The sequence below is a fragment of the Marinomonas sp. CT5 genome, assembly GCF_018336975.1.
Taxonomy (GTDB): domain Bacteria; phylum Pseudomonadota; class Gammaproteobacteria; order Pseudomonadales; family Marinomonadaceae; genus Marinomonas.
In genome coordinates this window covers 2,462,332-2,520,002 of record NZ_CP025572.1, presented here as the reverse complement: position 1 = coordinate 2,520,002, position 57,671 = coordinate 2,462,332, and the positions used below count along the sequence as shown (strand labels likewise).

The window sequence follows — 57,671 nt, the reverse complement described above, 5'->3', positions numbered from 1 at the left end:
CAGCTATTTTAAAAAGACCTTACTTGAACTTGGTGAGAGAAGGCTCAAAAAAATGGATTGTTCACTACTCATTAGAATGGCGTATTTTCTTTTAAAGGGAAAATACGCCAGAAGGACTTAACTTGCTACAGTATTAAACAATTCAAAGTAAGTTGGGAAGGTTTTTGAGGTACAGCCTGGGTCGTTAATCGTAACGGGGGTGTCAGAGAAAGCGACTAGAGAAAAGCACATAGCAATACGGTGATCATTATAGGTATCAATTGCCGCGTGCTTTAGATTTTCTACAGGAGTAACAGTAATGAAGTCATCACCTTCAACGACGTCTGCGCCCAGTTTTTTCAGTTCGGTTGCCATAGCGTATAAACGATCCGTTTCTTTTACGCGCCAGTTATAAATATTACGAATCGTTGTTGGGCCTTTAGCGAAAAGGGCGGTGGTCGCAATGGTCATGGCGGCATCAGGAATGTGGTTCATGTCCATGTCGATGCCATTCAATTCGTTGCGTTCGGCTTCAATCCAAGTTGGACCGTAAGTGATTTTTGCTCCCATTTGCGCCAACACATCGGCAAATTTAACATCACCTTGTACGCTGTCTGTTCCAACCCCATGGACTTTTATCTTGCCCCCAGCAATCGCGGCGGCGGCTAAGAAATAGGAAGCGGAAGACGCGTCACCTTCAACCATGATTTCACCAGGGCTTAGGTAAGTTTGTTGACCTTTAACTACGAATGCCTGGTAATTTTGGTTCTCGACTTCGACACCAAATTGCTTCATGGCGTGCAAAGTAATGTCTATGTAGGGTTTAGAAACCAATTCACCGTCGACTTTAATGGTTAAGTCACTTTTTGCTAACGGTGCGCTCATCAAGATAGCGGTAAGAAACTGGCTTGAAATGTTGCCTTTAATAGACACTTCACCGCCAGACAGGCCGTTCGCTTTTATTCGAAGTGGTGGGTAATTTTTTTCACCTTCGTAAGTGATGTCGACACCAAGTGCTTGTAGTGCATCGACTAGATCGCCAATAGGGCGTTCGTGCATGCGAGGCTCACCATGTAAGAGAAATTCACCTTTGCCCAAGCACAATGCCGCCGTTAATGGGCGCATTGCTGTGCCTGCATTACCAAGGAATAGGTCGCCAAAGTCGGCTTGAATTGGACCGCCAAGGCCTTCTAATACACAGGTTGTGCCATTGTCTTCTAAGGAATAGATTACGCCCAGTTTGGTTAGGCTTTCTAGCATGCGACGAATATCATCGCTGTCTAGTAGATTGGTAATTTTTGTAGTGCCTTTTGCTAGCGTTGCTAACAATAAAATACGGTTTGAAAGGCTTTTGGAGCCCGGAATCTGGATTTCTCCATTGGCTTTAGAAAGAGGGCCTAGCGTAATTGAATTCATTATTATGTCCATCACAGTGGTGTTTATTGTTTCGACTTTGTGGTTCGTTATGCGTCGCTGCGTGTGAATGATAAGTGTTCGATATTGGCCGTAATTTATTCGTTATAGTGTGTCCATGGTTAAGTGGTCGCGTCACTCTTTCAGGAGAGGTCAGTCTTGAATGCGGCATAGTATACCTTTGATGGCGTTATCTGTCAGTTATGCAAATTCATGCGGTTTGCTATTTTTTATAAAAAAGTGTCTTTAGAATGTTGGCTAATAAAAATGAAGCAAAGGAAAATTTGCATGAGACATCAGTACCATCCACTTGGATTTGAAGGTTCCCGTATTGCACAGGGCTTTTGGCGTTTAAACGAATGGAATATGACATCTTCAGAAACCTTGAGTTTTATCGAGTCCTGCTTAGATATGGGGGTGACCACATTTGATCACGCGGATATTTATGGGGGGCATCAATGTGAAGCATTATTTGGCGAAGCGTTAAAACAAAAGCCTGCACTGCGGGATAAAATGGAAATTATTACCAAGTGTGGCATTCTGCTCCCTTCTGAAAATCGTCCTGATATTCAGATGCATCGTTATGATTATAGTGCGGAACATATTTTGGCAAGTGTTGATCAATCCTTAGCAAATTTGCAATGTGAGTACATAGACACTTTGTTACTTCACAGACCAAGTCCTTTAATGGATGCGGATGACGTGGCGCAAGCTATGGATCTGCTTTTTACGCTGGGCAAAGTGAAGCACTTTGGAGTGTCTAACTTTACGACTCATCAATTTGATTTATTGCAATCTCGTCTGGATGCTCCCTTGATTATTAATCAGGTGGAACTGTCGCCCTTGGCATTACAGCATTTTGAAGATGGCACTTTAGACCATGTGCAACAGCATGCTGTGACCCCAATGGCTTGGTCGCCATTTGCTGGTGGCGACTTGTTTTCTGGTTGTGATGAAAAATCCGTTCGAGTTCAGGCTGTTTTGAAAGACCTCAGCGGTAAATATAACTGCTCGATGGATCAGCTTGTGGTTGCATGGTTATTACGCCATCCAGCGGGTATTTGTCCTGTTATGGGATCGGGTAAGGTTGAGCGTTTATCGTCGGCTGTGGAGGCGATTGCGATTTCATTAAGTGATGATGATTGGTTTCGAATTTGGGTAGCCTCGAAAGGTCAGCCAGTCCCTTAAGATCCATTGCTAATGAAGATGTGTAAATCAAAAAAAGTCATGTAAGTGGCTTTTTTTTGTGCCTATTGTTTTGCTTGGTGTAGAAAGCGTATCTTTTCGTAAGTCAGTCGCCACAGCGAATAACTTCTTCATTATACTCAATCTAAATAATTCGGATTGAGGTGTTTTGAATGAAGCCATCTATTATTGCTGGGGCCGTTTTTTGTGGAGTGCTGGCTATCACGAATGTACAAGCGCAAACGTTATCCAAACCAACCGGTCCTGTCATTCTTACCGTTACAGGGAATATTAGCCATACCAACACAACCAGTAAAACGGCTGAATTTGACCGAGACATGTTGATGGGGCTAGAGGTCATAGATCAGAAGACAATGACGCCTTGGAGTGAGGGGGTGGATTTATATCGTGGACCTCTGTTGCGTTCAGTGATGGCGGCAGTTGGGGCACAAACAGGGGAATTGTCGGTCACTGCGTTGAATGATTACAGCGCCAAAGTGCCGAAGAAAGATGGTGAAGACTACGATGTGATTCTCGCAATGGATATGAATGGCAAGCCAATGAGTGTGCGAGATAAAGGCCCCATTTTTATGCTTTATCCTTTCACTGATCACCCAGACTTAAATAATGAAGTCATTCACAACCGATCTGTTTGGCAAGTTAAATCGATCAATGTCGAGTAAACTTTAATATGCGCTTCATTTTTCTTCCGGTCACTAAAGTGATTAAAAATAAGAAATCATCATCTTTTATTTTATTGGTGATTGCGGCACTCCTTTTTATGGGAGCTGCCATGTTAATTTTTGCAGAGTTAGTTGAGCGTCAAAAAATAGTAATGTCTGCCGTGGAAGAAGATGCTTTATGGGCTGCTTATCAACTAGACAGAGAAACGTTAAAACTTAGAAGCTCTTTAAAATTGCTTGAAGACGATTTTACCAATGAGCGACTTGTTGATGCGAGAACACGTTTCGATATCTTATACAGTCGTATTAATGTTTTAGAAAAGGGACAGCTGAGGGTTCTGTTTGATCGATTAGATAATTCTGATGCCTTGATGAAAACGTTGAAGCATGAGGTAGCAGATATTGATCAGCTACTTTTTCGTGATCAATCATTAATTAATGTGCAACTTCTAATTAATAAAAGCAATGTTCTTCTAAAAGAAACTGAAGGCGTTGTGCTTAGTACGTTGGCTTCGAGATCCCGTGAAAAAGTAAAGCAAAGGAACGATACTCTTGGTTTGTTTTTATATTTAGGCTCATTAATCGCCTTACTAACTATTACCATGATTTTTATCATCATAATGTTGTTTAAGCAATTGAAGGTGGCAAGGGAGTCTTTTGAAAAGTCCCAAAAATTAACCAAAGATCTTGAAAGTGCAGTTTTTTCTGCTGAACAAGCTTTAAAGGTTAAATCAGAGTTTCTTGCTACCATGAGCCACGAAATTCGTACTCCCATGAATGCAATAGTCGGTTTCAGTTACTTGCTATCTGGAGCGGATATTAAGGATGAGCATCGTGAAAAGGTAACGAAAATTCAGCAGTCTGCGGATGCCTTATTAGCCATTATTAATAGTGTTTTAGATTATTCTAAAATTGAATCAGGGAAAATGGATTTAGAAAACTCTCCGTTTAGTTTAGATGAGGTTTTGGAGTATGTTTATCAAACTAATGAAGGACAAGCGAAATCCAAAAATCTCAGCTTTATGATGAGTCGAGATTTTACCTTGAATAATACTTTGGTTGGTGACAAAACTCGATTACAACAAGTTCTTATTAATGTGGTAGGTAATGCCGTTAAATTTACACATTCTGGCTCAGTCAATGTAAATGTTTATCGATTAAATACGGAAGAAATTGCGATAGATGTAAAAGATACAGGTATTGGTATTCCTGAAGGCGTTAATGTATTTGATGTGTTTAAACAAGCTGATAGTAGTACAACACGATTGCATGGGGGGACTGGTTTAGGGTTAAGCATTACTCAAAAACTGGTGGTTCTATTGGGTGGTCATATTTCTTATGAAAGTGTGGTTGATGGCGGTTCTATTTTTACTATTAAGCTTCCTTATACCCCTGATTCTAGACAAGATTTAGTACCGTTAGAAAAAGTGTCTATTCTTGAAGAAGATACTGAAATCGTATCTTTACTCTCTAGGTTGAACGTTGATCGTTTAAATTTAGTGAAGTTTTCAAATTTGACTGAGAAGGATTTGCCTATTCTTGCAAGCCATCATTGGTTAAACGAAGAAGGGATGCTTTTTGAAGAGCTAAAAAGTTATGAGAAAAGTATTCTCTTTTTAAATGGCTCATTTTCAGATAAAGAAGGTTTTGTTGTTTCAGGGCTCGTTACGCCCACTAATATCAATAAAAAAATAGTGGCTTTGAATTTAGCTAGGAATCAATTGCAGTCGATTAAAGCTAAAAATGATTTTTTAGATAAGAATGAGTTTTTCAGAAGCAAAAGTATATTACTCGCTGAAGATAATAAGATTAACGCCAATATAGTTAAGGCAATTATAGAAAAAATGGGCGTCTCAGTAGATTGGGTCGAAAATGGAAAGGATGCTTATGAACGGTCTCTGAATGAATCTTATGATTTAATTTTAATGGATATAAGAATGCCCATAATGGATGGCTATGAATCAAGTCGAAAAATATTTGAAACCTTAGGTGATAGAAAACCACCTATCCTTTTTTTAACGGCTGATACCGTTGATTTAGAGCAAAATAGTTTAATTGGTATTGATGATGTTTTGTTTAAACCGCTAGATCCTTATCTGCTGATTGAAAAAATCGAATCTTGGATGATTAAGTATGATTTTGATTCGTTAAAGAAAAAAGACCGCAGAAATTGTTTTTTATCTGACGAGAAGGATTTAGATGTTTTATGGTCTGAGCTTGAGATGCTTGAATCTCTTTTAGTGAGTGGTGATTCTGATTCCGAAGAGGTTCTAAAAAATATAATGGCAAAAATATCAGGTTATAAACGAGTGGGATTATTGGAATCTGCGTTAGAAGACAGTTTGTCTTACGACTATATGGATGCGATAAATAAGGTTGGGGCATTTAAGCGTGCTCTTATATCGGACTGTCTTGAGGAAAGTGCTAATTGAGGGATGGAAGTAACGTGAATAATCTTAATATTTCGAAGAAAAAGCGTGTGCTCATTGTTGATGATGTGCCAAAAAATATTGATTTACTTAGAAATATTTTATCTGAACAGTACCATGTCCAAGTTGCAAAAGGTGGACAGCTGGCTTTAGATATAGTCGATAGATCCCTACCGGATATCATATTGCTTGATATTATGATGCCTGATATGAATGGTTTTGAGGTATGTGAGCGATTGAAGGCTGATCCTAAAACACATGATATCCCAGTTATTTTTTTGACGGCGGTAACGGACCCACAACATGAGCAAAAAGGTTTTGATGTAGGGTGTGTGGACTTCATCACTAAACCGATAACTCCTTTAACAACCCTTGCTAGGGTGTCGGCTCATTTAAAGGCAGCAGAAGAGAACCTTCGTAATAAACAAATTATTGATGATAGAACAAGAGAGCTTGATGAAGCCCTAGAGTCTGCTATTGGTATGCTAGGAGCGGTCAGTCAGTTAAATGATACCGATACGGGTGTGCATATGTGGCGAATGGCTGATTATTGTGCGGCCTTAGCAAAAGCAATAGGTTGGGAAGCGTCACAGGTTGAATTGTTAAAGTTAGCGGCACCAATGCACGACACCGGAAAGGTGGGTATTCCTCATAGTATTTTGAAGTCACCAAATAAATTAACGGATGATGAATGGGTGATAATGCGTCAACACACCGTCATTGGCTATGAAATTTTAATCAGAGGGGAAGCGCCATTATTTAAATTGGCTGCGGAAGTGGCACTTGGTCATCATGAGAAATGGGATGGTACGGGTTATCCATCTCATTTGAAGGGAGAGGAGATACCTCAATCGGCTCGAATCGTTGCATTGGCTGATGTTTTTGATGCTCTTACTATGAAGCGTCCTTATAAGAAAAGTTGGACAATAGAGGAGTCGTTCGATCACATTCAGCAAGCGGCTGGTACACACTTTGACCCAGAGTTAGTGCGTACCTTTTTATCGATTGAAGATGAGCTGAGAAACATTAAGGAAAAATGGGATGCTGTTGAATAAGTTTTATTAAGCAACAGCACAGCATTTCTTGAATTTTTTACCAGACCCACATAAACATGGATCGTTTCTACCAACTTTCATAGCGTCGGAATTAATTAATGGTGTATTTTTTGCGACGTCATGTTCTCCAGAGATATAGAACCATTGCCCCTTTATTTTCTTAAATAGAGAACGCTCACTTAAACGGCCAATATGCTTGCCTTCTTTAAAGTGGGCGGAAAAAGAGACCATGCCGGTTTTGTCTTTTTCTAAGCCATTCTCTGTTGCATTAATTTCAAGCTTAATCCATTTTGTATGTTGATTGCTTTCTTCTATATCAGTCGCGGCTTGATCGGGTTCGTCCTTCAGTTTTTGCGTAGCGGCAATGTATTGGAAATCACCAATAGCAAAAGCGGTGTAACGCGAACGCATTAGCGTTTCAGCGGTAGGGGCCGTACCTGGATTGTTATGGTACATACCACAACACATCTCATAGGGGCTTCCTGTTCCGCATGGACAAATTACTGGGACTGGCATAGATCTACTCCTCTCATCGCCAAATACACTCCAAGATGCGTATAATACCTTTTTATTTAACGGCTTACAGGAATTATTTGTGACTTCATCGGGCCCTACATCATTTTTTTGGTTTGATTTTGAGACAACCGGAACGGACCCAGCGCGAGATCGTCCTATGCAATTTGCAGGGATTAGAACAGATCTTGATTTTAACCCTATTGGCGAGCCAATCATGTTCTACTGCCGTCTAGCAGAAGACGTTCTACCTCAGCCAGAAGCCTGTTTGCTAACGGGCATAAGCCCTCAAGATGCGAATAGGGAAGGACTATGTGAAGCAGAATTTATGCAGGCAGTAGAAGCGGAGCTCTCACAACCCGGCACATGTGCCTTGGGGTACAATACCATTCGTTTTGATGACGAAGTGGTTCGTTATGGTTTTTATCGTAATTTCATTGATCCATATGCAAGAGAGTGGCAAAACAATTGCTCTCGTTGGGACATGATTGACTTGGTAAGAATGACCTATGCGATGCGCCCAGAAGGCATTGTTTGGCCAAAAGGGGAAGACGGTCAAGTGTCCATGAAATTGGAAGCACTGACCAAGGCGAACAATATTGCTCATGAGCAAGCTCATGATGCTTTGTCAGATGTTTATGGCACTATTGAGATTGCTAAGCTTATTCGTGAAAAACAACCGAAACTGTTCGCTTATTATTTTAAAATGCGTCAAAAGCATGAGCTGCAGCAGTTTATTGATGTGGTTCGATTAAAGCCGTTTTTGCATATATCCGGTATGTTCGGGCAAGCCAAAAATTACGCGGCGTTTGTTGTGCCGATTGCACCACATCCAACGAACAAAAATGGTGTGATTGTTTTTGATTTGATGGCAGATGCTCAGCCCTTAATTGATCTGAGTGTGGAAGAAATACGTCATCGAGTTTTTACTCGTCAAGAGGAGCTTGGTGATCTTGATAGACTGCCTCTGAAAGTGATTCATTACAATAAATCTCCTGCTGTAGCCCCCGCTACTTTTCTAAAAGATGCCGATGTTGTGAAGCGACTTGAATTAGACGGTTCAGTTTGTCGTCATAACCTTGCCATCATCAAAGGGCATTCTGGTTTGGCGGCAAAAATAAGCGATGTCTTTATACAAGAGGATCGACCCATACATAAAGATCCAGATGTGATGCTTTACTCTGGTGGTTTTTTCTCTCGTGAAGACAAATCAAGGATGGAGAAAATTCGTTCGACTCCGCCAAATCAATTGTCAGAACTGGCTATGTCGTTTGATGATCGTCGTTTACCTGAAATGTTAATGCGTTACATTGGGCGAAATTACCCTGATCAATTGAGCGAGCAACAACAGTTTGAATGGGAAGAGTACAGACAGATTCGCTTGCTTGAAAAAGACGGTGGAGGCTCTATTAATATGGAGCAATATTTTGAGCGACTGAACTATATTGCTCAGACACCTGATTTATCTCCAGCGAAGCAAATTATGCTTCAAGATTTGGCGGATTACGCTCAAAGTATTTACCCGATACCTTTATAAGGAATTTATATGAGTGAACAGCATAGAGGAACTCATTGGTTAGTTGGGTTTGCTGCCTTCATTATTATCATCGCAGGTTTGAAAGCCGCATCACAGATTGTTGTACCATTTATGCTGTCTGTTTTTATTGCCATCATTTGTGCGCCTGCAATGTCGAGTTTGCGCCGTCGCGGAGTACCAACTTGGCTGTCTATTTTGTTGGTCGTTTTACTGATTATGTTGGGGATTGGTTCAATCGCTTTATTGGTTGGGGCCTCGCTGGATAACTTTTCCAGTCAGTTACCTAATTACAAAAAACGATTTGGCGAAGAGATGTCTAGTTTGATTCAAGTGATTAATCATCTCGGGATTAAAATATCGTATGATCAAGTAAAGGGATATATTGATCCATCTGCTTTGATGCAAATGGTTGCAAATGCATTAAGAGGGCTGGGAAGCGCTCTAACAAATCTGATTTTAGTGGTGATGATAGTCATCTTTATCTTGTTTGAAGCGGTTGAGTTACCGAAAAAGCTGTCTTTAGCCCTTAATGATGCATCTAAATCCATGGAGAAAGTTGAGTCTTTTGTTAAGTCTGTCAATCGCTATCTAGTGATAAAAACTTTGTTAAGCATGATGACTGGTGTGTTAATCACCTTCTTGCTATGGGTTTTAGGCATTGATTTCCCAATTTTATGGGGAGTATGCGCGTTTCTTCTTAACTTTGTGCCCAATATTGGCTCTATCATAGCGGCGGTTCCAGCAGTATTGTTGGCTTTCGTTCAGCTTGGTGGTTTGTCAGCAGGGTTAACTGCTGGAGTCTTTTTGTTGGTCAACCTTATTATTGGTAATGTCATCGAACCACGCTATATGGGGAAAGGTTTGGGGTTATCAACCTTGGTGGTATTTCTGTCATTACTTCTTTGGGGATGGGTGTTTGGTCCTGTCGGAATGCTTTTATCAATCCCATTAACCATCATTATGAAATTAGCATTTGAAGCAAACCCTAAAATGCATTGGTTGGCGATTTTGATCGATTCACAAAATAGTTCCCATAAACGATAGGGCGCTGTTCTGAATTAAATTGATGGTTTTGATTAATAAGCTAGTAAGAATCTTATTGGGATTCTTACTAGCTTATTTTTGATTTATTGTATATACTTCGCCATCAGTTTTTCCTCCGAGAATCTCTAGAGAATTTTATTAAGGCATGTAAATGATTACAGGCCTTATCCTCACCAAAAAAAGGTACTAATTTACATGTCTGACGCTGATACTCAGCCTACATTTGATTCGTTGGGCCTAATCGCCCCTGTTCTTAAAGCGGTTGCTGACCTAGGTTACGAGCAACCATCTGCTATCCAAGCGCAAAGTATTCCATATCTATTAGAAGGTCGTGACCTTTTGGGGCAAGCGCAGACGGGTACTGGTAAGACAGCAGCGTTCGCGCTTCCGTTACTGTCTCGCATTGATGTTACAGATAAAACGACACAATTACTTGTTTTGGCTCCAACTCGTGAACTTGCTATTCAGGTTTCTGAAGCATTTCAAAGTTATGCCCGTAATCTTCCTGATTTTCATGTGTTGCCAATATATGGCGGCATGTCCTACGACACTCAACTGCGCCAGCTAAGACGTGGTGTTCAAGTGGTTGTTGGTACACCGGGTCGTGTGATGGACCATATTCGTCGTAAGACGTTGAAACTAGAAGGTCTTAAAGCGCTCGTTCTAGACGAAGCTGACGAAATGCTACGTATGGGATTCATCGACGATGTTGAGTGGATTCTTGAGCAAACGCCACCGACCCGTCAAATCGCTTTGTTCTCTGCGACTATGCCTTCTGTGATTCGTCAAGTGGCAAATCGTCATTTGAACAATCCAAAAGAAGTTAAGATTGTTACTAAAACTTCTACCGCAATGACGATTACGCAAAAATACTGGCCTGTAAGCGGACTGCACAAACTAGACGCTTTGACTCGTATTCTTGAAATGAACGAACACGATGGCATGATTATTTTCGTTCGCACTAAAGCAGCCACGGTTGAATTGGCTGAAAAGCTAACAGCACGTGGTCATGCTTGTGAAGCGCTTAATGGTGACATTAGCCAGAATTTGCGTGAGCGTACGGTTGATCGTATTAAGAAAGGCCAAATTGATATTCTAGTTGCTACGGATGTTGTGGCTCGTGGTCTGGATGTTGAGCGTGTTAGTCACGTAGTTAACTACGACATCCCATACGATACGGAATCTTATGTTCACCGTATCGGCCGTACTGGTCGTGCGGGTCGTTCAGGGACAGCCATTTTGTTTGTGGCTCATCGTGAGCGTCGTATGTTGCAAGCTATTGAGCGCGCAACTCGTCAGCCAATTGAAAGTATGACACTGCCGACGGCTTCAGATATTAATGCGCAGCGTGTTAGCCGTTTTAAACAGAATATTTCTGACACGATGGATAATGAAGACTTGGATTTCTTCTTGGAGCTTGTTCAAAGTTACCAGAAAGAAAATGAAGTCGATCCATTAAAAATGGCAGCAGCTTTGGCTCATATGGCTCAAGGAAAAACACCGCTATTGTTGTCTGAAATGGAAGTTCGTCAAGAACGTAGAGAGCGTCGCGAAGATCGTGGTGACCGTTCTGATCGTGCACCTCGTGAACGCAAAGTTCGCCCTGTTACCGCAGAAGCTATGCCATTGAAGGATGATCCAAATACTTCAATGACGCGTTATGTTGTTCAAGTGGGCTACAGTGATGGCGTTAAGCCTGGCAACATTGTTGGTGCGATTGCTAATGAAGCGGACATCGAAAGTCGTTACATTGGCCATATTGAAATTTATGAAGACTTTGCAACCGTTGATTTACCGTCTAGCCTAAGTTCTGAGACTTTAGGTAAGTTGGGTAAAACACGTATTTGTGGTCAGCGTACAGATATCGCTAAGTTAGAGAACGCGGATGAGTTGAATAAGCGTGCAGCAGCACCTTCAACCCGTAAGCGTCCTTCTGGCGATCGTCGCCCATCCAATGGTGGTGATCGTCGTCGCTCCAACGGTGGTCGCGATCGCGATGCCAATCGTGGTGGTGATCGCCGCCCAAGAGCTCCTCGTAAAAACGCTTAATAGGTTTTACGTTATATAGTTTTTAAAAACCGAGCCTAGTCATAGGCTCGGTTTTTTTATGTCAGTGTGTTGGCTATTGTCTATTGGACTCTTCTGCTAAAATTCTGATGTTTTTCTCCACTTTATAAAAAGGCCGCTAATGAACGAAATTACTATTATTAAGCCAGACGATTGGCATTTACATTTTCGTGATCAAGATATGTTGTTGGAAACCGTGCCTGCGACAGCGCGTTGCTTTGAACGTGCGGTAGTAATGCCAAATTTAGTTCCTCCCGTTACAACGGCTGAATTGGCAGTAAGCTATAAAGAACGTATTTTAGCGGCTCGACCTGAGGGCAGCACTTTTACGCCCATCATGACGATTTATTTAACAGATAAAACCAGTGTTAAAGATATTCAAGACGCAAAGAAAGCCGGTGTCTTGGCCGCTAAGATGTATCCAGCTGGTGCAACCACCAACTCTGATTCAGGGGTAAATTCTCTTGAGTCTATGTATCCTGTTTTTGAAGCGTTGGCAGATAATGACATGCTGCTACTCATTCACGGTGAGGTGACGCAAAAACACATTGATATTTTTGACCGCGAAAAAGAATTTATCGACCAGCATATGGTGAATATTGTTGATCGTGTGCCTAGTCTGAAAGTGGTGTTTGAGCATATTACGACGAAAGATGCCGCTGACTTTGTTTTGGCTGCGCGTGATGGCGTGGCGGCAACCATTACTCCCCAGCATTTATTGTTAAATCGAAACGATATGTTGGATGGTGGTGTGCGACCTCATAATTATTGTCTGCCAGTACTTAAACGCAGCACACACCAGCAAGCATTGCGAGAAGTGGTGAAATCTGGTTCACCTAAGTTCTTTTTAGGTACGGATTCTGCTCCACATGCAAAACATCGCAAAGAGTCTGATTGTGGTTGTGCTGGCTGCTACAGTGCCTGGTCTGCTCTTGAGCTTTACACGCAAGTATTTGATGAATTGGGTGCGCTTGATAAATTGGAAGGCTTTGCGAGTATTTATGGTGCTGATTTTTATGGTCTACCGAGAAATACGCAGACAGTGACATTGGTTCGTGAGCCATGGGAAGTGCCTAGTAGTATTACTTTGCCAAACGGTGAGCCAATAGTGCCTTTCTTTGCTGGTAAGCAAGTTTCTTGGAAGCTGAAATAAAATTATTTAGCGGTTATCAATATTAAACGAAAAGCCGAATTCAGAAATGGGTTCGGTTTTTTTTGGTGAAAACAAAGTAAGAGAGTATTAAGGGAGTATGTGTTGCTAGGAAAAAAGAAGGTATTGTATTAAATGGTGCGGATGGAGAGACTCGAACTCTCACGCCGTGAAGCACTGGAACCTAAATCCAGCGTGTCTACCAATTCCACCACATCCGCATGTCGTGTTGACGGCGCCGATAATACCGAAATTATTAGCTGATGCAAGTGTTTTTCAATGAGATATTGAAATTATTTTATTGATTATCTTTAGTCAATTTTATAAGCATAAATAATACAAAAATGGTCTAATATTGGTACCTTAAGATGTAATTACGGTAGAAACAAAATATGGAAAAACATTCAGTTTCATTGATCCTGAACCCCCTTGATCTTGCGACACTTTTTGTATTTTTTGCCTGTTGGTGGGGATACGCTTTTTACGCACAATATAATTCCAAGCGCCGCTCTTGTTTGGTGAGTGTTTTACATCAATTTCGATTGGCGTGGATGTCAAGATTACTAAGACGAGATAATCGAATTGCCGATGCTTCGGTTATGGCCAATTTAGAACGGAGCAGTTTGTTTTTTGCATCCAGCAGCTTATTGATTATTGCTGGCTTGTTTACCGCCTTTAACTATTCGGAAAAAGCACTTGGTATCCTGTCTGATTTTTATCTCTTGTCACCGATGAGCCAACAAGAGTGGGAATTGAAAATTATCGTATTGGTGGCGATTTTTTCTTATGCCTTTTTCACTTTTACTTGGTCGGTTAGACAATACAATTTTTGCTCTGTACTGGTGGGGAGTGCGCCACTGGCGACCGAGCGTGGTATTGAAGAAAGTGAGCGTGAACTGTATGCCATGCATATGGCCCAAATCTGTAGCTTGGCGGCAAACCAATTTAATTATGGGTTACGAGCATTTTATTTTGCTATGGCATTTTGTGGTTGGTTTCTCGGTCCTTATTTCTGTATGGCGGCGAGTGTTATGGTGGTGGCTGTTCTATACCGTCGTGAATTTCGTTCAAAAACGTTTAAAACTTTGAGCCGTGGGCTCGTTATGAAATCTCATGCTTCCTAATTTTCCTAAACCTTTACCCGAAGACGATAAGCCTGTAAATCGAACGGTGAATGTCGATGACAGGCTGTATCAATACCTAGTAGATGTCTCTGTCCGTGAAGATGATCTGTTAAAGGCGTTGCGTCGCGAAACAGCTCAGTATCATATGGCTCGGATGCAACTTTCTCCAGAAGTCGGCCAGTTACTGGCTTTGTTGGTTAAATTACAAGCGCCGAAGAAGCTCCTAGAAATTGGCGTATTTACTGGGTACAGCACCTTATCAATGGCGATGGCCATGCCTAAAGAATCAAAGTTGGTTGCCATTGAAAAAAAACAGATGTGGCTAGATATTGCGACACGGTATTTAGACCAAGCCGGCTTAATGGATCGAGTAACGACGTATTGTGATAAAGCGTTGCCTATTATGGAGTCTTTTTTAGCGTCTGAGCAGGAAACCTTTGATTTCATCTTTATCGATGCCGATAAGAAAAATCTACTTTCCTATTATCATTTGGCGAAGCAACTACTGTGTCCAGGTGGTTGTTTGTTGATTGATAATACCTTGTGGTGGGGTAATGTCGCTGATGACGCCTTCACGGATAAAGATACCAGAATCGTGCGTGAATTAAATAAAACCATCCACGCTGATAGGGAAGTTGGGTTGTCATTGATTCCTATTGGCGATGGTCTGACGCTGGTTCGAAAAAACACCTAGAGCTTGATCGTAAAATGATCAGGTATCTCATTTAATCCTATCTGAATGCTTTCAATTATCTATATCCATAGCTTTATTGTGACTTTTTGCTTCTTTTGACAAGTTTGCCTCTTGAAATTGCTTTAAGAGGCTTTATCTAAGAGGCACAAGTGAAACGAAATACGCCTTTGGTTATATTTCCGAAGGTTCATTCAAATAGGAGCAAGCTACAAAATGGCAACTGATACTCAAAAAGAAACGTTAGGGTTTCAAACGGAAGTTAAACAACTACTTCATTTGATGATCCACTCTTTGTACTCCAACAAAGAGATCTTTCTACGTGAGCTAATTTCCAACGCGTCTGACGCGGTCGATAAGCTTCGCTTTGAGTCTGTCGCTAACGCAGACCTTCTCGCAGAAGACCCAAACCTACGTGTTCGTATTGAATTTGATAAAGATACAAACACTGTCATTATCGACGATAATGGCGTTGGTATGTCTCGTGAAGAAGCGATTACCAACCTTGGTACGATTGCGAAATCGGGAACATCTTCTTTTCTTGAACAACTAAGTGGCGACCAGAAAAAAGACAGTCAGCTAATTGGTCAGTTTGGTGTTGGTTTTTATTCTGCTTTTATTGTTGCTGATAAAGTGACTGTTGAAACTCGTCGTGCTGGTGCTGCACAAGATGAAGCCGTTCGTTGGGTGTCTGATGGTTCTGGTGAGTTCACTATTGAGAATATTGATAAAGAGACACGTGGCACACGCATTATTCTTCATTTAAAAGCAGATGAAAAAGAATTTGCCGATAACCATCGTCTTCGTCACTTAGTGACTAAGTATTCTGATCATATTTCTATTCCTGTAGAGATGGAGAAGCCGGTTTATCCAGAAATGGATGAAGAGGGCAACCCTAAGCCTGTTGAAGAAAACAAAGCGCCAGAATACGAAGCGGTTAACTCTGCAAAAGCCCTTTGGACGCGTCCTCGTAACGAAGTGACGGATGAAGAATACCAAGAGTTCTATAAGCATATATCCCATGACTACCAAGAGCCTTTGAAATGGTCTCATAACAAGGTTGAAGGTAAGTTGGAATACACAAGCTTGTTGTACATTCCATCTAAAGCGCCTTACGATCTTTGGAATCGTGATATGCAACGCGGTCTGAAATTGTACGTTCAGCGTGTATTTATTATGGACGAAGCGGAAGCCTTCTTACCGCCTTACATGCGTTTCGTGAAAGGGGTGGTGGATTCTAATGATTTGTCTTTGAACGTGTCTCGTGAAATCTTGCAAAACGATCATGCGGTTGATTCAATGCGTTCGGCATTGACTAAACGTGTGTTGGATATGCTAGCGAAAATGGCGAAGAACGAACCAGAAGATTATCAGAAATTCTGGAATGAGTTCGGTAATGTCATCAAAGAAGGTCCGGCTGATGACATGGGCAACAAAGATAAAATCGCTGGTTTATTGCGTTTCAGTACTACTCATACGGATGCACCAGAGCAAACGGTATCTTTGGCTGATTACATCGAGCGCATGAGTGAAGGCCAGGACAAGATCTATTACATTTATGCTGAGAGCCACAATACGGCGAAAAATAGCCCACACTTAGAGATTCTTCGCAAGAAAGGCTTTGAGGTGTTGTTGTTAAGTGATCGTATTGACGAATGGATGATGTCTTCTCTACAAGAGTTTGAAGGTAAATCTTTCCAAGATGTGACCAAAGGTAAATTGGATCTAGCCGATTCAGAAAACGAAGAAGAGAAGAAAGAAAAAGAAGAGAAAGCTGAGCAAATTAAGCCATTGCTTGAGCGCATGAAAACGGTTCTTGAATCTAAAGTGACGGCAGTCAACAGTACGGATCGTTTAACTAACTCGCCAGCTTGTTTGGTGGTTGGTGAATACGATATGGGCTTGCAGATGCGTCGTTTGCTTGAGCAGGCTGGGCAACAGTTACCAGAATCGAAGCCTAGCCTTGAGGTAAATCCAGACCACCCAATCGTTGCTAAAATGGATGCAGAAACGGATGAAGATCGTTTTGCCGATATGGCTTGGTTGTTGTTTGAACAGGCAACCTTGTCAGAAGGTGGCCAACTAGAAGACCCTGCTACTTTCGTTAGTCGTATGAATAAACTGATTGTACAACTTAGCAAATAAGCTAAGTGATGATAATCATGATGAAACCCATATTTGCTTGCAAATATGGGTTTTTTATTGAGAGATCAACAGCTAAATGGAGCCTCAGTTTGATTCATTGAATAAAATCATTTAGTTTTAGTTCGTGCTATGGAATAGCGTTATTATCATCAAAGGAGTGAATGATGTTTAGATCAAAACATGTTGTTTCAATCGTTTTTTTATTATTGTCTCAGTTTCTCATTGCGAACCCAGATGTCCAATTGGCAACCGTGTTTACTGATGATACTCATGTTGAAGATTATCTTATTAGTGAAAAATATGATGGTGTTCGTGCTATTTGGACGGGGGATGGATTAGTTAGCCGTCGTGGTAATCCTATCAATGCACCAGAGTGGTTTACCAATAAATTACCGAAAGTTTGGCTTGATGGTGAACTTTGGTCGAAACATAATGACTTTTCTTTTGTCCTCTCAACGGTTAGTAAGCATATTCCTGTAGATAGTGAGTGGCGCAAAATCAATTACATGATTTTTGATGCCCCAGATAGAGAAAGAAACATGACGTTTGAAGAAAGGTACAAACGTTACACTCGTTTACTAACAATTCTTGATTTACCCCATGTTAAGCCAGTTGAACAATTTACGGTAAAAAACAATAAAGAGCTTAATGAAATGTTGAATGCCTATGTGCAAAAAGGCGCTGAAGGTTTGATGTTACATCGTAAAATGGCGAGATTTGCCAATGGTCGATCGGATAATTTGCTCAAACTAAAACCTCATATGGAAGCCGATGCAAAAGTTCTTGAAATTATAAATGGTACTGGCAAATACGAGGGCATGATGGGCTCTGTTGTAGTAGAAACAGAAGGAGGCTTGCGTTTCAAAGTAGGCAGTGGCTTTTCTGATCAAGAGCGTCGTTTTCCTCCCAAAATAGGACAAACTATTATTTATAAATATCATGGTTTTACAGAGAGAGGCATACCAAGATTTGCTAGCTTTCTTCGATTTCGTGAAGCCAATTATTAGTGTTTTATTGTTTTTTATAAGATGAGGCTGGATTGATTAAAGATATTTATTGTTTACCTGGAACTATGTGTGATCAACGTTTGTGGCAAAGTACGCAACAAGCGTTGGGGCAATCATTACTATTGAATCATGTGCCGATTCCAATGCTAGAAAATATTGATGTCATAGTGGAGGCCTTGTACGAAAGTTTACCCAAGCACCCAATAAATCTATTGGGTTTCTCAATGGGGGGTTATTTGGCTTGTGCGTTTGCTATTAAATATCCGCAAAGAGTGAAACGATTAATGGTCTTGTCGAATACGGGCAGTGGTTTATTGGAAACAGAGCGAAGACAGCGTGAAATTGCTTTAAACTGGGTTGCTAAACAAGGCTATAAAGGTATCCCAAAGAAAAAAGCGATGGCCATGTTAAGTGAGAAAAATAGCGAGAACAGTGAGTTAATAGAAATTATTCAAGCAATGGATGCTACTTTGGGAGAGCGTGTATTTATTCAGCAGTTGAAAAGCAGTTTGGATCGACCTGAATTGTTACCTGAGCTGTTAGAAGGTGATTTTCCGTTGAGCTTTGTGGTGGGTAATGAAGATTCATTACTTTCAGCTGATGTGCTAGAAAAAATTAGGTCATCCAAACTGTGTACACTTCACACCCTTAATCAATCCGGTCATATGCTGACTTTAGAGCAGCCTGTTTTGGTGGCTGATTTAATTAAAAGTTTTTATTCATGAATCAATATTTGTTTAAAGTGTTGGGCAAAACAAACTGTGAAGCGTTTTAATTAGCTCTTTTACTCGGTTGTCCCCGAGACTGTAGAAAATCGTTTGTGATTCTCGTCGAGTACTAACAAGTCCATCCTTTCTTAAGACGGCTAAATGTTGTGATAAAGCTGACTGACTTAATGGAAGTTTGTCATTCAAGGCGCTTACAGAGAGCTCTTGATCTAACAAATGACATAAAATCATTAGGCGATTTTCGTTACTAAGTGCTTTCAAAAATACAGCGGCTTGAGAGGATTGCCTAAGCATATCTTCCATCGTGATAGCAGGGTTAGTCATAATGTTTTCTCATTCTAAATAGCGCTATTTACGCGCTTAGTAATGTAGCGGGTAAAAGCATCCACAATGTCTGTGGATAAAAGTGGTAGTAAAGCTGTTTAGGTTCTGTTTATGTGAGCAATGCGGCCAGTATAGAGTTTTGTATGTTCTTTGAACAATGGCCGCCTTGCTCATTTTTATTAATCTAATTTGAAGCTTGACCAAATCGGGGCGTGGTCGGAAGGTTTCTCTAGAGCACGCAAATCATAGTCTACATCGGAATCTTCTAAGTAGGGCGTTAAACCATTTGATGACATGATTACATCAATTCTTAAGCCGCGCTTAGGGGTATCATCAAAGCCTTTGGAGCGATAATCAAACCAGCTAAAACGATCATTTGTTGTCGGGTTTAGGTGGCGATAAGTATCGGTTAATCCCCAGTTTGCTAGCGTTGTGAACCATTCTCTTTCTTCTGGTAGAAAGCTGCATTTGCCTGTTTTTAACCAACGTTTGGCATTTGGCTCACCAATACCAATGTCTAAGTCTGTTGGGGAAATATTAATATCACCCATAACAATGATTTTTTCATCAGGTGAATGCGCCGCAAGGTACTCCATTAGATCGGCATAAAACTTACGTTTTGCAGGAAACTTGGTTTCGTGATCGCGATTTTCCCCTTGAGGAAAATAGCCATTTAAGACTTTTACTGGGCCCTTTGGCGTATCAAATGTGGCAATGATCATACGGCGTTGAGCGTCTTCCTCATCGCCGGGAAATCCGTACTCAACACTAGTGGCTTCTTGCTTGCTAAAAATAGCCACGCCGTAATGAGATTTTTGTCCATAATAATAGGCATGATAGCCCACAGATTCTGGGATCTCATGAGGGAAAGCATCGTCATGAACCTTGATTTCTTGTAGGCCAATGACATCCGGTGCGTGTTTTTCAACCAATGCTTCTATTTGATGTGGTCGAGCACGCAAACCATTGATATTAAAAGAGACAAATTTCATTTAAATGATTCCATAGAAAATTTTCTTAATGATACCCAGTTGCGTTGTCTGCATAAAGGGGTTTGCGCATTCGTTGTGGTCGATTGTGATCTGTGGCAATCAAGCAGGTAGGACTTGTGCAAAGCAATAACCTCGTAATATTTAACCTCTTTGTAGTTGGGTGCTTATAGCCATCAATAAAAAAGTAAAGGAGAAGTGCAATCAATCAAGGCGATCATTAATGTATTGTCGTTTTCTTTACGTAAAAACTAGAACGCCATGATGGCTAATTAAGAGAAAATGATACCAATAGTCATCGCTATTCCTCTTTTATTAAAGTTAGTTAAGTCGATGAACGATGGTATTGTATGGCCCACAAACTTATCTATTTTTATTACTTTATTCTTCTGAAAAGGACTTTGTTATGGCGGATAATAAGAACATCGGAGTAATGAGTTACTTCCTGTCACCAGAAGCTAGGTTGACAATTATTGTGCCTGTTGTGCTTTATAATATTACGTTTTGGTATTTTGGTGCTGGATCTGCGTTATTAGTGACGGCTTTCTACTCTGGTCTTTTAGAGATATTTTCTAAGCAATCTAGATCGCTGTCCATTATTGCCTTGATCCTAATTTCTGGAAGTGCGCATTTTCTTTATCTAAATGGCTATACTTTTTTTGGAATTAAACAAGAAAGCGTGTTTTTGTCGGTTGGAGGGTCCATAACCGTTATTCTCGTTTTTTGTTTTTATTCACTGATAGGCCGACCTGTCGTCCGCACCCAGGCTGAAAATGCGCTTCCCTCTCTTAAGCAATCACCTTTTTATGGCACTGAAAAATACAGCCGAGTTTGGCAAGAAGTTTCTCTGGTTTGGATTATTGTCTATGGCCTAAAAGGCATAGTGGTCGTTTTGTTGTCACAAGATATGCCTTCTTATGTGGATACAGCGGTATTTTTGGACGCATGGCCGCTGACATTATTATTAATCGCATTCAGTTATTATTGGCCCAGCTTTCGTTGGTCATCGACACAAGAGCTAACAAAGTAACGAATCTTTGTTATTTGCTTGGCCTTCTTATGAGAGCATCAGGCTGATAAACTGTGCGCAAATCATATCTTAAATAGCTTTGGAGACTCAGAATGTCTTATCAGTACGACTTATTTGTTATTGGTGCCGGTTCAGGTGGTGTGCGCGCTAGTCGTGTTGCGGCCTCTAAAGGGTATAAAGTCGCCGTAGCAGAAGGCAGTGCATTGGGTGGCACTTGTGTAAATATTGGTTGTGTGCCTAAAAAACTCTTTGTATATGGGTCTGAGTTTGGTCATGGCTTTGATGAAGCGGCCGGTTTTGGTTGGTCTCATCAAGGTGCTGAATTCAACTGGTCTGTTCTGCGTGATAACAAAACTAAAGAGATTCAGCGCTTAAATGGTATCTATGGCAATTTGCTTGGTAATGCCGGTGTTGAGCTAATTACAGGGTATGCGAGCTTTGTTGATGAGCATACCGTCATGGTGGATGGAAAAACCTACACAGCAGAACGTATCTTGATCGCCGTTGGTGCCAAACCTTTTATTCCGGAATTTCAAGGCAGCGATTTGGTCGTTAGCTCCAATGAAATGTTCTTCCTAGAAGAATTGCCTAAAAAAGCCCTTGTGGTAGGTGGTGGTTACATTGCCGTTGAGTTTGCTGGCATTCTAAATGGCTTGGGTGTGGAAACCAGCCTTGCTTATCGTGGAGATCAACTGCTACGTGGCTTCGACCAAGATGTCCGTGATTTCGCTAGCGAAGAATATAAAAAGTCAGGTATCGATGTGCGATTGAATACAGACGTCGATCGCATTGAGCTTGCAGATTCAACCAACCCAGATGGCACTCGAACCGTTTATTTCAAAGATGGTCATTCAGAAGAGTTTGGTCTAATTCTCTATGCAACAGGTCGTGTGCCCAATGTGGACTCCTTACATCTTGATAAAGCCGGTATTAAAACGGGCAAGAATGGGGCTGTGATCATAGATAAAAACTTTACCACTTCAGCAAAAAGCGTTTTTGCACTTGGTGATGTGACCGATAATATTCAGTTAACACCAGTGGCGATTAAAGAAGCCATGGCGCTTATCGCTTATTGGTTTGATGGCAAAGAAGTGGACTTTGATTACGACAATATTCCAACCGCCGTCTTTAGCCAACCGGCAATTGGTACTGTTGGCTTGACTGAGCAAGAAGCCGAAAAGCGTGGTCTAGATTTCCGTGTGTATCAAACCGATTTCCGTCCGATGAAACACACACTAAGCGGGGGTACATCGCGCTCTTTGATGAAGCTATTGGTCAACAATGCCGACGACAAAGTCATTGGTGCCCACATGGTGGGGGATTACTCTGGTGAAATCATTCAGGGTCTAGGTATTGCCATAAAGGCCGGCGCTACAAAGGCTGACTTTGACGAAACGGTAGGTGTTCATCCAACCAGTGCAGAAGAGTTTGTTACCTTCTCTGAGGTATCGCTTAAGAAAAAATAATCCCGAATAGGAGTTTGGAAGGGCGCTTTGATAGCATTTATCGGAGCGCCTTTTTTATGTGGGGCACTCGTTCAGTGATTCCTTTCGCATACGTTTTCTCTATCGGTGTAGTCTTAATTTCGATTGCCACACTTGATGGTCTTCTTTAGTGTTGCTAGCACTCGCAACATGAATTTCAAAAGACAAGAGACCAAGATGAACGAAGTATTAACGACGTTACAACCTGCTGCCATTTGGCGTCATTTCCAAACCCTATGTAATACCCCAAGACCATCTTTTCATGAAGCAGCCTTAAGAGAGCAGCTAATTCAATGGGCGACTGATTTAGGTCATGAGACCTATGTGGATCCCGTCGGCAACCTGTTAATACGCAAAGCCGCTAGCAAAGGCATGGAAGACAGAGAAACGGTAGTTTTGCAGGGGCACTTGGATATGGTCGCGCAAAAGAACGCGGACATTGATCACGACTTCACGAAAGATCCCATTGTGACGCAAATCATTGATGGCTGGGTTCATGCAACGGGGACCACGCTGGGTGCTGATAATGGCATTGGTGTCGCCGCGGCTATGGCGGTGTTGGAATCGACGGAATTAGCGCATGGTCCAATTGAAGCCTTGTTTACCATCGAAGAAGAAACCAGTTTACGAGGTGCCTTACAGCTCGAAGAAGGTATTTTAAAGGGTAAAATCTTACTAAACTTAGATTCGGAAGATCGTGGTGATGTTTACATTGGCTGTGCTGGTGGTATGGACATCAATGTGGCAAAACACTATCCCATGGTGTCGGCTAGCAGCGATAAGAAAGCTTTCAAAATTACCGTGTCAGGCTTACGTGGCGGGCACTCTGGTTTAGATATTCATAAAGGCCGTGCCAATGCGAACGTATTAATTGTACGTTTGTTAAATTTGCTGAACGAGCGTTGTGATTTTGGCTTAAGTTCCTTTACCGGCGGCACCCTTCGCAATGCGATTTCTCGCGAAGCGATAGCAACTATTAATATTCAAGATATAGATCAAACTAAGCTATTTTCCTTTGTTGAAGAGTTTGAAAAAGCAACTAAAGCGGAATTCAACACCACGGAACCGAATTTAGTGGTAGCGCTAGAAGCGGCTGAACTGGATTCTGAGCTAGAGGCCAAAGACAAAGATGCGTTATTAAACGCCATGTTCTGTGCGCCTCACGGCGTTCATCGTATGAGTGCCGATTTGGAAGGTGTGACAGAAACCTCTTGTAACTTCGGAGTGATCAACTTGCGCAACACAGACGATGGCAAGAAAGCCTTCGATGCCTGTTTGTTGGTGCGCTCTCTTGTGGATTCCGCTGTTGAGCATTTAGCTTATGTCGCCAAATCGGCGTTTTCTTTAATCCACGCTGAAGTGAAATTAGAAAATGGCTACCCAGGCTGGCGTCCAGACCCAAATGCGGGCTTGCTCAAGCACTTCTTAACAGTTCACACTGAGGTCATGGGCCACGAAGCAAATGTGAAAGTAATTCATGCGGGGCTAGAGTGCGGCATCATTGGCGCGAAATACCCAGGTATGGAAATGGTCTCCTTTGGACCGAATATCCGCGGGGCCCATTCGCCAACCGAACGCATGGAAATCGACTCTGTTGGGGATTTTTGGCGACTACTTGTGGCGCTATTGGAATCCGTTCCAAAGGCCAAAGAGTCTTCCCCTTTTTAAGGGGGAGAGACTGCTTTTACGCTGCGCCTTAAGCCATCCGTAAATATGAGTCGTATATTTCATTCAATATCGAGGGACCGATGCAAGATAAAAAAGTCAAAGACGTATATAACTCTTATTTTCAATTTAATAATGAGCGAACGCTTTCAACAGGTTTAAAAAGTGAGCTTTTTACGGTTGAAGCTGAAGGGTGTTCGGTTTTTGTGGACAGAACACGTAAGTACGACAATCAGATAGTTATCTATGGTGTTTGTAGTGCAGAAAACTTAGAAAGCCACCTGACATTATATAAGCATGGTTTTTCACCAGAGATTTCTATTGATCTACAGGCGATAACCAATGAGCTGAAAACATGGTTATCAAATCACGAGTTTGTGTCTACTTATGAACACGAGTTTCTTGAACTAAGGGAAGCAAACTACGTAGCATGTGCGGAGCAAACAGGCCAATTAACAGTTGAGCGATGGTCACATGATAATGTCGATACATTTTTAACTTTACTCAAAACCTCAGGTTTAGAGTGTTCCGAGGAAATTTGGAAAAAGAAGCGTTCGTTATATTGTACTGATACTTTTCGCTGTTATGTTGTAAAAATAAATGGTGAGCCATGTGCTTGGGCAACGAGTTTTATTGAGAATGAATACGCAATATTAGCTAATGCGTATACACAAGAATCTTATCGCTCGAAGGGATGTCAAACGGCCTTACTGAGAGCAAGAATCGAAGAGGCCTTCTCTTTGGGTGCCAAAGTGGTTTTGACCGATGTAATGCCAAAAAGTACGAGTAGCAAAAATTGTAAATCAGTCGGCTTTAGTCGTATTGGAATGCGTAGTGTGTGGTGCAAAGACTAGAAATATCATAATCAACTCAAGCAGATTCGTAACACTCAGCACTTTTGTTTGAATCTAATCTAGTGTTTACAGCAAGAGGTTTATATAAGGTGGCAGTGTACGAAACACGCAAAGCTGAAAATAGTGACTATGAGTTCCTATTTGGGCTTAAGAAATCAGCAGAATTCGAACCAATCAAAGCTATCTTTGGATGGGATGAGAATGTTCAAAGAGACATTCATCGCACTGAATGGAACGAGGAAAAACCAACCATAATAGAAGTCGATGGAATTGCAGTCGGCAGTTATTTAGTACAGCTTCATGCTGACCACCTGTACTTTGGTCGTTTTTTTTTGTTACCACAGTACCAAGGTAAAGGTATTGGTAGCCATGTCTTGAAACGAGTCATTGAAATTGCCGCTCAACAATCGTTACCAATTCAGCTTTGTTATCTACAAGGAAATCGAGTAGGGCAACTATACAAAAGGCTGGGCTTCGAGGTGACAGGACAAGACAAACAGTTCGTGCACATGCATAAACTATGCTTATAGCAATCTATTTAAGCTGATTTACACCGTGTAGCCTTTGCTTTACTTGCGTCTGTTTCGCAAGTTCAACGCGTCAACGCAACCCCAAACCAAGGTGATTGACAGGCGGGAGTCCTGTTTATAGAGATTTTTGTAAGTTGCGCCTTTAGGCCGATATTGAAATGAGTATCGAAGTGACCACCAAGTATTTCAACTTGAGATTTTAGAGTATAAAAAAGATCCGATCATAGGGACTGAGGGAATCGCTTGCCTCGCTGGGTAAATCGCGCTACAAAAGAGCAAATAAAGAATCAACATAGCGGCGATCAAAGACCATCTGAAGATGTATCGTCCAAACAGATTTTGGTATTTAGCGAGTTATATAACAGGGAAGTCCTACCATAAAAAGCCAATCCCCTATATAGACAACGCAACCGTTCACAGCGGGTTATATCCGCAGCTACGCTGCTGTATAACTCTTAATTATAAGTACTACAGCCTAGGAATAATTTATGAAAAGAGGAACTGAACAGAGGACTGTACGTAGTTTTTGTCGTCGCATGAGAAAGATAAATCTTCAGCCGACGTATCAACGTGGGGCTGTATGGAGTAAGCCACAAAAACAACTTCTTATTGACTCAATTCTTCGAGATTTAGACGTACCAAAGATATATCTGCGTGAGATAAGTGATGATGCATATGAAGAAGAAGCCGTGGATGGCCAGCAACGATTAACCGCAATATACGGATTTTATAATGATGAATTCCCACTTTCAAAAGATGCAGATGATATCGACGGGCAAGCAATTGCAGGAATGAGATTTAGTACGCTCGATGAAGATGTAAAAGATTTGTTTGAGGCATATGAGCTAACAGTTGTGATATTGAGGAATGCCTCAGAAGAAGAAGTTGAGGAGATGTTTTTACGGCTTCAGAATGGAACAACGTTAAATGCTGCTGAAAAACGTAATGCGATGCGCGGCAATATGAAAGATTTTGTGCGCATCGTTGCACAGCATGATTTTTTTGATAATTGCGGTTTTAAGAATCATCGATTTGCGTACGATTTAATTGCATCTCAAATGATTAGGACGGCATTAGAGGGAGAGCCTTGTGGTGTCAAAAGTGCTGACATTGTCAAAATGTATGAAAGAAATGAAAATTTTGATTCGGAAAGCAAAGAAGCAAAGAAAATAATCAAAATGTTGGATTTACTTTTGGAGGCTTTTCCGGAAAAGACCCCCGAGTTAACTAAACTTACATCATTATCTCTGTTTATCTTATTTTCCTACCTCAAAGAGAATTTTGATATTAAAAATCGCATCACGGAATTGGGGCGATGGTTCATTGACTTTGAGACATGGAGAAAAGCTGATGAGCAAAGGCCATCAGACGAGCGCGATCCGGAAATGGTAACGTATCAAGATAAGATGAGTAGAACTACCGACAGCCAAGATTCTGTTGAGTATAGGCACAGGACTTTACTTACGAGAGTGCTCAAAGAAATTCCAGATCTTATTCCGCTTGACCCACAAAGAATATTTTCACATGAACAGAGAATGGCAATTTTCCGTCGAGATGGTGGAGTTTGCCAAGTCAAAATTAAATGCGATGGTGTCAAATGTACTTGGGATTATTGGCACACTGATCACAAAGTGGCTTGGAGCAACGGGGGCAAAACAACAGTTGAGAATGGCCAAGTTGCCTGTGTTGAATGCAACTTGGCAAAAAGTGCAAATTAGAGCTAAAAAAGTCAAGCATGGCGTGGTTTTTCGTTACTGCAGCGTCTTCACTAAAAGGCCGCACTTGTTTCGGGCATTAGATTCCATTAAGTGAAAATGAATTTTACGAATCTAAGGCAAGATGTAAAAAAGTATTTTGACGCTTGCCCCTAAATTACTTTTAACGGTGAAGAAATGAACCCCAAGGATGTTGTTCTATCATTCTGGAATGCTATGCAAACAAATGACTTTGCCAAAGCGAGTGAGTGGCTTAGTCCTGATTTTGAAGGTTTTTGGCCTCAGTCAGGTGAACTTATTGTTGGTAGGGATAACTTTGCAGCCATTAATTCCTATTATCCTGCTAACGGTGTTTGGCAGTTTACTCTTCATTCGATTGTCTGTGATGGTGCAACGGTGGTAACCGATGTTTCTATCAGCTATGGTGTTCAAAAAGCCCGTGCTATCACGTTTCATACAGTGGAGGGTGGTTTCATTATTAAGCAAAAAGAGTTCTGGCCTGACCCTATGGAAGCGCAAGCGTGGCGATCAAAATGGGTAAAGGTTGTACGAGAATAAGTCATACACTTAGGAAGAAATTAAGGTCACATTTCTATCGCTTGGCGTTGCGATCTATCTGCAGCGTTCTTGATTAAGGTAGAGGAACATTGTTATTTCACGATGCTTTTACATAATGAGCCAAGCTTCGAGTAAAACCTTCTTTTACCTTAATCATCTTCTAATGCAGTGAACGAACGTTCCATGAAGCTGGTCTTGATGATAGAGAAATACGATTTCTCAAAAGTTAGGTCACGCAATAACTCTTTTTATACAAAATCAAAAAAAGCCAGACTCAAAGTAAAATGACATTCCGACGAGGTAGGCGATAGTTTCGAGGGGGAATGTCATTTCACTTTGTTGCTACCAAACCTTCTCATTTCAAAATGTGATCCCAAGGTAATGCTTCCACCAAGCATTGCCTTTTCTTTTTTTAAAGTGGGTGCAAGGTCAGCGGGTTAGAATATGTCATAATAGCCAAATCGAAGAGGAGGTTGGATGATGGATTCAAAGGCGCTGACGATTGAGTTGGATAATGAGCAGTATGAGGCGGTGTTAGGCGAAAATTTGCTGACGTCTTTGCTGAATCAGGGGGCGGATATTCGCTATGGTTGTCGTGCCGGTGCTTGCGGTGCTTGCCGACTTTATGATGCCAGTAACTGCGAATCGATTCTTTCCTGCCAAACGAGTATTTCTTCGGCCATGTCTTTATCTCGGCAAACGCCTGCCGTGTCTTCTTCTTTCTCTGTTGTAAATTCTATTCATTTGAATGATTCGGCTATCGAGTTAACGCTTTTAGGGCCAAGTGACGATTCTTTCGGAGATCGTGTTTCGGTTGGTTTTCCGGCCAGCCAATCATCCACTGATTTGATTGATGAGCGAGCTCACTATTATGAAAGCATGGCGTTAAATCCAGCAGGAGCGCCTTTGAAGCTGGTGTTGAAAAAAGCCCAGCTGGACGATCAAAACTGGCAACAGGCCTTGGCTCTGTTATCCGAAGATAAAGTGGATGTGCAGTTATCGACAGGTATGCGCAAAGGGCGCTTGTTATTCGAAATGGACATTGCTGATGCACCGGTTGTGGTGATTTCTTCACCTGATAATGACATCTTCCAGCCCTATTGGCGTGACGCCTTACAGGAATACAGATCAAAGTATTTTGGGCATTTTTCTCTTTATGAGAATAAGGATTTGACGCTGAGTTTGGCAGACGATGCGCTTATTGCTTTTCTACAAGAGTCGCTGACTGAAGCCGGTTCAGCGGCTTTGCATATTATTTATCATGGTCAAAATGTGTCTGCAAAGGATTGGGGTATGTTATTGCGTCCTTTGCGGATCCATCCGAGTCAGCTGCATTTTGTTCGGTAATTTGACTGTTTGTTTTTATACATTTTAATTTTAGGTCTTTAGATGAAAATACTACACACCTCAGACTGGCATCTTGGTCAGCATTTCATGGGGAAATCACGCCGTGATGAGCACAAGGCATTTATTGACTGGTTGCTGGCGCTGGTGGATGAAGCGTCTATCGATGCTGTGATTATCGCGGGCGATGTGTTTGATACGGGGGCTCCGCCGAGTTATGCGCGGGAAATGTATCATCAGTTGGTGTTGGACATGAAGGCGCGACAATGCCAGTTGGTGATCGTCGCAGGCAATCATGATTCCGTCAGTATGCTAAACGAATCTAAGAGTTTGCTGACATACCTTGATACTCAAGTATCAAGTCAGGCGAATCTTGAAGACATTGATGCTCATGTTATTCCTCTTAACAACAAAGAAGGCGACGTGGCAGCTTGGGTATGTGCTGTTCCGTATTTGCGTCCAAAAGATGTGATGCAGAGTGTTGCGGGGCAATCTGAGCAAGATAAGAAAATGAGTCTATTGCAGATGATTGGCGACTTTTATCAGCAAGTGTATGACGCGGCGTGTGAGAAAAACAAACGCTTAAAAGCCCCAGTGCCGATTATTGGTACAGGGCATTTGACAGCCGTTGGTGGGCAGGTAAGCGAATCGGTTCGTGATCTTTATGTGGGCACATTAGAAGCGTTGCCAACCAATGTTTTCCCCGCATTTGATTATCTTGCACTTGGGCATATTCATCGTGCTCAGCCGATTAGTAAAAGTGGTCGATTCCGCTATAGTGGCTCGCCGATACCGCTGAGCTTTGATGAATTGGGGCGAGACAAAAGCTTGGTGATATTCGACACGGATCTGATTGGCGAAGACACTTTTGTTGATGACTTATTTGCTGAGCTAAAGGATCCGGTACAGTTAGTCAGTATTCCCAATTTCCAGCCCATGGCCAGTTTGAAGGGGAACTTAAAAGAGGTCATTAAACAGATTTCAGCGTTGGAGTTACCGCAGGATAAAAACCTTTGGCTAGAAGTCACAGTGATCGCAGATGACTATTTGAGTGATGTGCATAAGCGGTTATTAGAAGTGATCGATGGCAAGCCCATCGAGTTGCTTCGAGTTATGCGCCGCAGTGGTCTAGAGAAAAAGAATCAAGATTTTGAAGCTCGCAAAACGCTATCAGAATTAACCGTTGAAGATGTTTTTCAGCAGAGTCTTAAATCGAATTTAGAGCTGGATGAAGAAGAAAGCAAAGTGCTGACTGAGTTGTTTCAAACTTGCCTGGTGGAATTGGAAGAGTATCAACAAGAAGGCGAGGAGAAGCAATCATGAAAATTTGCAAACTGCGCCTGAAGAATTTGAACTCCCTAAAAGGCGAATGGGAAATCGATTTTACCAAGACACCCTTCGATGATGCGGGAGTCTTTGCCATTGTTGGACCAACGGGAGCAGGTAAGTCTACCTTGTTGGATGCAATCTGTTTGGCTTTGTACCATGAAACACCACGTCTAAAAGTATCACCGAGTCAGAACGATGTGATGACACGTCATACGTCTGAGTGTTTGGCGGAAGTGGAGTTTGAAATAAAAGGAAAAGGCTATCGCGCGTTTTGGGGGCAAAGACGCGCCCGAGGACAAAGCGATGGCAAGCTACAGCCAATGACGTGCGAGTTATGCGAGCGTGATGGCACCATAATTACCACTAAGATAAATGAGAAAATCGATAAAATAGCCGACATCACGGGATTGGATTTTTCGCGTTTTACCAAGTCTATGCTGTTAGCTCAAGGTGGTTTTTCGGCTTTTTTAAATGCCTCTGCCAATGATCGTGCCGAGTTATTAGAAGAACTGACAGGCACTGAAATCTATGGCGATGTGTCACAGTGGGTATTCGAAAAGCATAAAGCGGAAAAGCAGGCTATTGCCGGTTTGGAAAGTTTAACTGAGCAGACTCAGTTACTGACGGACGAGGCATTCTCTGAGCTTAAATTAACGGAAGCGAACTTTGAAGCGGATGATAAAGCAAACGCGACGGCCTTGAAGTCTCACCAAACTGCACTCGAATGGCGTCGTACCGAGCAGAATCTGCAAGAGCAGGTGGCTTTGTATCAGCAGCAAGTTGATGAGGCGAATCAGGCGCTGGCTGATTTTGCGCCAAAGCAAGAGCAACTTGAAAAAGCGTTGACTGCGCAAGTGTTACAACCTGACTATGAAAAGCAACACAGTTTACAGTCCCGCCTAGATCAAAACAAAGCCGATATAGACCAATATACGCACAAGCAACAAGAACTGAACAAGCAAAGTGTGGTTTTGAACGAATCGGTTGATCAAGCGAAAGAGGGGCTGATAAAAGCCCGTGCCGACTTAGAAGCGTTCAATAACAAAGTGAATGATCAAATTCAGCCTATCTTGTCTCGTCAGGAGAGTGTGAAAGCGCAGCAACAGGATGTTTCCACTCGATTAAAAGAGGTGGCTGCTAAAGTTGAAAATCAACAATCACAGTTAAAAAACGTGTCTGATAAACAAGCGGAAGTGAATAAAGCTTGTGAAGACAGTAAAGCGATTTTGAACCACTGGGCATCTCCTGAAAAAATTGAAAATCAATTATCCAGTTGGCAACATCAAGCGCAAAGCATTGCCGCAAATACCCAGGCCATTGCTGAGCTAGAAAGTAATATTGCAGCGAACACGACCTCCTATGAGGCGGCCGCTTCCTCTCTGGCTGCCAATCAAGCCAAGTTGGAACGAGAGCAAACTACGAGTGCAGAGCAGCAGAAGAGATTGCAGGATACACAGAATGCGTTTACTCAATTGTCCGGACAGGATGATTACAGCGAATGGCAAAAAGCCTATCATCACACTGAACGCGCTCATTATAATGCGCAATCTCTTTGGAAGCAGTGGCAATCCTACCAAGATCAATTAAGGCAGCTAGAGGAATTAGACAGTCATCTGAGTCGGATGACGCTAGGTATCCAACAGCAGCAAAGTCAGTTGGAGCAACACCGGCAGTCATATAAAGACAAACTTCGTCATCAGAAAACGGTTGAGAAACTGGCTGAGGCCGAACGTCATCTTGTCGCCCTGACTCAGTTACGTAATGATTTGGGTGAACAAGATGCCTGCCCACTGTGTGGGTCCGCAGAGCATGATTTAGCCAAGGCTCTGTACCAAAGCGATTCGGGTAACCAGGATGAATTTGTTCGTTTAGGAAAAGAACTGGATACGTTGAAAGCACAAGGCATGCAATTGGCGGCGGATCTGGAGGCGATGCAAAGAGAGCTTGCTTCCGGACAAACTCAGCGTCAGCAGTTGGTTGAGGGCTTGGTTGCGAAGGAGAATGAACTTAGGGAATGGTTGGTTTCATTACATCAATATACCAATCATCAACAAGCCGTCGTTGATTTGCCTAATCATGAGCAAGTGTTGTCCTTGGTGCAGCGCGTTGATCAAGATTGGCAAGCTCAGCTGGCTGTAGCACCCAAACTTGAGGAGCTTCAGCAGACTCGTTTGGCGCTAGAGGCTGAGTTGCAGAAGGTGAGCGCTCAACATCAAACATGGCAGCAGCAAGTCGCAAAAGAAGAATCACAATGCCAGTTACTATTGCAGACCTTAGAAAGCCTTCAGCAGACTATTGCCGCTAGAAAAACGGAACGAGAGAACACGATTGCTAACTTGAAGCAGGAGATGCAGCAAGTCAGTGTTCCTGAGAGTTATTTTAATTTAGAGCTATCAGAAGCATTGTCACAATTGCAAGACGCAATGACGCAATGGCGTAACAGTAAGGCGGGCTACGAGGCTTTATTGCAGCAAGGTGAACAGCTAGGTTACGAAAAGCAAAACATAGAAAGCTCATTGAAAGAGAATCAGCAGTCGCATGATGAGATACGTAGCAAGCTTACTACTTTTGATGAGACGTTAGCCGCCATCACTAAAGAGTTGGAGGCGCTTCTTGCTGGTAAGACAGTGGCTGAGCTTCGTCAGGATCACCAGTCTATATTTGAGCGCGCTCAACAAGGTGTTGATAAGATTGAGTCTGAGCGACAGCTGGCTGCGCAAGAGTTGGCTTCATGTAATGCCACATTAGAAACACTTAATAAGTCCCATACTGCAATGACTACGGAATATGAGCATGCCTTGTCCCATTGGAAGCAGTGTTTACAGGAAAAAGGCTTTGAAAATGAAGAGGCGTGGTTAAAGGCGAGTTTATCGGCCGATGAGATTCGTCAATGGCAAGAGGATTCCCAGCGTATGCAACAAGCGGTGACTCGATTGCAGACCTTGTTTGATCAAACTAAGGCCTCATTGCATAAGCATAATGAAGGCAAGCCCGATCTAATGACGGAAAACTCAGTATTTGACACCTTGTCTCTGGCCGAGCTAGAGGAAAAATGCACTCAGCTTGATGTGGAACGCCAAGCATTGCATCGTCAATGGGGAGTGATCACACAACAGATCCAAGAAGAAGTTCAACGCCGAGAACAAGTGGCGAAGTCCAAGGAAGCGTTAGCGGCACGCCGTGAAGCCTTTGTACATTTAGAGCGTTTGAATCATTTAATTGGCTCGGCCGATGGTGCGAAATTCCGTCGTTTTGCGCAAAGCCTTACTTTGGATCACTTGGTGTATTTGGCGAATCAGCATCTTGATATTTTGCATCGACGTTACCAGTTAATGCGCAATGAAGATGCCTTGTCATTGCTTGTTGTGGATACCTGGCAGGCGAATGCATCCCGTGACACTAAAACGCTGTCTGGTGGTGAATCTTTCTTGGTGAGTTTGGCATTGGCATTGGCTTTGTCAGATTTGGTTTCTCATAAAACCAGTATTGATTCGTTGTTTCTTGACGAAGGCTTTGGCACTTTGGATAGCGAAACCTTGGAGTCGGCTCTGGATGCATTGGATAACTTGCATTCATCAGGTAAAACCATTGGTATTATCAGTCATATCAGTGCGTTAAAAGAACGTATTCCAGTACAAATTAAGCTCACTAAACAAAGCGGGCTAGGAGTAAGTCGTCTGTCTTCGGAGTTTGCTGTGCAATCTGCGGATGGGTTAGATAATGCTCCGTGATTTGCTGGGCTTTGATGGTGCAAAAGTTTTCCCCAGTTTTATGGGAACAAGTATGTAAGTAAGTTGTAAAATATTAATTAAATCAAATGCTTAATCTTACGTTCATTATTGTTCATTTTGCGTTATTCTTAGCACTGCAAAAGAGCAGCTACGGATTTTTAGAGAATGTAAAGACATTGTAGAGGTGTCTTTCTTTAATCATTCAGCTTGTTAGAATAGATTTTTAGCGCTGATAGTGAGCTATCAGCGTGGCTTGTTGTAATTAGAGCCATTTAAGCGATTAAAAAAGGAAAGTTTGCATGACAGACTCAGGCTTCCGACTCAAAGGAAGCGTCGTTACGACGATTTTATTAGAAATTCAAACTTTCTCATTAGATGACATTGTGTTTCATTTAAAAGAGAAGATTAATCAGGTCCCGAATTTTTTCAATCAAGCACCGATCATCATTGATATTTCAAAAATGAAGCGCGGTATTCGTTTGGAAGAGTTTGAGGAGCTGATTAAGTCTGTAAATGATCTTGGTCTTGGTGTCATTGGTTGGCGTTGTGATCCTGAGGCATTGCCCGTTTGGAATGCTTCGGTAACGATTCCTTTATTACCTGCCAGTAAAGCAAGGTCGATTAATGTCTCTCCTGCTGTTAAGGAAGAGGTTAGTCCGGATGTGGTTGTCAAAACTGTAGTAGAAGAACGCTTGGTCCCCCAATCGACAAAGGTTATTACCAAGCCGATTCGTTCTGGACAACAAGTTTATGCGGAAGGTGATTTGATCATTCTTAATCAGGTCAGTGCTGGTGCTGAAGTTCTTGCGGATGGCAATATCCATGTTTATGGAGCATTACGTGGTCGCGCATTAGCGGGTGTTAAAGGTGATGTGGACGCACGAATTTTTTGCAAAAGCTTGGAGGCCGAATTGGTTTCTATTGCGGGTAATTTTATGTTGAGTGATGCGCTGCAAAATATCGTTTGGAAAGACAGCGCGCAAGTGTTATTAGTTGACGATAGTTTAGAAATCGTACCGCTTTAAAGTTTATTATTTAATTTGTTAGATAGACTCAATTTGAGTGTGTCGGAGGATATAGCATTGGCAAAAATTATAGTAGTCACATCGGGCAAGGGTGGTGTTGGTAAGACAACATCCAGTGCTGCGATTGGGACTGGTCTTGCGTTGAAGGGTCATAAAACCGTTATTATCGATTTCGATGTGGGTCTGCGTAATCTTGATTTGATTATGGGTTGTGAGCGTCGTGTGGTTTATGACTTTGTTAATGTTATCAACAAAGAGGCGACACTTTCTCAAGCCCTGATCAAAGATAAACGCACCAAAGAGTTGTTTATCTTGCCTGCTTCACAAACTCGCGATAAAGATGCGTTAACGATCGAGGGTGTACAGTGGGTGCTTGAAGAGCTTGCCAAGGAGTTTGATTACATTATTTGTGATTCTCCGGCTGGTATTGAAAAAGGGGCTCAAATGGCCCTGTACTTTGCTGACGCAGCGATTGTTGTCACTAACCCTGAGGTCTCTTCGGTACGTGACTCAGACCGTATTTTGGGTATTTTACAAAGTAAATCAAAACGAGCGGAAGAGGGTAAAGAGGCCATTGAGGAGCACTTGCTTTTAACTCGCTACCATCCAAATCGTGTTGCTTTGGGTGAGATGTTAAGCGTTTCTGATGTTGAAGATATTCTAGCAGTTCCTTTGCTGGGTGTTATCCCTGAATCTGAAGCGGTATTAAAAGCCTCTAACCAAGGTACACCTGTGATTTTAGATACTGATTCTGAAGCAGGTCTTGCTTATATGGATGCTGTTGATCGCTTGATGGGTGAAGAACGTCCGTTACGCTTCTTAGAAGTTCAGAAAAAAGGCTTCATCAAACGATTGTTAGGAGGTTAGAGTGGGAATTTTTGATTATTTCAAAAGCAAAAGCGCGCCAACTTCCGCATCGGTTGCTAAAGACAGATTGCAGATTATTGTGGCTCACGAGCGTAGTAAGCGTCATCAACCTGATTACTTGCCACAAATGCAGCAGGAAATTATTGATGTGATTCGTAAGTATGTAAATATCGGCAGTGAAGACGTGCAGATACAGCTTGATAATACGGATGATTGTTCTGTGTTGGAGCTAAATGTGACTTTGCCAGAGCAAAACTAGAATTTTTATCATAAGTTGCTGTTGATAAAATAAGAAGCGCCTAACGAGATGATTGATATGTGTCTTATTAGGTGCTTTTTTTTATGTCAAATCTCTTGTCTTTTAGTAGCATTGTTTTACTCAGATTTCCATGGGTGTATGATTCGTTGCATTCAATTTTGATTCTTAGAGTAAGATAATATGATGCGATTTTCTCTGTGTGTCGTTACTGCTTTATTTCTTTCAGCTTGCAGCGAACCAAAACAAGTTGTTGCAAAAAAGAAACCTGCTCGTCTATCTTCGGATCTACCAATTGCTACGACAGATCCTAAAGCGATGTTGGGTGCTCAACTGTTTTTTGATACCAGTTTATCTAAAGAGCGTAATCAGTCTTGTGGTACCTGCCATGATATTGGCAATGCTTTTGTGGATAAAAGAAGAGAGGCATTATCTGGTGCAGTTTCATTAGGTAGTGATGGATCTTCTATGGGAGGTCGCAATACACCGACAGCTGCTTATGCCGCGTTTTCTCCAGCGTTTCATCGTATGACTAATGGCGAGTACCGCGGTGGTCAATTTTTAGATGGTCGCGCTTCGGGGTTACCGCAGCAAGCAGAGGGTCCTTTCTTAAATCCATTGGAAATGGCTATGCCAAGTGCTGCTGTTGTGGTTGATCGGGTGAGAGAAAATGAGCGGTATGAAACGCTGTTTAATTCTGTCTATGGAGAAGGGGTTTTGAATGATCCTGCTAAGGGTTATGCGGCTATTACAAATGCCATTGCCAGTTTTGAGCAAACGGCCATGTTTATGCCTTTTGATTCCAAGTACGATCGGTCCTTACGTGGTGAGGTAGCGTTAACGCCCCAAGAGGAATTGGGCAAGACTTTGTTTTTCTCTCAACAATTCACGAATTGTAATTCTTGTCATCAGTTACATAAGTCGCCTCTTCATTCTCAAGAAACTTTTACTAATTATGAGTTTCGTAATATCGGAGTGCCGGCAAATCCTGATTTAATGGCTCAAAATGGTAATAAGAAAGATTTGGGATTATTGGACAATCCTTCAATAGATGACCCTAAGCAAGCTGGAAAATTTAAGGTGCCATCGTTGCGTAATGTAGCAGTGACTGGCCCATACATGCACAACGGTGTTTTTAAGGATCTAAGAACTGTGGTGCTTTTTTATGATAAGTACAATAATCCTAAACGCACGATAAACCCTGAAACAGGTAAACCTTGGGCTAAACCAGAAGTTGCTGAAAATATTGACTTAGTTGAATTGCAAAAAGGGCCTGCTCTTCCGGATCAGCGGGTGGATGCCATTGTGGCTTTTTTGAAAACACTGACAGATCAGCGTTACGAATCTTTGCTTGATAACTAGAGTTGTTATTTATTAGATTGTTTTGGTTAGGTCCTTATTGTTTTCATTGATAAAACTGGCTACTAAGACAAAAATTTATTACATTGACCCTTTGGTTATTTTTTGCATCTTGTATGTGTCGCTAGAATATGAAGGGTTAATATAATGAAATATGTTCCACTTGGCCGAACTGGCTTAGAAGTTTCTCGCGTATGCTTGGGTACCATGACTTGGGGTACCCAAAACAATCAAGCCGATGCTGATGAGCAGATAGAATATGCTTTAGCAAATGGTGTGAACTTCATGGACACCGCAGAAATGTATTCTGTGCCGCCAACTGAAGAATCTTATGGCAAAACAGAAACCATTATTGGTGATTGGTTGTCTCGTAACCCAGAGCGCCGTAAAGAGTTTATTTTGGCGACTAAAATTGCAGGGCCTGGACTAGCATATGTTCGTGGTGGCAGTAACATATCTGGTAAGACTATTGTTGAAGCGGTTGATGCTTCTTTGAAGCGTCTTCAAACAGATTATATCGATCTTTATCAGCTACATTGGCCAAATCGTACAACGCCGCATTTTTCTAAGCATTTCCCTGGGGCGATCACTTTTACTGACGTTGATCACGAAGAACAATCCGCTCAAATTCTTGATATTCTGCACGGGCTAGATGCTTGTATTAAAGCGGGTAAAATTCGTCACTTTGGCTTATCTGATGATACAACATGGGGCATTAATGAGTTTATTCGCTTAAGCGAGAAACATGATTTACCGCGTGTTGCTTCAATCCAGAATGAGTTTAGTCTATTACACGCAAAAGATTGGCCATATTTGGTTGAAAACTGTGTGTATGAAGATGTGGCTTACTTGCCTTGGTCTGCTTTGGCGGCAGGGGCATTAACAGGCAAATATCTTGGTGGTGCTCGTCCTGAAGGTAGTCGTTGGACGTATGCTCAACGTAACGGTATTTTCCGTGATACGCCTCTAGTTGAAAAAGCGGTTACCGCTTATCTTGATGTTGCTAAAAAACATAGTTTTACTCCGGCTCAGCTTGCTTTGGCTTGGTGTAATCAAGTGGATGGTGTCACTTCAACCATTATAGGTGCAACCTCTCTTGAGCAACTTAAAGAGGATATGGCTGCTTTTGATATGAGCTTATCAGAAGAGGCGTTGAAAGATATTATGGCGGTGTTTAAAGAGTATCCTGTGCCGTTTTAAAGTTTTTAGTTTTAGTAGATTAAAAAGCGCTTCGGCGCTTTTTTTTGTGTCTGTTGATTTAGGGGGTATCAAAGGGAGAAAATACAGGCAATAAAAAACCCGATGCCAAGGCATCGGGTTTTTTAGAGTTAAGAAAAATAGATCTTAGTTCTTTTCTTTTTCTTTCTTCTCTTTAACAGCTGCAATTACTGTTTCTGCAACGTTTGCAGGACATGGTAGGTAGTGAGAGAACTCCATAGAGAACTGACCACGACCAGATGTCATCGTACGTAGAGAGCTGATGTAACCAAACATTTCAGATAGAGGAACGTCTGCTTTGATGCGAACACCAGTCAAACCTTTCTCTTGGTCTTTGATCATGCCGCGACGACGGTTCAAGTCACCAATTACGTCACCTACGTGATCGTCTGGAGTGAATACGTCAACTTTCATGATAGGTTCGATCAACTGTGGACCAGCTTTAGGAACAGATTGACGGAAAGCACCTTTAGCCGCGATTTCGAAGGCAATCGCAGAGGAGTCAACTGCGTGGAAGCCACCGTCAAACAATTCTACTTCAACGTCTAGTACTGGGAAGCCAGCTAGAACGCCTTCTTCCATCATAGACTTGAAGCCTTTTTCTACAGCAGGGAAGAACTCTTTTGGTACGTTACCGCCCACAACAGTAGAAGTAAATTTGAAGCCTGAACCCACTTCACCAGGTTTGATACGGTAGTCGATTTTACCGAACTGACCAGAACCACCAGATTGTTTCTTGTGAGTGTATGTGTCTTCAACTTCTTTCGTGATTGTTTCACGGTAAGCAACTTGTGGTTGACCAACGATCAGGTCTACACCGTAAGTACGTTTCAAGATATCTACTTTGATGTCTAGGTGAAGCTCGCCCATACCTTTAAGGATGGTTTCACCAGAGTCAACGTCAGTCTCAACGCGGAAAGTTGGATCTTCTGCAACCATTTTACCGATAGCGATACCCATTTTCTCGTTACCGCCTTTATCTTTAGGAGTAACAGAGATAGAGATTACTGGCTCAGGGAAAACCATTGCTTCAAGAGTACAAGGGTGCTTAGGATCACATAGAGTGTGACCAGTTTGTACGTTCTTCATACCAACGATTGCAATGATATCACCAGCTTGTGCTGTGTTGATTTCTTTACGGTCGTCAGCTTGCATTTCAACCATGCGGCCTACACGTTCAGTTTTGCCCGTGAAGCTGTTAAGGATTGTGTCACCTTTGTTCAATACGCCTGAGTAGATACGTACGAAAGTAAGGGCACCGAAACGGTCATCCATGATTTTAAATGCTAGTGCTTTTAATGGCTCTTTAGCATCAACGATTGCTTTATCGCCAGTTGGGTTACCTTCTTCGTCAGTAAGATCTTGAGGATCTACTTCAGTTGGGCTTGGAAGGTAATCAACTACAGCATCAAGAAGAAGCTGCATGCCTTTGTTTTTGAAGGCAGAACCACAGTAAGTAGGGAAGAAAGCAAGATCACGAGTACCTTTACGGATACAACGTTTAATGTCATCGATAGAAGGTTCTTCACCGTCCATGTATGCCATCATTAGGTCGTCGTCTTGTTCAACTGCAGTTTCGATTAGTTTCTCACGGTATTCTTCAACTTGATCAACCATGTCAGCAGGAACATCTTCAATGCTGTAGTTTTCAGGTAGACCAGTGTCATCCCAAACGTAAGCTTTACGAGTTAGAAGATCTACAACACCAGAGAACTCATCTTCCGTACCAATAGGTAGAACCATGATAAGAGGAGTAGCACCTAGTACTTTTTTAACTTGCTCAGTTACACGGTAGAAGCTTGCACCTAGACGGTCTAGCTTGTTAACGAAGATCAAACGTGCAACTTCAGATTCGTTCGCATAACGCCAGTTAGTTTCTGATTGTGGTTCAACACCACCAGAACCACAGAATACACCAACACCGCCGTCAAGAACTTTCAAAGAACGGTAAACTTCTACTGTGAAGTCAACGTGTCCAGGTGTGTCGATAACGTTAAAACGGTGATCTTTCCAGAAACAACTTACAGCCGCAGACTGGATGGTGATACCGCGCTCAGCTTCTTGTTCCATGAAGTCTGTTGTAGATTCGCCTTCGTGAACTTCACCAAGCTTGTGGATCATACCGGTAAGTTTAAGAATACGTTCTGTAGTAGTAGTTTTGCCCGCGTCAACGTGAGCAAAAATACCGATGTTTCTGTATTTTGATAAGTCAGCCATTACATTACTCTAAATAAGTGAGGACGAAATTTGCGCGCTATTATACAAGACTTTTTTATTCATAGTCAGGTATTTCGCGCTATTCTATTATATTTTATGTGACTAAAGAAAGGGGCAAGATAAAAGCATTTTATAAATGTGGCTTAAGATCTTTTAACTGCGCTTGAAATTATTGTAAAACACCTAATCTCGACGTAATTTATCGGAAATGGCGATAGGGTTTGGAAAGTTCAAAATGACAATATAAGTAGATAGGGCAAAACTAATAATTGCCGTCGCTTGAATTACATGGGAGGCTTCTTTTCCTATCAACCCTATGTTTGCTGCTAAATAGGCAATCAAGAGTGAAAATTCGCTTACTTGTCCTAATCGGAACCCTACTTCCCACGATGTGCTAGCGTCTTCTTTTATTCCTTTTAATAAATAGCGGAAAACAACAGGTTTGATGAGCATTGAACTAAGAGCCAAGATCAATGCAGGAAGTATAACAAGTCCTAGTAAATCCAAATTGAAACTTGCGCCAATGGTAAAGAAAAAAAGTATTAAGAAAAAATCTCTTAGAGGTTTTAGGTGAGTGGCAATGTATTGTGAAATAGGGCTTGTTGCTAAAGCAACGCCAGCGATGAAGGCGCCCATTTCTGCAGATAAGCCTGCAGTTTCAGCGAGTACAGCCATGGAAAGACACCAGCCAATCGAGACTAAGAAAATATATTCATGAAAGCGATCAAATCGAGTAATGAGCTTAAGCAAAATATACTTTACGAAGAAGAAAGCACTACCGATAACGAGAGGGAGGCCAATAAGAGGCTTTAAATATTGCATTGCTCCATTATCTGTTGTACCCGAAATGCTATATAAAACCAGTAATACTGCAATGGCAATCATGTCTTGTAACAGCAATAACCCAACGACTAGTTCTCCTGTATGTTTATGATGAAGCACCGTAGTGGGTAATAGTTTTATACACACAATTGTGCTGGAGAACATCATAGCGATACCAATGATTAAGCTTTCTACATTGCTATAGCCACACGAAATCGAGACGACATATCCTAAAACGGCAAAAGCTGCTGAGCTTAGGAGGGCGATTCCTGAAGCCTTTTTTAACATATTGATTAAATGGCTTGGCTGCATATCTAAGCCGAGAAGAAAAAGTAAAAAGATGATGCCAATATGACTCATTTCATCCATGAGTCTTGGTTCGTTGATGAGTGATAATGCGGAGGGACCGAACAAAACACCTAGTGCAATATAGGCAATGATCATAGGTTGCTTTGTATATAAAGCAATGGAAGCAACGACAGCAGCTCCTGCGAATATCAAAAAAAAGGAGTGTACTATCGATGCTTCCATTAGTGTTCCTCTGGAATGTATAGGGTTAGCTTTACTAGATTATGACCAAGAGCCTGAGCCCGCTTTTTTTCTGCGTAGCATTGGCAAAATTATGCCGAGAGCAAGCCCGCCTAAAAGTGTTGCTGCACCGATCATGAACCATTTTTGCTTTGTGGTGTTCTGCAACTTTTCAGATAAAGCGATGGCTTTATCTGCTCGCTGTTTGAGACTTTCGATTTGGTAGCTAACGTCTTTATTTTGGGAGACAATAGCTTGGGCTTTCTTGGATAATTCAGCCGCTTCTACAAGTTGTTGTTTTAGAGATTCATTTTCGTCTTCTAGTGATAGATTAGCTTGGTTTAATTCTTGAATTTTTTGTTGATTTACTTTTAAAACACTCGCCATTTCTGATCGTTTTTCTGTACTTTGATCTAGGCGGCTTTGTAGGTTTTCTAGTTGATCTCTGCTTACCATGTCTTCACTAAGAAAGTAATCTGCAACCCATCCTTCATTTCCTGATGGTGTTCGAACTTTGGTGAAACCATTACTTTGCTCAAGTACTTCTAGCGGAGTGCCACTTTTTAAGCCTCGCTCCACTGCTCTTGTGCTGTTGTCTAAGCCTTCTCTTATTGCGACAAATTGAATATCGGAAATGTATACTGTCGCAGAATGCGCAGTGGCAGAAAGTAGTACGCCAACGATTAGGCTGGTAATGCGTTTTTTAGACACGTTTAGTTCCTTTAACTATCATTTCATCTCTTTAGTACGATAATCATGAGGCGTCCAATACGCAATAGAAAAGGCCATCGTAATGGCCTTTTCTTGTTAGTTTATTGAAAATGTTTTGTCTAGCGACGTAAGAAGAGAGGTCTAGGGTCTGCAACATCACCTTGGTAGGCAATTGAGAAAGGCCTATGTAATGCTAATGCTTTCTCTAAATCTACTTCATCGTTGAATTGAAAACTATTAAAACCAACTCGTAGTAGGTAGCCTAATTGATCCGGAATAAAGTTACCCAGTGCTCGGATTTCACCTTGGTAATTTAGCCTTTCTCTTAGTAGACGGGCGTAACTGAAACCTCTGCCGTCCGTAAAAGCTGGAAAATGAACGCCAATAACGTCAAATTGACTTAAGTCCACATTTTCTAGGCACTCTATGCCATCACCCGCTTCTAGCCAAATGCCAGCAATGTTTCCAATGCTGTCCTTTTCGGCTAGCCATTTCTGAGCGGCTACGATGGAACTGGAAGTAGTCTCTTGGTCTATTTCTTGTAACCATTGATAAGTATTGTCGATGATTTCACCGTTTTTAATTAGCTTTGGCATAAGCGGCCTCTTTAAATGGTGTGATGCCAACGCGGCGATAAGTGTCAATAAAGCGTTCTTCTTCTGTGCGATTATCAACGTAAACATTCATCAGCTTTTGAATAATGCTACTAATTTCTTCCTGAGCAAAAGAGGGCCCAAGAATTTTACCAATACTGGCATCGTGACCAGAAGCGCCACCGATTGATATCTGGTAGAACTCCTCACCTTTCTTATCGACACCTAGAATGCCAATATTGCCAACATGGTGGTGGCCACAGGCATTCATACAACCTGAAATATTTAAATCAATGTTTCCAAGGTCATATAGGTAGTCAAGATCATTAAAGGTTTCTTGGATTTGTGCCGCAATCGGAATGGATTTCGCATTGGCTAAAGCGCAGAAATCACCGCCTGGGCAACAGATCATATCAGTTAGTAAGCCAAGTGTTGGAGTGGCAAAACCGGCTTCTTTTGCTGCTTTCCACAGCTCAACTAACTGGTCTTGACGAACATCGGCCAGTACAAGGTTCTGTTCGTGACTAACGCGCAATTCACCAAAGCTAAACTTATCGGCTAAGTCAGCCGCTTTTTGCATTTGTTCAGCGGTGGCGTCACCTGGTGCTTGCCCTGCTTTTTTCAGCGTTAGCGTTACAATACGGTAGCCTGCTTTTTTGTGTTCGAACGTATTGCGCTCAAACCAACGAGCAAAACCCGCACTTTCAGCAAGTTTGTTTGTAAGGTTTGCTGGGTTGTTTTCTAGAGTCTCGTAACTTGGCTCACTAAAGAAACTCTGTAGGCGATCAAACTCGCTCATTGGAACCGTGCTTTCTTTGCCTTTTAGGTGCTGCCATTCAGCATCGACGCGCTTACGGAATTCTTCGATCCCCAGTGCTTTAACGAGTATTTTAATGCGAGCTTTGTATTTGTTGTCACGGCGACCTTGTTGGTTGTATACACGAATAATAGCATCCAAATATGTCAGTAGGTCTGCACGAGGAATGAATTCGCTAATAGTGACGCCCACCATTGGGGTGCGGCCTAAGCCACCACCAACAATGACTTTAAAGCCTATTTCTCCTGCGTCATTTTTCTTGATATGTAAGCCGATATCATGGACTTGTGTTGCTGCACGGTCAGCCGATTCAGTGGCATTGACAGCAATTTTGAATTTGCGTGGTAAGAACGCGAACTCTGGATGGAAAGTAGACCACTGACGAATTAATTCACAGTAGGGGCGAGGGTCAACGATTTCATCGGAAATAACACCCGCATATTGGTCGGTTGTTGTATTACGAATGCAGTTTCCACTTGTTTGTGTTGCATGCATTTGTACTTCAGCCAGTTCCTCTAGAATGTCTGGTACATCTTCCAGTTTTGGCCAGTTTAATTGTAAGTTTTGACGGGTGCTAAAATGCCCATAGCTTTTGTCATAACGACAGCTGATGTCTGCCAATTTTCGTAATTGAGTACTTGAAAGCATTCCATATGGAATTGCAATACGCAGCATAGGAGCATAGCGCTGTACATAAAGGCCGTTTTGAAGGCGCAACGGAAGAAATTCTTGCTCACTTAATTCTTGATTTAGATAACGGCGTGTTTGATCGCGGAATTGTGCTACTCGCTCTTCAACAAGCTGTTGGTCAATGGCGTCGTATTGATACATAGTGAAATGAACCGTAGTTGATATAATTTAGTCGCGACATGTTAGCAAATATCCTTTATTCTAAAAATGAATATTTACCTATATCTTTAGTGGTTTTGATAATAAGGCTTATTCAGATTTTGGCTAATCAAATCGTGAGTCAATAGAAAGAGGAAAAATACCTTACTTTTTTACTTGGTCTTTGGCTTTGTCTATTATCTCCTGTAATATAGCCCTCATTGATCGTTATGAAGATTTTGAAAAGGGTTTTTATGAATATTACAATTACTGATAGTGCCCAAGAATACCTCGCTTCTTTGCTGGAAAAACAAGGGGTTGAGGGGATTGCTGTACGAATTTTTATCCAACAACCTGGCACGCCTTATGCCGAAACTTGCCTTGCGTACTGTCGACCAGATGAAGTCAATGAAACTGATGAGATTCTAAATCTACCAAAGTTGAAAGTGTATATCGAAAAAAACTCTGTCAATTTCTTGGATGAGGCTTTTGTAGATTATGCGACTGAGAAAATGGGTGGCCAATTAACTATTAAAGCACCGAATGCCAAAATGCCAAAAGTTACGGCAGATAGTCCAATTGAAGATCAAATTAATTACGTACTGTATTCCGATATTAATCCAGGTTTGGCTGCTCACGGCGGCGAGGTAAGTTTGCTTGAAGTGATTGATGGGCAAGTCGCTGTATTAAAATTTGGTGGTGGATGTCAGGGCTGTAGTGCTGTTGATTTAACTCTTAAAGAAGGTGTTGAAAAAACTTTAATTGAGAAAGTGCCTGGCTTAACCGGAGTTAAAGATTCAACGGACCATTCCGTAACAGATAACGCATTTATGTAAAGTTGATATTGTATAAAAAAAGGGAATCACCTATAGAGGCGATTCCCTTTTTTAGTTAAATGGCATTAAAAATTGATGATTTAACTGCGTTGGCGTTTAGGTAAAACATCACGTAAGTTATTTGCCATATCAGTAAGTGCTTTTTCTGTTGTTGCCCAGTCAATGCACGCATCTGTGATGGAGACCCCATACTCAAGATCACTTAGATCGGCTGGTACTTTTTGGTTGCCCCAGCCGATGTTGCTCTCAATCATCAGTCCCATGATAGATTGGTTGCCATCCAGAATTTGTTGAGTGGCATCTTCTGCCACTGTGACTTGACGTTCAGGCTTCTTGCTAGAGTTTTCGTGGGAAGTATCCACCATGATATTCATTTTAAGCTTGGCTTTGTTTAGCTCTTGCTCGGCTTCAGCAACGAATTTTGCTTCATAGTTGGGTTTGCCGCCACCGCCACGAAGAACAACGTGTCCGTAATCGTTTCCTTTGGTGTTGACAACCGTAACTTGACCTTCTTCATTAATCCCTAAGAAAGAGTGGGCGTGAGAAACCGACTGCATCGCATTAATAGCAACAGTTAATCCACCATCGGTACCATTTTTAAACCCAACAGGACCCGAAAGGCCAGATGCCATTTCACGGTGAGTTTGTGATTCTGTTGTACGAGCACCAATGGCAGACCAACTTATTAGGTCTTGAATATACTGTGGTGAAATTGGGTCAAGTGCTTCAGTTGCTAGTGGTAAGCCAAGTTCAGCAAGATCAATAAGCAGCTTACGACCGATGCGTAGGCCTTTGTTTATATCGAAAGTGCCATCAAGGTTCGGATCGTTAATCAGTCCTTTCCAACCTACAGTGGTACGAGGCTTTTCAAAATAGGCACGCATGATAATGTAAAGAGTGTCGTCAAGTTTTTCTGCTAGCGCTTTTAGGCGAGTAGCATACTCTAATGCAGCTTGAGGGTCATGGATAGAGCATGGTCCAATTACAATAGCTAAACGATGGTCTTTACCATCCATAATGTTTTTAATGATGTCGCGGGATTCCGCTACATGGCTGCTAACACTTTCGCTTACTGGCAGCTCTTTTTTTAATTGGCTCGGTGTTACCAAAGAGGTGAACGAGGCAATATTTAAGTCTTCTAGACGTTTGTTACTCATTGCGGGGGTTCCTGCTTTTTTTACTTTTGGTTATAGCGGCTAACAATATCGCGTTTTCTGTTTTGAATGAACCGCTAGCCCATGATTTTTTAGAAGAAAAGGTATTTTACTCCAAATGATAGAAGGGCAGTGGCGAGAATTGGTTGCAAAACATGATTTGGCACGTGAGTGGCAACACGCGTACCTATATAAATAGTCGGTATAGAGCCGATTAAAAGTGCCACAAGAAGTGTGTAATCAACATTGCCTAAAAATATATGTCCAATACCAGCCACTAGGGTTAAGGGTACGGCGTGAGCGAGGTCTGTTCCGACGATATTTTTTGCTCTCATCAGTGGAAATAGAATCATCATGATTGCTGTGCCTAATGCCCCAGCGCCAACTGATGTTAAGGTCACCAGTACCCCTAAAATTAAGCCACAAAAAAAGATTATTTTTGTGCTTTTACTCTCAGGAATATTGAAGTTTAGGGTGGCAGTAAGTTTGGATCTAAATAAAATCACTGTGGCAGTAAGAACTAGCATTATTCCCAAGGTGCCAGTGAGAATTTCTTGATAATGATCTGGTTTATCGTATTGCGATAACATCCATACGGTCGCAAAAGATGCTGGGATGCTTCCCGCCGCCATAGCAAAGACTATTTTCCAATTCACATTTCCGTGTTTGGCGTGCATGACTACGCCGGTGCTTTTTGCGATGCCCGCATACATAAGATCTGTACCAATGGCAATATGAGGGGGGAAACCAAACATAAGTAATAGCGGTGTCATTAGAGAGCCGCCGCCTACGCCAGTTATGCCCACTGCTAAACCCACTGCTGCACCAGCAGCAATATACCAAAGAAAATCCATTAGAAAGCCACATTGAAGTTATTTAAGCTGGCAACACTAGAGGTTTTTTACTATTCTATAAAGTAATATTTTATTATGTTTTTAACTCTTTTTCGAATAAGGCAGACGATGAAGTTACAGCAGCTTAGGTATATATGGGAAGTGGCACGTCATGACCTAAATGTTTCGGCCACGGCGCAAAGTTTATATACGTCGCAACCAGGCGTGAGTAAACAGATTCGGCTCTTGGAAGATGAGTTAGGTGTGGAAGTGTTTGCGCGTAGTGGAAAGCATTTAACTCACGTAACTCCTGCTGGAGAAAAAATTATTGCTTTAGCGGGTGATGTTCTAAGTCAGACGCAAAATATTAAACGAGTTGCTAAAGAGTTTAGCGATGAGCGTAAAGGCTCATTAGATATTGCAACCACTCATACTCAGGCTCGTTATGCTTTGCCTAAAGTGATAAATCAATTCATTGAAGGCTACCCTGATGTAAGTTTGCATATGCATCAAGGGACGCCAATGCAAATAGCTGAGATGGCAAATGATGGTGTGGTGGACTTTGCTATAGCGACAGAAGCTCTGGAATTGTTTGGCAACCTAGTAATGCTGCCTTGTTACACATGGAATCGATCCGTCGTTGTACCTAAAGACCACCCGTTGGCAAAAGAGGGTAAGTTAACTTTGCAGGCATTAGCCGAATATCCGATTGTCACCTATGTGTTTGGTTTTACTGGTCGCTCGCAGCTTGATGAAGCCTTTCAGGAGGCGGAACTGCAACCAAATGTTGTATTTACTGCCGCGGATTCAGATGTTATTAAAACTTATGTTCGCCTTGGGCTTGGAGTTGGTATTGTTGCGTCTATGGCACATGATGAAATGCAGGATGCCGATTTAGTTGCTTTGGATGCATCGCACCTTTTTGCAGACAGTTGTACTAAAATTGGTATTCGCAGTAATACTTTTATTCGTGGTTATATGTATAAGTTTATCGAATCCTTTGCGCCTCATTTGACGAAAGAGGTTGTGATGGCGGCAATGGAAGCTGGCAATAGACAAGATGTAGAAGCTTTGTTTAAGGATGTTGAATTACCAAGGCATTAAGTTCTATCACATCCGAGATATAAGGAAACCACGCCATATGCTGTTATGGCGTGATTTTTTTACTTTTGCGATTAATAACGAAGTCACTATTTTTGAAGCTTTAAGGCCATTTCTGCAATTCGTTTACCCTGTGCCTCACACAACGCTTTTTCACCATCTGTTAAGTTGTTTTCAGACGTGCTATTAGCTAGGTGGCTTGCACCGTATGGTGTTCCGCCTGCTTGCGTGCTAATGAGTTCTTTGTTCTTGTAAGGTAGGCCAAGCCAAATCATGCCATGGTGTATTAATGGTGTCATCATGCTATGAATGCATTGCTCTTGGCCGCCATGCATTGTGCTTGCGCTAGTAAATGCGCAAGCGGGTTTGTCAATCAGCTGCCCTGTAAGCCAGAGTGTCGATGTTTGATCGATGAAGTGCTTTAGTGGGGCGGCCATGCTGCCAAAGTAGGATGGTGAGCCTAAAGCAAGTCCAGAGCAATCCGCTAATTCTTCTAATGTGCAATAAGGTGCGCCATCATCAGGTATAGCTGGAGTAGCAACTTTCGTAGTATCAGAGACTTCTGGTACCTGACGGATTTTTGCTTCCATTCCGTTAATTTTGTTAATGCCTCGGGCAATGTGTTTTGCCATTTCTGCGATAGAGCCATGACGACTATAAAACAAAATTAATACGTAAGGTTGTTGAGACATTCACTGCTTCCTATTTTTTTATGCTTAGTTAAATAAAGCTAAGACATCTTCAGGTGGGCGACCAATTTTGGCCTTGTTTCCGTGAACCACGATAGGACGCTCAATTAGACTTGGGTTTTCGTGCATGGCTTTTAGTCGCTCAGCATCGGTTGATTCTTTGTTTAAACCAAGCTCTTTATAAATGGCTTCTTTTGTTCGCATAAGTTCTAGAGGAGTTATGTCGAGCTGTTTAAGTAATGTTTCTAGCTCATCAATGCTAGGGGTATCTTGTAAGTACAAGCGAATATCAGCTTTGATGTTATTGTCTTCTAGAAGTTGCAGTGTTTGGCGAGATTTAGAACAACGAGGGTTGTGGAAAATGGTGGTCATGTTTTTGCTCCTATTTGTTCTTGGAGATCACTGTAGAGATAAAGCCTGACGGAAGTGATTGATCCGTCAGGCGTGAAGATATTATTTTTTGCTTAAAATAAAGTCGATCGCGTCAGCAATGGCGATGTCTTGGTTTTCATCGGCCTTACGATATCTATATTCTAGTGTGCCTTTATCTAAGCCTTTATCACCAACAACTAAGCGGTGTGGAATGCCGAGCAGTTCGCAATCCGCAAATTTCACGCCAGGGCGTTCTTTACGGTCATCCAATAATACATCCAGTCCTTTTGCTTTTAATTCAGTGTACAAGCGGTCACATTCTGTTCTGACAGCTTCAGACTTGTCGTAGTTCATAGCAACGATGGCAATATCGAATGGGGCGATGCTTTCAGGCCACAAAATGCCTTTTTCATCAAAGTTTTGTTCGATTGCTGCGGCAACAATACGAGAAACCCCAATGCCGTAACATCCCATGTGCATGACTTGTGCTTTGCCATTTTCATCTAACACGGTTGCTTTAAGCGCTTCGGCATATTGCTGTCCAAGTTGGAATATGTGACCCACTTCAATACCACGTTTAATGATGATTGTTCCTTGTCCGTCAGGAGATGGATCGCCTTCAACTACATTGCGAATGTCAGCGGTTTCGAAAGCGGCGCAATCACGTTCCCAGTTTAGGCCGGTAAAGTGGTAGTCATCTTTGTTTGCGCCTGCGCAGAAATCAGACATTACGGCCGCAGAACGGTCAACAATAACTCGAACACCTTTTTCCGCTAAGCCTTTTGGTCCGATGGAGCCAGGAGCGCAGCCAATTTTTGCAACAATGTCGGCTTCATCGGCAAACTCAAATGGTGTGACGATTCCGGAAAGTTTTTCCACTTTTATTTCATTGATATTATGGTCGCCACGTAAAACCAATGCGGCAATACTAGGCTGTTCGTTTTCATCTACGGCTTTAATCAGCATGGTTTTAACCGTGCTAGTGACATCTAGCTTTAGGAAATCGGCGACTTTTTGAATTGTTTTGCAGTCTGGTGTGAATACTTCTTCAATATTTTGTGTTGGAGTATCCGCTTTTTCTTTTAAGCAAATCGCTTCTGCTAGCTCAATGTTTGCTGCAAAGTCAGAAGAGTCACTGAAGGCAATGTCGTCTTCACCAGAATCAGCTAGTACATGGAATTCATGGGAGTATGCGCCGCCAATACTGCCGGTATCAGCGCGTACCGGACGATAATCAAGACCAATGCGGTCAAATACGTTGCAGTAAGCTTGGTGCATAATGTCATAGGTCTCTTGCAAGGATTCTGCGCCAACATGGAAAGAATAGGCGTCTTTCATGCAGAATTCTCGTGAGCGCATTACGCCAAATCGAGGGCGAACTTCATCACGGAATTTGGTTTGAATTTGGAAGAAATTCATTGGTAATTGTTTGTAGCTGGTTAGCTCGTTGCGTGCAAGGTCTGTGATGACTTCCTCATGCGTTGGACCAAGGCAGTAGTCGCGACCGTGTCGATCTTGCATACGAAGTAGTTCTGGGCCGTACTTTTGCCAGCGGCCTGTTTCTTGCCACAGCTCAGCTGGTTGGACACCTGGCATGATGACTTCTAAAGAGCCTGCTTTTTCCATTTCATCGCGCACAATGTTTTCGATTTTTCGAAAAACTCTTAGACCTGTCGGTAGCCAGGTGTATAAGCCTTTTGAAATTTGACGAATCATGCCGGCACGAACCATTAGCTGGTGGCTGGTAACAACCGCATCAGTTGGTGCATCACGTAGGGTAGAAAATAAATAGTTGCTTGCGCGCATAATAGTATTGGTACTTTGAGTTAGATGATTAACGTTAAACGGTAATAAAACAGATCGGACTAATTAAGTTTAACCTTTAAAGCGAGGCTCTAATAATCCTTTTGTTTCTGTTTCAAGAGTAAAAATTCCTCCCGCTTGAGGGAATTCTTTAAGTTCTTCGTCTGTTTGTGCGCCACGACACGTACTCACAAACAGAGTTTTCATATCGGGGCCACCGAAAGCCACCATAGTAGGGTAGGTAGCTGGTACGAGATATTCTTCTAAAATTTTACCTTCAGGGCTAATTTTAACAACACGTTGCCCTTGGTAAAGTGCTGACCAGTAATTTCCTTCGCTATCAACGGCGGCGCCATCTGGGCGCCCGTTACCGTGAGGGAATTCAATGAATACGCGTTTATTGCTCGCTGTGCCTGTATTTAGGTCGTAATCAAACTTGTAAACAACATGGTTTGGTGTATCTGAGTAGTACATAATGGTGTTGTCTGGTGAAAATGCGAGTCCATTTGATGTCCAGGCGGCTTGATCGATGAGTTTTTCTTGGCCTCTTTCAAATTGGTGTAGTGCCCCTTTGAAGGCATCTTTTGGCGAGTACATTGTGCCTGCGAGGAAGCGACCTTGTGCGTCGCAACGACCATCATTAAAACGCGTCGTATTTTGATCGTAATTAGCAAGCCAGTAGGGTTTTAATTCGGCATTGAAATGATCAAAAGTATAAACGCCAGACCGAAATGCAGCGATGAAACCGCCGTTTTCAGCGAGAGAAAAACAGCCAATTTCTTCGTTAAATTCTCGACTTGCTAGTTTTTTTGATTTTGTGTCATATGCGTATAGTATGAATGAATCTATATCAACAAAGTAAAGCGTCTGAGTTTGCTCGTCCCAACGTGGGCATTCAGCCAATTTTGCTTGTACATCTATAGCACATTGCATATCAGTCATGCGGGCTCCAAGTCTTTGAGAGTTTTAAAAATAGGGTGCTATAGTGCTTATGAAAGCCTTTTTTGTAAATAGGAAGATGTAAAGATGTTTGAGTTAAATTCTGTGTTAGAACGTGATTCTGTCCTTGTTGGGCACTTTCCATTATGCCAGCTGCGTCTTATTAATGATGCCCAGTTTCCTTGGTTTATATTGGTTCCTCAGCGAAACGATATCACGGAAATTTACCAACTAGTTGAGGAGGATCGTCAGCAATTAATGGCTGAAAGTTGTTTGTTATCTGAAACTTTACATGACGCTTTTTCCGCAACAAAGCTAAATGTTGCCGCTTTAGGCAATCAGGTGCCGCAACTGCATATCCATCATATTGTTCGATACGAAACGGATCGGTGCTGGCCGGCCCCTATTTGGGGGAAATTAGAGAGTATTCCCTATGAAAGAGAAAAGTTGGCTGAGATTTTGCAAAAGGTTCAATCATTACTAAACGATGATTTAACTTTATCTAGCGATGCGGCTGAACTTTACTATTGAGAATTGGCCTTAAATTCGTATTCTATATTGAATAAATGATAGCCAACTTGGAAGCATTTTTATGAGCATTAGCAAAAGGAAAAAGGCCATACAGAAAGTTGTTAAGTTGTTAAATTTAGCAACCTCCACTAATTCAAGTGAGTCTGTTGTGGCTTTGCGTCATGCTGAATCACTAATTAGGCAATACCAGATCGCCCAAAGAGAGCTTCCTATTTTGCAGTTGTGTGATCGCTCTATGCTTTATCGTGTTAGTTGGGGTGGTGCTGCTCCTAGGTATGTTAAAGAGTCAGTTGAAAAAACTACTAATGAAAGTTCTGTTTATCAGCGCCGTTTTAGTGAAAAAAGAGTCGACCCTGAACGCGCTTATGAGTCTGCACGTACCATTTTGGATGATATGGACTTTAGTCATTTCCAAAAAATGGATTCATCATCTAGTGGTTGTAATGTTCCTGAAAATCATGCCGACTCCTTTTCTTCAGATGTGGAGGAGTTTGATTTAACGGATCATGCTGAAGTAAATGATGAAGAACTGGCTTCGGGTGCTGATGCGGTGAGTAGTGCTGTTGGGGAAGATGAGGTCGCAGTGGAAGATATAGTTGATGGTGATGATGTGCTTGAAACTGTTGTTCAGGAAGATGTTTTAGATAGCTCGGCGACTTATACCTCAAATGATAATGTTATTGATGCCGCTAATGCATTTCGCCCTTGTAAACAGGAGTTTTCGGAGACATTAAAAACTCAGTATGCGACCAGTGATCCTAATGTTCCATTTTCAGAGGATGATTACTGGACAAATGTGTATGAAAAATTAGTAGATTTTGATGAGGTCAAAATTCAGGCAGAGATAGATGCACTTAGTAAGCAGTTATTACTGGCTAAAGAGAATTTACAAGCACAAAAGTTAAAGCGTTATGAACATGAGCAGAATGAAATTCAAGAGCGTGCGGAGCGAGCTCGAATTGAACAAAGTTTTGAAGAGGCTATAGAAAGAGCTTTTCAGGCAAGAGCTAAGTCATACGAGGCCTGGGAAGAAAACTGTACAAAAGTAAGAATGTCTCGGCTGAGAGATGAGCAAGAGGCGGTTCAGGGTTATGATGCTGTTTTTGATGCTTTGGAGAAAAATAAAGAGTCTTATCAGCAGCATCTACAAAGAAAAGAGGATTATCGGGCGGCAAAAATTATGCATGAATTGCGTCGCCAACTTGTTCTTGCTGTTTCAGTAGGGGAGGATGCTACGTCTTCCTATGAAAGAGTTATTGATATTATGGAGACAAATGGTCTTTCTCTAAAAGATTTAGAGTTCTCTGATATTAAAAACAAAAGTCTCTTTATTCGCCTGTTAGAAAGAGAGTCAGCTTTGATTTCTGATGTACATGAGAGAGAAGCTCATACGGAAGAAATGTTGGATAAATTTTTAACCTCCAGTTTGACTAAGAAAGAATCTCGAGCTTCAGAAAATCCTATACAGCACATCCAAAGATTGTTGGTGGCAGCTAGTGAGGGTGGTCAGTTTGAAACGCAGAAAAATCTCGAACAAGTCATTCATCTAATGGATGCTAATGGTATTGGGGTGAGAGATATTGGTTACGGATTTATTAAAAAGTATTCCGTGTTCATTCGGTTAATAAACTGGGAGGCTGAGCGCATTACGTCTTTACCAGAGCGCGAAAAATTTACGACACAAATTCTTGAAGAATATATTCAGCATTCAGTGCAAAAACCAAAATCTGAAAGAGAACATAAGGCTAATCGTTGAAATTGCTATCGTAGAATACATTAATCCTTTCTGTTAATGTCCTCCATTCATTTGATTGATGGGGGGTATATTTCTTTAAAAAGCACCTTAAAGCTTTCTTTGCTGGCTTGCATCTTTTACCATTTCGCCTTCGATTCAATCGTGATACTCAGCAGGAGAGAAGCATGAGCATTATTAAAGAAGATGATCTGATTGATAGCGTTGCAGACGCATTGCAGTTTATCTCTTATTACCACCCTCTGGATTTCGTTAATGCGGTTCATGAAGCCTACGAACGAGAAGAAAGTAAAGCCGCCAAAGACGCAATGGCTCAGATACTTATTAACTCTCGTATGTGTGCAGAAGGTAAACGTCCGATTTGTCAGGATACGGGTATTGTTACCGTGTTTGTTAAAATTGGTATGAATGTTCAATGGGAAAGCACCAAGAGCGTTACAGAGATGATCAATGAAGGAGTGCGTCGAGCATACCTTCATCCTGACAATGTCTTGCGTGCTTCTATCCTAGCTGATCCTGCTGGAGCTCGTAAAAACACTAAAGACAACACGCCTGCCGTTATTCATATGGAAATTGTTCCAGGTGATACGGTTGAAGTGCATGTTGCTGCGAAAGGCGGTGGCTCCGAGAATAAATCCAAAATGGCTATGCTTAATCCTTCCGATGATATCGTTGAATGGATTAAGAAAACGGTGCCAACAATGGGGGCAGGCTGGTGTCCACCAGGGATGCTTGGCATAGGTATCGGTGGAACGGCAGAAAAAGCCATGGTTATGGCGAAAGAGTCTTTGATGGAACCGATTGACATTCATGAGCTAAAGGCTCGTGGTCCTCAGAACCGTGTTGAAGAGCTTCGCTTAGAAATTTTTGATGCCGTTAACAATCTTGGTATTGGTGCACAAGGTTTGGGTGGCTTAACAACCGTGCTTGATGTGAAGATCATGGATTACCCAACTCATGCTGCGTCATTGCCTGTTGCTATGATCCCAAATTGTGCGGCTACTCGTCATGCTCATTTTGTTCTTGATGGTTCTGGTCCCGCTGATCTAGTGCCGCCTTCTTTGGATGATTGGCCAGAAATTACATGGGAAGTTGGTGAAAGTGTTCGTCGTGTTGATCTCAATACCATTACTCCTGAGCAGGTTAAAGAGTGGAAACCTGGTGAAACTATTTTGCTGAATGGCAAGATGTTAACTGGTCGTGATGCGGCACATAAGAAAATGGTAGAAATGATGGCCAATGGTGAAGAGTTGCCGGTTGACCTTAAGGGTCGTTTCATCTATTACGTCGGGCCAGTAGATCCAGTAAGAGATGAGGCGGTAGGTCCTGCAGGACCAACTACAGCGACTCGTATGGATAAGTTTACTCGAACAATTCTAGATAAAACAGGCTTGCTTGGTATGATTGGTAAGTCCGAGCGCGGACCTGTAGCTATCGAGGCTATCAAAGAATTTGGCGCGGTTTACTTAATGGCTGTGGGCGGTGCTGCTTACTTGGTTTCAAAAGCGATTAAGAAAGCAGATGTGGTTGCCTTTCCTGAATTAGGAATGGAGGCTATCTATGAGTTTGATGTAGTAGATATGCCAGTAACCGTTGCGGTAGATACAGCTGGCAGTTCAGTACATATTACTGGGCCAGCAGAGTGGAAAGCTAAAATTGAAGCGCAAACTCTTGAGATTAAGTAGTTACCTTTAATTTTTGGACGCTTAAAAAACCACTGCATTTTAAAGTGTAGTGGTTTTTTTGCATAAAGTAGTTGCATGCTAAAAAATAGTCTGTAATATACACGACCTCAGCCACACACCTTGTGTGGTTATGCTCTTTAAAATAGATAATCAGATAATTTGTGTGGGCGCTCGCTGGAGGCTTCAGAAGATCCTTTTAGGATCAAAAAAATTGAAGTCTTGCGAAACGTCTAACACGTCAATTCGCTTTATGTTGGCTTGTTGTTCTTCGGGACAGTGAGTCGATTAAGTTATTGTTAGTGTAATAGATTTTGAGTAAGCAAACTTTTTAACTGAAGAGTTTGATCATGGCTCAGATTGAACGCTGGCGGCAGGCTTAACACATGCAAGTCGAGCGGTAACATTTCTAGCTTGCTAGAAGATGACGAGCG

Annotated in this window: 48 protein-coding genes, 1 tRNA gene and 1 other annotated feature (1 of these 50 running past the window's edge); of the genes, 33 read left to right on the top strand and 16 right to left on the bottom strand. The window is 41.9% G+C overall.

Translation table 11 applies throughout. The features are described 5' to 3' along the window. Positions 1-117 precede the first annotated feature (117 nt). Positions 118-1,395 (bottom strand): 3-phosphoshikimate 1-carboxyvinyltransferase, encoded by a 1,278-nt coding sequence (aroA, locus tag C0J08_RS11805; RefSeq protein WP_212652172.1) that lies wholly within the window; start codon positions 1,393-1,395, stop codon positions 118-120. A gap of 285 nt (positions 1,396-1,680) precedes the next feature. Between aroA and C0J08_RS11800 the strand changes: the two genes are divergently transcribed. The 4 genes from C0J08_RS11800 to C0J08_RS11785 all read left to right on the top strand — a co-directional run bounded on the left by C0J08_RS11800 (position 1,681) and on the right by C0J08_RS11785 (position 6,744). After that, a complete protein-coding gene (locus C0J08_RS11800) occupies positions 1,681-2,580 on the top strand; it encodes an aldo/keto reductase (protein WP_212652171.1) in 900 nt (299 codons plus the stop codon). 170 nt (positions 2,581-2,750) lie between these two features. Further along, positions 2,751-3,260 (top strand): putative pterin-binding protein, encoded by a 510-nt coding sequence (locus tag C0J08_RS11795; RefSeq protein WP_212652170.1) that lies wholly within the window; start codon positions 2,751-2,753, stop codon positions 3,258-3,260. 38 nt (positions 3,261-3,298) lie between these two features. Next, on the top strand, positions 3,299-5,692 hold the full coding sequence (locus C0J08_RS11790) for an ATP-binding protein (protein ID WP_212652169.1): 2,394 nt from the start codon (positions 3,299-3,301) through the stop codon (positions 5,690-5,692). A gap of 14 nt (positions 5,693-5,706) precedes the next feature. Beyond that, a complete protein-coding gene (locus C0J08_RS11785; RefSeq protein WP_249344252.1) occupies positions 5,707-6,744 on the top strand; it encodes an HD domain-containing phosphohydrolase in 1,038 nt (345 codons plus the stop codon). A gap of 6 nt (positions 6,745-6,750) precedes the next feature. On the opposite strand, the gene C0J08_RS11780 is transcribed toward C0J08_RS11785, so the two are convergent. Then, complete coding sequence (locus C0J08_RS11780; protein ID WP_212652167.1) at positions 6,751-7,260, bottom strand: YchJ family protein; 510 nt, start codon at positions 7,258-7,260, stop codon at positions 6,751-6,753. A gap of 79 nt (positions 7,261-7,339) precedes the next feature. Between C0J08_RS11780 and sbcB the strand changes: the two genes are divergently transcribed. From sbcB to pyrC, 4 genes are all read left to right on the top strand, one after another. Continuing rightward, positions 7,340-8,794: an exodeoxyribonuclease I gene (gene sbcB / locus C0J08_RS11775; RefSeq protein WP_212652166.1), complete on the top strand. Its 1,455-nt coding sequence runs from the start codon at positions 7,340-7,342 to the stop codon at positions 8,792-8,794. 9 nt (positions 8,795-8,803) lie between these two features. Beyond that, entirely contained in the window at positions 8,804-9,838 is a 1,035-nt protein-coding gene (locus C0J08_RS11770) for an AI-2E family transporter (protein WP_212652165.1), read from the top strand. A 195-nt stretch (positions 9,839-10,033) separates the two neighbouring features. After that, complete coding sequence (locus C0J08_RS11765; protein WP_212652164.1) at positions 10,034-11,887, top strand: DEAD/DEAH box helicase; 1,854 nt, start codon at positions 10,034-10,036, stop codon at positions 11,885-11,887. A 139-nt stretch (positions 11,888-12,026) separates the two neighbouring features. Next, positions 12,027-13,058 carry a dihydroorotase gene (gene pyrC, locus C0J08_RS11760; RefSeq protein ID WP_212652163.1) on the top strand — a complete coding sequence of 344 codons (1,032 nt, stop codon included), beginning with the start codon at positions 12,027-12,029 and terminating at the stop codon, positions 13,056-13,058. A 133-nt stretch (positions 13,059-13,191) separates the two neighbouring features. Here the strand turns inward: pyrC and C0J08_RS11755 are convergent. Next, positions 13,192-13,276: transfer RNA gene (locus C0J08_RS11755), tRNA-Leu, on the bottom strand. 171 nt (positions 13,277-13,447) lie between these two features. Between C0J08_RS11755 and C0J08_RS11750 the strand changes: the two genes are divergently transcribed. The 5 genes from C0J08_RS11750 (at position 13,448) to C0J08_RS11730 (ending at position 18,747) form a co-directional block, all read left to right on the top strand. Continuing rightward, a complete protein-coding gene (locus C0J08_RS11750; RefSeq protein WP_212652162.1) occupies positions 13,448-14,179 on the top strand; it encodes a DUF599 domain-containing protein in 732 nt (243 codons plus the stop codon). Beyond that, on the top strand, positions 14,169-14,873 hold the full coding sequence (locus C0J08_RS11745; protein WP_212652161.1) for an O-methyltransferase: 705 nt from the start codon (positions 14,169-14,171) through the stop codon (positions 14,871-14,873). Before C0J08_RS11750 ends, C0J08_RS11745 begins: the two co-directional genes overlap by 11 nt. 213 nt (positions 14,874-15,086) lie before the next feature. Then, entirely contained in the window at positions 15,087-17,015 is a 1,929-nt protein-coding gene (gene htpG / locus C0J08_RS11740) for a molecular chaperone HtpG (protein ID WP_212652160.1), read from the top strand. Positions 17,016-17,179: 164 nt separating this feature from the next. Further along, the gene (locus C0J08_RS11735; RefSeq protein WP_212652159.1) at positions 17,180-18,022 is read left to right on the top strand and encodes a DNA ligase; all 843 of its coding nucleotides are present in this window, start codon (positions 17,180-17,182) and stop codon (positions 18,020-18,022) included. Positions 18,023-18,054: 32 nt separating this feature from the next. Beyond that, positions 18,055-18,747, top strand: a complete 693-nt coding sequence (locus C0J08_RS11730; RefSeq protein WP_249344250.1) for an alpha/beta fold hydrolase — start codon at positions 18,055-18,057, stop codon at positions 18,745-18,747. Positions 18,748-18,759: 12 nt separating this feature from the next. Here the strand turns inward: C0J08_RS11730 and C0J08_RS11725 are convergent, their stop codons facing one another. Then, complete coding sequence (locus tag C0J08_RS11725) at positions 18,760-19,074, bottom strand: ArsR/SmtB family transcription factor (protein ID WP_212652158.1); 315 nt, start codon at positions 19,072-19,074, stop codon at positions 18,760-18,762. A 179-nt stretch (positions 19,075-19,253) separates the two neighbouring features. After that, positions 19,254-20,066, bottom strand: coding sequence for an exodeoxyribonuclease III (gene xthA / locus C0J08_RS11720; protein WP_212652157.1), 813 nt, complete (start codon positions 20,064-20,066; stop codon positions 19,254-19,256). Between the two features lie 403 nt (positions 20,067-20,469). Between xthA and C0J08_RS11715 the strand changes: the two genes are divergently transcribed. The 15 genes from C0J08_RS11715 to C0J08_RS11645 all read left to right on the top strand — a co-directional run bounded on the left by C0J08_RS11715 (position 20,470) and on the right by C0J08_RS11645 (position 39,010). Continuing rightward, positions 20,470-21,093, top strand: a complete 624-nt coding sequence (locus tag C0J08_RS11715) for a hypothetical protein (RefSeq protein WP_212652156.1) — start codon at positions 20,470-20,472, stop codon at positions 21,091-21,093. A gap of 92 nt (positions 21,094-21,185) precedes the next feature. Continuing rightward, positions 21,186-22,559 (top strand): glutathione-disulfide reductase, encoded by a 1,374-nt coding sequence (gene gorA / locus C0J08_RS11710; protein ID WP_212652155.1) that lies wholly within the window; start codon positions 21,186-21,188, stop codon positions 22,557-22,559. A gap of 195 nt (positions 22,560-22,754) precedes the next feature. After that, on the top strand, positions 22,755-24,245 hold the full coding sequence (locus C0J08_RS11705; protein WP_212652154.1) for an aminoacyl-histidine dipeptidase: 1,491 nt from the start codon (positions 22,755-22,757) through the stop codon (positions 24,243-24,245). Positions 24,246-24,325: 80 nt separating this feature from the next. After that, positions 24,326-25,096 carry a GNAT family N-acetyltransferase gene (locus C0J08_RS11700; protein WP_212652153.1) on the top strand — a complete coding sequence of 257 codons (771 nt, stop codon included), beginning with the start codon at positions 24,326-24,328 and terminating at the stop codon, positions 25,094-25,096. An 89-nt stretch (positions 25,097-25,185) separates the two neighbouring features. Beyond that, positions 25,186-25,626: a GNAT family N-acetyltransferase gene (locus C0J08_RS11695; RefSeq protein ID WP_249344248.1), complete on the top strand. Its 441-nt coding sequence runs from the start codon at positions 25,186-25,188 to the stop codon at positions 25,624-25,626. 488 nt (positions 25,627-26,114) lie between these two features. Further along, positions 26,115-27,344, top strand: coding sequence for a GmrSD restriction endonuclease domain-containing protein (locus C0J08_RS11690; protein ID WP_212652151.1), 1,230 nt, complete (start codon positions 26,115-26,117; stop codon positions 27,342-27,344). A gap of 174 nt (positions 27,345-27,518) precedes the next feature. Beyond that, positions 27,519-27,899, top strand: coding sequence for a nuclear transport factor 2 family protein (locus tag C0J08_RS11685; protein WP_212652150.1), 381 nt, complete (start codon positions 27,519-27,521; stop codon positions 27,897-27,899). A gap of 477 nt (positions 27,900-28,376) precedes the next feature. After that, positions 28,377-29,246, top strand: coding sequence for a 2Fe-2S iron-sulfur cluster-binding protein (locus C0J08_RS11680; RefSeq protein WP_212652149.1), 870 nt, complete (start codon positions 28,377-28,379; stop codon positions 29,244-29,246). A gap of 42 nt (positions 29,247-29,288) precedes the next feature. Next, a complete protein-coding gene (sbcD, locus tag C0J08_RS11675) occupies positions 29,289-30,566 on the top strand; it encodes an exonuclease subunit SbcD (protein ID WP_212652148.1) in 1,278 nt (425 codons plus the stop codon). Next, positions 30,563-34,303 carry an AAA family ATPase gene (locus tag C0J08_RS11670; protein ID WP_212652147.1) on the top strand — a complete coding sequence of 1,247 codons (3,741 nt, stop codon included), beginning with the start codon at positions 30,563-30,565 and terminating at the stop codon, positions 34,301-34,303. The genes sbcD and C0J08_RS11670 overlap by 4 nt, the downstream gene beginning before the upstream one ends. Positions 34,304-34,602: 299 nt before the next feature. Continuing rightward, on the top strand, positions 34,603-35,328 hold the full coding sequence (gene minC / locus C0J08_RS11665; RefSeq protein WP_212652146.1) for a septum site-determining protein MinC: 726 nt from the start codon (positions 34,603-34,605) through the stop codon (positions 35,326-35,328). Between the two features lie 57 nt (positions 35,329-35,385). Then, positions 35,386-36,195 carry a septum site-determining protein MinD gene (gene minD / locus C0J08_RS11660; protein ID WP_212652145.1) on the top strand — a complete coding sequence of 270 codons (810 nt, stop codon included), beginning with the start codon at positions 35,386-35,388 and terminating at the stop codon, positions 36,193-36,195. A gap of 1 nt (position 36,196) precedes the next feature. Continuing rightward, the gene (gene minE / locus C0J08_RS11655) at positions 36,197-36,454 is read left to right on the top strand and encodes a cell division topological specificity factor MinE (RefSeq protein WP_212652144.1); all 258 of its coding nucleotides are present in this window, start codon (positions 36,197-36,199) and stop codon (positions 36,452-36,454) included. A gap of 180 nt (positions 36,455-36,634) precedes the next feature. Continuing rightward, positions 36,635-37,813 (top strand): cytochrome-c peroxidase, encoded by a 1,179-nt coding sequence (locus tag C0J08_RS11650; RefSeq protein WP_212652143.1) that lies wholly within the window; start codon positions 36,635-36,637, stop codon positions 37,811-37,813. A 144-nt stretch (positions 37,814-37,957) separates the two neighbouring features. Beyond that, positions 37,958-39,010 (top strand): aldo/keto reductase, encoded by a 1,053-nt coding sequence (locus C0J08_RS11645; RefSeq protein WP_212652142.1) that lies wholly within the window; start codon positions 37,958-37,960, stop codon positions 39,008-39,010. A gap of 144 nt (positions 39,011-39,154) precedes the next feature. Here the strand turns inward: C0J08_RS11645 and fusA are convergent, their stop codons facing one another. The 5 genes from fusA to C0J08_RS11620 form a co-directional block, all read right to left on the bottom strand. Further along, the gene (fusA, locus tag C0J08_RS11640; RefSeq protein WP_212652141.1) at positions 39,155-41,245 is read right to left on the bottom strand and encodes an elongation factor G; all 2,091 of its coding nucleotides are present in this window, start codon (positions 41,243-41,245) and stop codon (positions 39,155-39,157) included. 183 nt (positions 41,246-41,428) lie between these two features. Beyond that, positions 41,429-42,598 (bottom strand): cation:proton antiporter domain-containing protein, encoded by a 1,170-nt coding sequence (locus tag C0J08_RS11635; protein ID WP_212652140.1) that lies wholly within the window; start codon positions 42,596-42,598, stop codon positions 41,429-41,431. A 39-nt stretch (positions 42,599-42,637) separates the two neighbouring features. Beyond that, positions 42,638-43,306 carry a TIGR04211 family SH3 domain-containing protein gene (locus tag C0J08_RS11630; protein WP_212652139.1) on the bottom strand — a complete coding sequence of 223 codons (669 nt, stop codon included), beginning with the start codon at positions 43,304-43,306 and terminating at the stop codon, positions 42,638-42,640. A 119-nt stretch (positions 43,307-43,425) separates the two neighbouring features. Beyond that, positions 43,426-43,902, bottom strand: coding sequence for a DUF934 domain-containing protein (locus C0J08_RS11625; protein WP_212652138.1), 477 nt, complete (start codon positions 43,900-43,902; stop codon positions 43,426-43,428). Then, entirely contained in the window at positions 43,886-45,547 is a 1,662-nt protein-coding gene (locus C0J08_RS11620) for a nitrite/sulfite reductase (RefSeq protein ID WP_212652137.1), read from the bottom strand. The genes C0J08_RS11625 and C0J08_RS11620 overlap by 17 nt, the downstream gene beginning before the upstream one ends. Before the next feature lie 251 nt (positions 45,548-45,798). On the opposite strand from C0J08_RS11620, the gene nfuA reads away from it, so the two are divergent. Continuing rightward, a complete protein-coding gene (gene nfuA / locus C0J08_RS11615) occupies positions 45,799-46,380 on the top strand; it encodes a Fe-S biogenesis protein NfuA (protein WP_212652136.1) in 582 nt (193 codons plus the stop codon). Between the two features lie 80 nt (positions 46,381-46,460). Here the strand turns inward: nfuA and C0J08_RS11610 are convergent, their stop codons facing one another. Both C0J08_RS11610 and C0J08_RS11605 read right to left on the bottom strand, forming a co-directional pair. Further along, positions 46,461-47,537, bottom strand: coding sequence for a 3-deoxy-7-phosphoheptulonate synthase (locus C0J08_RS11610; RefSeq protein ID WP_212652135.1), 1,077 nt, complete (start codon positions 47,535-47,537; stop codon positions 46,461-46,463). An 89-nt stretch (positions 47,538-47,626) separates the two neighbouring features. Beyond that, positions 47,627-48,388 carry a sulfite exporter TauE/SafE family protein gene (locus C0J08_RS11605; protein ID WP_212652134.1) on the bottom strand — a complete coding sequence of 254 codons (762 nt, stop codon included), beginning with the start codon at positions 48,386-48,388 and terminating at the stop codon, positions 47,627-47,629. Between the two features lie 108 nt (positions 48,389-48,496). On the opposite strand from C0J08_RS11605, the gene cysB reads away from it, so the two are divergent. Next, positions 48,497-49,471 carry an HTH-type transcriptional regulator CysB gene (gene cysB / locus C0J08_RS11600; protein WP_212652133.1) on the top strand — a complete coding sequence of 325 codons (975 nt, stop codon included), beginning with the start codon at positions 48,497-48,499 and terminating at the stop codon, positions 49,469-49,471. Positions 49,472-49,557: 86 nt separating this feature from the next. On the opposite strand, the gene wrbA is transcribed toward cysB, so the two are convergent. The 4 genes from wrbA to C0J08_RS11580 form a co-directional block, all read right to left on the bottom strand. Beyond that, a complete protein-coding gene (gene wrbA, locus C0J08_RS11595; protein WP_212652132.1) occupies positions 49,558-50,160 on the bottom strand; it encodes an NAD(P)H:quinone oxidoreductase in 603 nt (200 codons plus the stop codon). Positions 50,161-50,184: 24 nt separating this feature from the next. Next, positions 50,185-50,529: an arsenate reductase (glutaredoxin) gene (gene arsC, locus C0J08_RS11590; RefSeq protein ID WP_212652131.1), complete on the bottom strand. Its 345-nt coding sequence runs from the start codon at positions 50,527-50,529 to the stop codon at positions 50,185-50,187. Positions 50,530-50,610: 81 nt separating this feature from the next. Continuing rightward, positions 50,611-52,335, bottom strand: coding sequence for a proline--tRNA ligase (locus C0J08_RS11585; RefSeq protein WP_212652130.1), 1,725 nt, complete (start codon positions 52,333-52,335; stop codon positions 50,611-50,613). A 69-nt stretch (positions 52,336-52,404) separates the two neighbouring features. After that, the gene (locus C0J08_RS11580) at positions 52,405-53,274 is read right to left on the bottom strand and encodes an SMP-30/gluconolactonase/LRE family protein (protein ID WP_212652129.1); all 870 of its coding nucleotides are present in this window, start codon (positions 53,272-53,274) and stop codon (positions 52,405-52,407) included. Between the two features lie 84 nt (positions 53,275-53,358). Here C0J08_RS11580 and C0J08_RS11575 point away from each other — a divergent pair, with 84 nt between their 5' ends. The 3 genes from C0J08_RS11575 (at position 53,359) to C0J08_RS11565 (ending at position 57,240) form a co-directional block, all read left to right on the top strand. After that, positions 53,359-53,802 carry an HIT domain-containing protein gene (locus C0J08_RS11575; protein ID WP_212652128.1) on the top strand — a complete coding sequence of 148 codons (444 nt, stop codon included), beginning with the start codon at positions 53,359-53,361 and terminating at the stop codon, positions 53,800-53,802. Positions 53,803-53,863: 61 nt separating this feature from the next. Beyond that, positions 53,864-55,558, top strand: coding sequence for a DUF2786 domain-containing protein (locus tag C0J08_RS11570; RefSeq protein WP_212652127.1), 1,695 nt, complete (start codon positions 53,864-53,866; stop codon positions 55,556-55,558). Between the two features lie 164 nt (positions 55,559-55,722). Further along, positions 55,723-57,240, top strand: a complete 1,518-nt coding sequence (locus tag C0J08_RS11565; protein WP_212652126.1) for a fumarate hydratase — start codon at positions 55,723-55,725, stop codon at positions 57,238-57,240. Positions 57,241-57,569: 329 nt separating this feature from the next. Continuing rightward, positions 57,570-57,671 (top strand) — a sequence feature (16S ribosomal RNA rRNA prediction is too short); it runs 355 nt beyond the window's last position.

What these genes read in the sequence shown, in the direction of transcription:
- aroA (WP_212652172.1), bottom strand. Translation starts at nt 1,395, where the DNA reads ATGAATTCAATTACGCTAGGCCCTCTTTCTAAAGCCAATGGAGAAATC.
- C0J08_RS11800 (WP_212652171.1), top strand. Translation starts at nt 1,681, where the DNA reads ATGAGACATCAGTACCATCCACTTGGATTTGAAGGTTCCCGTATTGCA.
- C0J08_RS11795 (WP_212652170.1), top strand. Translation starts at nt 2,751, where the DNA reads ATGAAGCCATCTATTATTGCTGGGGCCGTTTTTTGTGGAGTGCTGGCT.
- C0J08_RS11780 (WP_212652167.1), bottom strand. Translation starts at nt 7,260, where the DNA reads ATGCCAGTCCCAGTAATTTGTCCATGCGGAACAGGAAGCCCCTATGAG.
- C0J08_RS11770 (WP_212652165.1), top strand. Translation starts at nt 8,804, where the DNA reads ATGAGTGAACAGCATAGAGGAACTCATTGGTTAGTTGGGTTTGCTGCC.
- C0J08_RS11765 (WP_212652164.1), top strand. Translation starts at nt 10,034, where the DNA reads ATGTCTGACGCTGATACTCAGCCTACATTTGATTCGTTGGGCCTAATC.
- pyrC (WP_212652163.1), top strand. Translation starts at nt 12,027, where the DNA reads ATGAACGAAATTACTATTATTAAGCCAGACGATTGGCATTTACATTTT.
- C0J08_RS11750 (WP_212652162.1), top strand. Translation starts at nt 13,448, where the DNA reads ATGGAAAAACATTCAGTTTCATTGATCCTGAACCCCCTTGATCTTGCG.
- C0J08_RS11745 (WP_212652161.1), top strand. Translation starts at nt 14,169, where the DNA reads ATGCTTCCTAATTTTCCTAAACCTTTACCCGAAGACGATAAGCCTGTA.
- htpG (WP_212652160.1), top strand. Translation starts at nt 15,087, where the DNA reads ATGGCAACTGATACTCAAAAAGAAACGTTAGGGTTTCAAACGGAAGTT.
- C0J08_RS11735 (WP_212652159.1), top strand. Translation starts at nt 17,180, where the DNA reads ATGTTTAGATCAAAACATGTTGTTTCAATCGTTTTTTTATTATTGTCT.
- C0J08_RS11725 (WP_212652158.1), bottom strand. Translation starts at nt 19,074, where the DNA reads ATGACTAACCCTGCTATCACGATGGAAGATATGCTTAGGCAATCCTCT.
- xthA (WP_212652157.1), bottom strand. Translation starts at nt 20,066, where the DNA reads ATGAAATTTGTCTCTTTTAATATCAATGGTTTGCGTGCTCGACCACAT.
- C0J08_RS11715 (WP_212652156.1), top strand. Translation starts at nt 20,470, where the DNA reads ATGGCGGATAATAAGAACATCGGAGTAATGAGTTACTTCCTGTCACCA.
- gorA (WP_212652155.1), top strand. Translation starts at nt 21,186, where the DNA reads ATGTCTTATCAGTACGACTTATTTGTTATTGGTGCCGGTTCAGGTGGT.
- C0J08_RS11705 (WP_212652154.1), top strand. Translation starts at nt 22,755, where the DNA reads ATGAACGAAGTATTAACGACGTTACAACCTGCTGCCATTTGGCGTCAT.
- C0J08_RS11700 (WP_212652153.1), top strand. Translation starts at nt 24,326, where the DNA reads ATGCAAGATAAAAAAGTCAAAGACGTATATAACTCTTATTTTCAATTT.
- C0J08_RS11690 (WP_212652151.1), top strand. Translation starts at nt 26,115, where the DNA reads ATGAAAAGAGGAACTGAACAGAGGACTGTACGTAGTTTTTGTCGTCGC.
- C0J08_RS11685 (WP_212652150.1), top strand. Translation starts at nt 27,519, where the DNA reads ATGAACCCCAAGGATGTTGTTCTATCATTCTGGAATGCTATGCAAACA.
- C0J08_RS11680 (WP_212652149.1), top strand. Translation starts at nt 28,377, where the DNA reads ATGATGGATTCAAAGGCGCTGACGATTGAGTTGGATAATGAGCAGTAT.
- sbcD (WP_212652148.1), top strand. Translation starts at nt 29,289, where the DNA reads ATGAAAATACTACACACCTCAGACTGGCATCTTGGTCAGCATTTCATG.
- C0J08_RS11670 (WP_212652147.1), top strand. Translation starts at nt 30,563, where the DNA reads ATGAAAATTTGCAAACTGCGCCTGAAGAATTTGAACTCCCTAAAAGGC.
- minC (WP_212652146.1), top strand. Translation starts at nt 34,603, where the DNA reads ATGACAGACTCAGGCTTCCGACTCAAAGGAAGCGTCGTTACGACGATT.
- C0J08_RS11650 (WP_212652143.1), top strand. Translation starts at nt 36,635, where the DNA reads ATGATGCGATTTTCTCTGTGTGTCGTTACTGCTTTATTTCTTTCAGCT.
- C0J08_RS11645 (WP_212652142.1), top strand. Translation starts at nt 37,958, where the DNA reads ATGAAATATGTTCCACTTGGCCGAACTGGCTTAGAAGTTTCTCGCGTA.
- fusA (WP_212652141.1), bottom strand. Translation starts at nt 41,245, where the DNA reads ATGGCTGACTTATCAAAATACAGAAACATCGGTATTTTTGCTCACGTT.
- C0J08_RS11635 (WP_212652140.1), bottom strand. Translation starts at nt 42,598, where the DNA reads ATGGAAGCATCGATAGTACACTCCTTTTTTTTGATATTCGCAGGAGCT.
- C0J08_RS11625 (WP_212652138.1), bottom strand. Translation starts at nt 43,902, where the DNA reads ATGCCAAAGCTAATTAAAAACGGTGAAATCATCGACAATACTTATCAA.
- C0J08_RS11620 (WP_212652137.1), bottom strand. Translation starts at nt 45,547, where the DNA reads ATGTATCAATACGACGCCATTGACCAACAGCTTGTTGAAGAGCGAGTA.
- nfuA (WP_212652136.1), top strand. Translation starts at nt 45,799, where the DNA reads ATGAATATTACAATTACTGATAGTGCCCAAGAATACCTCGCTTCTTTG.
- C0J08_RS11610 (WP_212652135.1), bottom strand. Translation starts at nt 47,537, where the DNA reads ATGAGTAACAAACGTCTAGAAGACTTAAATATTGCCTCGTTCACCTCT.
- C0J08_RS11605 (WP_212652134.1), bottom strand. Translation starts at nt 48,388, where the DNA reads ATGGATTTTCTTTGGTATATTGCTGCTGGTGCAGCAGTGGGTTTAGCA.
- cysB (WP_212652133.1), top strand. Translation starts at nt 48,497, where the DNA reads ATGAAGTTACAGCAGCTTAGGTATATATGGGAAGTGGCACGTCATGAC.
- wrbA (WP_212652132.1), bottom strand. Translation starts at nt 50,160, where the DNA reads ATGTCTCAACAACCTTACGTATTAATTTTGTTTTATAGTCGTCATGGC.
- arsC (WP_212652131.1), bottom strand. Translation starts at nt 50,529, where the DNA reads ATGACCACCATTTTCCACAACCCTCGTTGTTCTAAATCTCGCCAAACA.
- C0J08_RS11585 (WP_212652130.1), bottom strand. Translation starts at nt 52,335, where the DNA reads ATGCGCGCAAGCAACTATTTATTTTCTACCCTACGTGATGCACCAACT.
- C0J08_RS11580 (WP_212652129.1), bottom strand. Translation starts at nt 53,274, where the DNA reads ATGACTGATATGCAATGTGCTATAGATGTACAAGCAAAATTGGCTGAA.
- C0J08_RS11575 (WP_212652128.1), top strand. Translation starts at nt 53,359, where the DNA reads ATGTTTGAGTTAAATTCTGTGTTAGAACGTGATTCTGTCCTTGTTGGG.
- C0J08_RS11570 (WP_212652127.1), top strand. Translation starts at nt 53,864, where the DNA reads ATGAGCATTAGCAAAAGGAAAAAGGCCATACAGAAAGTTGTTAAGTTG.
- C0J08_RS11565 (WP_212652126.1), top strand. Translation starts at nt 55,723, where the DNA reads ATGAGCATTATTAAAGAAGATGATCTGATTGATAGCGTTGCAGACGCA.